This is a genomic window from Serratia sp. TSA_7, from assembly GCF_052692135.1.
In genome coordinates, this window is the sequence record NZ_JBQZFU010000001.1 from 226833 (window position 1) to 282010 (window position 55178).

Here is a 55178-nt window from a genome sequence, read left to right on the forward strand (position 1 = left end):
CTTCATCCCCGATGCTCAAGCCGCTCGTAATTTGTACGTCAATATTATTACGCAGACCTATGGTTACCTCGCGTTTCTCTTCCTTGCCCTGTTTCAATACCGCGACGTGGTAACGGTTATCGGCGATTTGGTCGCCCAGCGCCGCCAGAGGAATGACCTGCGCCTGGCTGACGCCCGCCAGTTGAATATGCACCTGCGCCGTCATCTGCAGACGCAGCAGGCCTTCGGGGTTCGGCACTTCGAAACGCGCATAGTAAAAGATGGCGTTGTTAACCTTTTCCGGCGTCGGCTGAATGTCTTTCAGCACGCCGTCAAAACGCCGGTTAGGATCGCCCAACACGGTAAACCAGGCCTTCTGACCCGGTTTGAGGCTGATAACGTCCGCTTCCGAGACCTGCGCTTTCACCAGCATGGTGCTGAGATCCGCCAACGTCAGAATGTTCGGTGCCTGCTGCGCGGCGATTACCGTCTGGCCTTGCAGCGTGGTGATCTGCACCACATCGCCGTCCATCGGCGCTTCAATACGGGTAAATGCCAGATTGATTTTAGCGGTGTCCAGGCTGGCCTGATTGCGGGCAATCTGCGCATTGATAGTGCCGACCTGCGCCTTCTTCACCGCCAGTTGCGTCGCCGCCTGATCCAGATCCTGGCGCGATACCGCTTGTAACTTCGCCAGTGCCTGATTGCGCTGCAGCGTCACCGCCGCCAGTTGTTGTTCGGCCTGGGCCTGTTGCAGTTGAGCGTGCAGTTCACGCAGCGTCGCCTCACCCTCGCGGATACTGTTTTGTGCCTGCTGCGGATCGATCACGCCAAGCAACTGGCCTTTTTTCACCTTATCGCCGATCTCAACATACAGACTTTCCAACTGCCCGCTGACCTGCGCACCAACGTCAACCTTGCGCACCGCGTCAAGCTGGCCGGTCGCCAGCACATTTTGCTGCAGGTCGCGCTTGGCCACCTTCACCGTTTTAAACTGGGTTGGCGCCGGGCGGCTGAAATGCCAGATCGCCAGCGCGGCGATCGCCGCCACGACGATCAGTGCGATGCCCCAGCGTCGCTTATGTCCTTTAAACATCATTGATGCCATCTTCCTTTTGTTTTTTATCACTTACTTCAAATAACCCAGACGGTTTACCCGGCATCTCATCCGGTGTAAATCCGTTATTCATCATGCCCATAGTAAGTTGAACGGGATTATAACCTTCACGGACTATGTGCGCATTAAGTCAGAATTAAGAGCAAACCATGAGGGAAACTGGCAGCAATAGATGAAATTATCCTCGGCATCTCCCGCTACTTAACGTCCGATAAACGTTGCAGCAGAGAATGGTTTGGGAAAAGCAATCTGGCCGCTCGTTTTGGCGCGAGGCTGCTTTTCGCAAGAAGGTAATTTCAGGCGGAAACGGAGCAAAAGTGCCCTGTACAGCAATAGGGTGTAACTAAACCTTAGCTCAACACAATGTGGAGACATCCTTGGTTACAGTTAAGCATTGAACTCCCGTTTAGCGAAAGCTTGCTGAAATAGCGCTATTCGACACTGCCAAGGATTTCATCATGTCTCAGCTCAGCTATCCACTCGTATCTGCACGCCCGCTTAACGGTTGGCAACTGATGACGGCACTGATTAATGGCGATATGGCGCCGAGTAATGCCTGGAAAAAAACCTCATTCCGCCTGAAGTTTATCGGCCGATCGCTGTTTTGCTGGCGCACTACCAGCGCCCTGCTGAACACGCTGGCGTCCAATCCTCTGCGGGATGAGATTCTGAGCGCGCAGCCCAATCTGCCCTGCAAGCTGCATCGCCCCTACCTGGCGGCGAACATGAACAAGATCGAGTGCCTGTTCGCCCTGCGCGATCATTACGCTCTCAGCGCGCAGCGCATGCCGCTGAAAATGCGTATCGGTCATCTGAAGAAACCCTTTGTGCTGGCCACCGCCAGCGGCAAAAGCGGCGAATCGGTTTCGCTGGAACTGTCGGCCATCGATAATTTGAACAAAGAAGGGGAAGCCACCCTGCTGCTGCGTAACGCCAACGGCATTATGCTGGCGGAAATCACCTTTGCGCTGATGCACTATCAGCAACAGCCGACGCTGTTCATCGGCGGCTTGCAGGGGGCCAACAACCAGGTGCCGCACGCGGAAATTCAGCACGCCACCAAGGAATGCCACGGGTTATTTCCGAAACGGCTGGTGCTGGAAGGCATCTGCACGCTGGCTCATCATCTGGGCATCCGGCAAATAGTGGCGGTTGGCAATACCACCCATATTTATCAGAATTGGCGTTATCACAGTAAAAAGAAAGCCCAACTGCACGCCGATTACGATCAGTTCTGGAGCTCAATGGGCGGCAAGATGCTCGACAGCGGCTACTTCCTGCTGCCGGAGCGCATCACGCGTAAACCGATCGATGAGGTGGTCAGCAAGAAACGGGCAGAATACCGCCGTCGTTATCAATTGCTAGATGAACTGGAACAGGGAATGGCCGAACATTTCAGTACCCGATAAGACTGCCGGGCGCCTAATCCGCCCGGCCGCGCGCCAGCCAGATCACACGCGAGAACATTTTCTTCAGCAATGGCGGCACGGAATCGGTGCCCCACTCGCCGGCCTGCATCGCCACTTCGATAGCCAAATCGGGTTTCGAAGAGTGATGCACCGCCTTCAGGATCACCTTGCGTATCGGCATCTGAGCATTGATCGGCACAGAAGCTACGCGGTGATAAACCGGGCTGAAGCCCTCGCGGAACATAAAGTGTTCCATATCCGGCGCCGGCAGCGCGGTCAGGCGATCACGTTCGCTGTCGCCGTGGTTATCCAGCAAACTGCGCACGGTGTTGGCGTATTTCTTCCCGGCCTCGTCGCCGTCCACCAGCGCATGCCATTCAATGCCCATGCGGCGAGCAAACCTCAGCAACGGCTTCAGGCCGCACTGGGCGAATTCAATCACCCGTACCCCTTCCGCTTCAAAGTGATAGCCGCACTGGCGCGCCAGTTCACTCAGCAGCCAAACCTCCGTCTCGCCTTCCACTAGCAGCCAACAGCGGGCAAACAACGATGACGGTCGGTTAAAGCGAATATGAAAAGCAATCCGCCGCCCATCCTCCGGCCCCAGCCCGCGTGGCCCAAGCCGATAAGTGGCAACCCGCCCCGACTCGCGCACCAGCCGGCAAACGTGTTCCACCGGAACCAGCGACACCAGTTCGCTGGAATTGGTGGTGGTGATGCGCTGCAGCGGCAACTGGTTGAGCAACCCCCAGGCCACCGACAGCATGATCGGGTGCAACCGGGTTTCCGGGTCCTCCACCAACAGCAACGGACGGGCGTGCGGATCCAACTTGACGTTGCCCTTGGCCTGCAACAGCGTAGAAAACATGCCCAGCAAAATCAGCCGCATGCTGCGGCTGTTCGGTTCAGCGACCATCCGGTTGATGCTGTCCAGCGAGCGCCACGCCTGCTGGTCCTGATCTTGATCCAACCGGTGGCTGCGCGGGCGCGCCACCTGCGATCCCTGCTCAGCGAAGTAGTGTTCCAGCAGTTGCTGCATCGCCGCCAGTCCCTGACGCAGTTCGCCATTAGTCAGCTTTTGCGGATTGCGCACCAGTTCGCGCGTCAATTGATCCAACTGCTGAGCCAGCGCCTGATTATCCGCAGGGTGCTCGTCATTGAGCGTGCTGGGCCGCAAGCGGCGAATAAAACGCGCATCGCGCAAACGCAATACCGGGTGAATACGGATAATGGCGTGCGCCAGCTGTTCGATATGATGCAGTTGCATCGCATTGCCCTCGGCGTCCAAAAAACTGCGCCAGGTGCACACCGTATCGTCATCGGCCAGTTCGCCTTCGCAACGGTAATAAATGCGGTTCAGATTATCATCGCCCTTGACCCACAGCGGCGACAGGTGGCGATAACGGGGGAGATGAGCGTGCCCGAGGTCTTTCTCGCAAAAGGTAAACACCACCTGCAAGTGCCGGTCTTTGGCCGCCTCTTCGCCGGGAGGAAAATGGAAGTCGTGCACTTCAAAACGGTATAGCTGTTGCTCCGGCGCCAGCAGCAGGGTCAGCGCGTCGAGCAGGCTGGATTTACCCCAGGCGTTTTCGCCGAGCAGCAGCGTGTTGTCGTCCAGCATCAGGGACAGCCGATTAATGCCGCGGAAACCTACAATCTCGATACGCTCTAAGAACATCTGCCGCCTCCCGTGCGTGCCGTCACCGTCCTCAATGAAGGTGACCTTTCCAGAGCATGGTCAAAAAACCCCTTGCAGGTCAAGCAGACTGCATCAAATCTGCCGCTTTACTCCGGTCACCGTTTTGGTTAGCGTGTGGGCCTCGCCGGTCATCCGCGCACCGCCCCCAGAACAAAGGACGCAAGCTTCACCATGTATTCAGGACTGTTGATTATTCTGTTACCGCTGATTGCCGGTTATCTCATCCCCTTACGCAGCCGGACGTTACTCCAGGCCATCAACCGCCTGCTGAGCGGGATGGTTTACGTGATCCTGTTTTTTATGGGCATCAGCCTGGCATTCCTGGAAGATTTGAGCAGCAACCTGTTGCTGATATTCCAGTACGCCGCGGTGTTTTTCCTGTGTATCTTGGCTGCCAGCTTGCTGATGCTGACGCTGCTGGAACGCAAAATGCCCTGGCGCAACAGCCATAAACAAGAACGGCTGCCTTCGCGCCTGCACATGGCGCTGGAATCGCTCAAACTGTGCGGCGTGGTGCTCGGCGGTTTCCTGCTCGGTCTGACGCAGTGGCAGTGGCTGCAGTTTGCCGGAAAGGGCAGTGAATACGCGTTGATTTTCCTGTTGCTGCTGGTGGGTATCCAACTGCGCAACAGCGGCATGACGCTGCGTCAAATCGTGATTAACCGGCGCGGCATGATAGTGGCGGTGGTGGTGACGATCAGCGCACTGGCCGGCGGCGCGCTGGCGGCACAACTGCTGGGGCTGCCGATCAAAGCCGGGCTGGCGATGGCTTCCGGTTTCGGCTGGTATTCGCTTTCCGGTATTCTGATCACCGACGCTTATGGCCCGGTACTGGGCAGCGCGGCCTTCTTTAACGATCTGGCGCGCGAGTTGGTGGCAATTATGCTGATCCCGACCCTGGTACGCCGCAGCCGTTCCTCGGCGCTGGGCCTGTGCGGGGCCACCTCGATGGACTTTACCCTGCCGGTGTTACAGCGCAGCGGCGGGTTGGAAATGGTACCGCCCGCAATCGTGCACGGTTTCCTGCTGAGCCTGCTGGCGCCGGTACTGATCGCCCTGTTCTCGTGATTTCTTCCGGGGGCTATGCCCCCGTAAAGCGTAATAATTCCCATCCGCAGGGTAAAATTGCGCTAAATCAAACTTGCCCACAGTAGTACCACAAAAGCCTTTTTAAGCCCCGGTTGCCGATCTATGCTCATAAACAAGCATTATAAATGCAACTTTAAAAAAGGAAGCGATTATGTTCTGTGTGCAATGTGAACAAACCATCCGTACCCCGGCAGGCAACGGCTGCTCTTATGCTCAGGGCATGTGCGGCAAAACGGCGGAAACCTCCGATCTGCAAGATCTGCTGGTAGCGGCGTTGCAAGGGTTGTCCGCCTGGGCTCTGCTGGCCCGCTCGCTCGGGATTATCGATCACGAGATCGACAGCTTTGCCCCGCGCGCCTTCTTCTCCACTCTGACCAACGTTAACTTCGACTCTGATCGCATTGTCGGCTACGCGCGGGAAACCCTCCTCCTGCGCGACGCGCTGGCCACACGCTGCCGGCTGCTGGACGCCGGCGCACACGTCGATCATCCACTGGCGAGTCTGCAACTCGACGGCGACGACATGCCGACGCTGTTGCAGCAGGCGGCGCAATTCGCCCTCAACACCGACAAGGCCGAGGTGGGCGATGACATTCACGGCCTGCGCATGCTGTGCCTGTACGGCCTCAAAGGGGCGGCGGCCTATATGGAACACGCCCACGTACTGGGCCAGTTCGACGACCAAATCTATGCCGATTACCATGCCTTTATGGCCTGGCTCGGCACCCAGCCGCGCGACGTGGATACCCTGCTGAACAACGCCATGGGTATCGGCAAAATGAACTTCAACGTGATGGCGATCCTCGATCACGGTGAAACCCAGGCCTATGGCGATCCGATCCCCAGCGGCGTGAATGTGCGCCCGGTAGCGGGCAAGGCGATTCTGATCTCCGGTCACGATCTGAAAGATCTGCGCATGCTGCTGGAGCAAACCGAGGGCCAGGGCGTTAACGTCTATACCCACGGTGAAATGCTGCCGGCGCACGGCTATCCCGAGCTGAAAAAATTCAAACATCTGGTCGGCAATTACGGCAGCGGCTGGCAGAACCAGCAAATCGAGTTCGCCAAATTCCCCGGCCCCATCCTGATGACCTCCAACTGCATTATCGATCCTGACGTCGGCAACTACGGCGATCGCATCTGGACACGCAGCATCGTCGGCTGGCCGGGCGTTAACCACCTGGAAGGGGATGACTTCACCCGCGTGATCGCCCAGGCGCAAGGCATGAGCGGTTTCCCTTATACCGAGATCGAACATATGATCACCGTCGGCTTTGGCCGCCAGACGCTGCTCAACGCCGCCGATACGGTGATCGATCTGGTGGCTCAGAAGAAACTGCGCCACGTGTTCCTGGTCGGCGGTTGTGACGGCAGCCGCGATGAGCGCAGTTATTTCACCGACTTCGCCCGCAGCGTGCCGCAAGATTGCCTGATCATGACGCTGGCCTGCGGCAAATACCGCTTCAACAAGCTGGACTTCGGCACGCTGGAAGGCCTGCCACGCCTGCTGGATGTCGGCCAGTGCAACGACGCCTATTCCGCCATCATGCTGGCGGTCAAACTTTCCGAAACGCTTGGCTGCACGGTCAACGAACTGCCTCTCAGCCTGGTGCTGTCGTGGTTTGAGCAAAAGGCGATCGTCATCTTGCTGACGCTGTTGTCGCTGGGGGTAAAAAACATCGTCACCGGCCCGACCGCACCGGGCTTCCTGACCGACAACCTGATGGCGATCCTCTACGACAAGTTCGGCATGCGCCCGATCACCACCGTTGAGCAGGACCTGCAAGCCTTGCTCGGTTGATGCCGTTGTTTTTCGGGGCCGCGCCTATGCCGGCCCCTTTGCCTTTGAGGTGCTCTATGACCCAACCCACCCCACTTTGCCCCAATCGCATGCAGGTACACTCGATCCGGCAAGAAACTGCCGACGTTTGGACGCTGAACCTGATCTGCGACGTTTTTTACCCTTATCAGGCCGGCCAGTTTGCGCTGGTCAGCATCCGCAATACCGAAGAAACGCTGCGCGCCTATACGCTGTCTTCCTCACCCGGGCAAAGCCGTTTTCTCAGCATCAGCGTGCGCTGCCTGCCGGACGGCGCGGGCTCGCGCTGGCTGACGCAGGAGGTCAAACCCGGCAATACCTTGTGGCTGTCCGATGCGCAGGGAGAGTTCAGTTGCGAACGGCACCCGGCCGATCGTTACCTGATGCTGGCGGCCGGCTGTGGCGTTACGCCGATTATCTCAATGTGCCGCTGGTTGGTAGCCAATCGTCCGGCCTGCGATATTGCCGTGATCTTTAACGTACGCACCCCTGCCGATACGATTTTTGCCGAACAATGGCGCGAGTTGTGCGCCGCGCATCCTCAACTGCAACTGACGCTGATGGCCGAACAGGATGCTCAGCCGGGCTACCTCAACGGGCGGATAACGTTAGAAGCCTTGCGACAGGCCGCGCCGGATATTGTCGAACGTACGGTGATGACCTGCGGTCCCGCGCCTTACATGACGCAGGCGGAGCAGCTTTGCCGCCAGCTTGGCGTGCCGGCAGCCCACTTCCACAAAGAACAGTTCCATACGCCGGCGGAAACGGACTCCGGGCAAGGCGAAGGGCTAACGCTGCGCGCCGCCCGGCCGCTGCGCGAGTTCCGCGTACCGGTCGGCAGCACGCTGCTGGCAGCGATGGAAGCCCATGCGCTGCCGGTTAACGCCGCCTGTCGCGCCGGGGTCTGCGGTTCGTGCAAAACCCGCATCCTCGACGGTGACTACACCACCACCAGCAGCATGACGCTCACCCCGGCCGAGATCGCCCAAGGGTATGTGCTGGCGTGCAGTTGCCAATTGCAGGGTGACGTTACCCTCGCCTGACGGCCATAGCCCCATCTCGCCGATGGGGCATTTATCGGCAAGCAGGCTTTGAAGCCCCCTTCTACACTTTCCCCTGTTCCGTGCGTTTTATTACATTCATCTGACGCTAAAAAAGCCTTAATGATTCATGCCCACTGGATTTCAAGTTGCAGCCCATAACGCTGTGGCGTGAAAGATAAAGGGTCCTTTACAACGCTTGGGGGAATTATGAAGCAAACCGTAGCCACGCTGGTCGCCAAAACGCTTGAGCAGGCCGGCGTGAAACGCATTTGGGGCGTCACCGGCGATTCGCTCAATGGCCTTAGCGACAGCCTGCACCGCATGGGCACCATCGAATGGCTGGGCACGCGCCACGAAGAGGTGGCCGCGTTTGCCGCCGGCGCAGAAGCCCAGCTCACCGGCCAGTTGGCGGTTTGCGCCGGCTCCTGCGGCCCGGGCAACCTGCACCTGATCAACGGCCTGTTCGACTGCCACCGCAACCACGTGCCGGTATTGGCGATTGCCGCCCATATTCCTTCCAGCGAAATCGGCAGCGGTTATTTCCAGGAAACCCACCCGCAAGAACTGTTTCGTGAATGCAGCCACTACTGTGAACTGGTCTCCAATCCGGAACAGCTGCCCCGGGTGCTGGAAATCGCCATGCGTAAGGCGATCCTCAATCGTGGCGTGTCGGTGATCGTGCTGCCGGGCGACGTGGCGCTGCGCATGGCGCCGGAAGACGCCAGCATGGTATGGCATACCCCGGCGCTGCCGCTGGTTCAACCGCCGATGAGCGAGCTGAACAAGCTGGCGGCCATACTGAATCAGGCGAAGAACATCACGCTGATGTGCGGCAGCGGCTGCGCCGGTTCGCATGACGAAGTGGTCAAGCTGGCCGAACTGCTGCAAGCGCCGGTGGTCCACGCACTGCGCGGCAAAGAGCATATCGAATGGGACAACCCGTACAGCGTCGGCATGACCGGGTTGATCGGCTTTTCGTCCGGCTACCACGCGATGATGAACGCCGATACCCTGGTGCTGCTCGGCACCCAGTTCCCGTACCGCGCGTTCTACCCGACCAACGCCAACATCATTCAGATCGACATCAACCCCGGCAGCATCGGCGCACATTGCCCGGTCAACATGGCGCTGGTGGGCGATATCCACACCACCCTCACCGCCCTGCTGCCGCAACTGGAACCGAAGAGCGACCGCACGTTTCTTGACAAGGCGCTGGAGCACTACCGCACTGCGCGCAAAGATCTCGATGGGCTGGCGAGCGCCAATGACGATCAGCCTATCCACCCGCAGTATCTGGCGCAGCAGATCAGCCAATACGCCAACGACGACGCCATCTTCACTTGCGACGTCGGCACACCGACAGTGTGGGCGGCACGCTACCTGAAAATGAACGGCAAACGCCGCCTGCTGGGTTCGTTCAACCACGGTTCGATGGCCAACGCCATGCCGCAGGCCATCGGCGCACAAGCCACCGAGCCGGGCAAGCAGGTGATCGCCCTGTGCGGCGACGGCGGTTTTACCATGCTGATGGGGGATTTCCTGTCGCTGACCCAGTTGAAATTGCCGGTCAAGATTGTGATCTTCAACAACAGCGTGCTGGGTTTTGTGGCCATGGAAATGAAGGCCGGCGGCTACCTGACCGACGGTACCGATCTGCACAACCCGGATTTTGCGGCGATTGCCAACGCCGCCGGCATCAAGGGCATTCGCGTCGAGAAGGCTTCGGATCTGGACGCTGCGCTGCAAGAAATGCTGGCGCACCCCGGCCCGGCCCTGTTGGATGTGGTGACCGCCAAACAGGAACTGGCGATGCCGCCGCAGATCAAATTCGAACAGGCCAAAGGCTTCAGCCTGTATATGCTGCGCGCCATTATCAACGGCCGTGGCGACGAAGTGGTCGAACTGGCGAAAACCAACTGGCTGCGCTGATCCTCTGCGGGCGCGGCAACCGCTGCGCCTGCCATTTTCCGCTTTTGCCACGCGATAATCCGGCTATGATGGAAGCCATTTTCCGGATTGATGCTGAGGAGTTGTATGCTTATCGATTTACGCAGTGACACCGTGACCCGCCCCTGCGCCGCCATGCGCCAAGCCATGGCGCAGGCCGAAGTGGGCGATGACGTTTATGGCGATGATCCCACGGTAAACGCGCTGGAGGCGGAAGCGGTTCGTCTGTCCGGCAAGGAAGCGGCGCTGTTTCTGCCGAGCGGCACCCAGGCCAACCTGGTGGCGCTGTTGAGCCATTGTCAGCGCGGCGATGAGTATATTGTCGGCCAGCAGGCGCATAACTATAAATACGAGGCCGGCGGCGCGGCGGTGCTCGGCAGCATCCAGCCGCAGCCGATTGAGGCGAACCCGGACGGCACCCTACCGCTGGACAAGGTCGCGGCGGCCATCAAACCCGATGACATTCACTTCGCCAGAACCCGTTTGCTGAGCCTGGAAAACACCATCAGCGGCCGCGTGCTGCCGCAGGAGTACCTGCAACAGGCCTGGCGATTCACCCGTGAGCATCAGTTGGCGCTGCACATCGACGGCGCGCGCATCTTCAATGCCGCCGTCGCGCTGAACCTGCCGCTGAAAGAGATTGTGCAATACTGCGACACCTTCACCATCTGCCTGTCGAAAGGGCTGGGTGCGCCGGTAGGTTCGCTGCTGTGCGGCAGTGAAGCCTTTATTCAGCGCGCCGTGCGCTGGCGCAAAATGACCGGCGGCGGCCTGCGCCAGGCCGGTATTCTGGCGGCGGCGGGTTTGTATGCGCTGGAGCATAACGTCGAACGGCTGCGCGATGACCACGACAACGCCAAATGGCTGGAACAGCAATTGCAGGGGATGGGCGTGGAAATTGCTGAACCGGGCGCCCAAACCAACGTGCTGTACCTGCGCCAATCGCCAGATCTGGCCGCAAAGCTGGGGCCGTGGATGCGAGAGCGTGGCGTGCTGATCAGCAGCGGGCCGCTGACGCGCATTCTGACCCATCTCGACGTCAGCCGTCAGGATCTGCAGCAAGTCGTCGATTTATGGCGGGAGTTCCTTCGCCAGCATGCCTGAATCCTGACCCGAACGGGGCGCCACTGCGCCCCGCCTTCAGAGGATCCAGCGGCCGTAAACCCAGTACCAGATCCCCAGCGTCGCCACCAGGTTCAGCACCACGCTGAGGATAAACCAGGTTTTGAACGGCTGTTTCTGGGTTTTATGGCGAAACAGCTGCTGTGCGACTATCGCGCCAATCCATCCCCCCACCAGCCCAAACACCAACAAGGTGCTTTCCGGCACCCGTTGCCAACCCTTGCGCGCAGCAAACTTATCCGCGCCGTACACCAGCAACGTCAGCAGGTTGGCCAACAGCCACCACATCCCAATCGGATGCAGGAAAAACAGGCTGGCGACTAAAGCCAGGCCCAACAGGGCATAACAAACAGCATTCAGTTTCATATCATCCGGCTTATCACAGGCAAACGGCCCGTAGTGTGACCCCGCCTCATGGCAGATGCAACTCCCTCATAACCACACAAAAAGTGCATTTAAACGCCAGGTTTGGCATTCTGTCACCGACTTTCACTGCATAAGGCAGCGCTGATGACACCCCAACGCGTATTGGTTCTCGGAGCCAGCGGCTACATTGGCCAGAACCTGATCCCTCACCTGATCGAGCAGGGACATACCATTACCGCCGCCGCGCGCCGTCTGGAATGGTTGCAGGACCAGAACTGGCCGCAGGTTAATTGCCACTATGTCGACGTTTATCGCCCGGAAACCCTGGGCGCCGCGCTATGGGATATAGATACTCTTTATTATCTGATCCACGGTATGGGCGACGGTGATGACTTTATTGAAAAGGAACGCCAGGCTGCGGAAAACCTGCGCGATGCGCTGCGCAGCTCCGGCGTCAAACAGGTCATTTTTCTCGGCGCCCTGCAGCCGACCGGCGACAGTTCGCCGCACCTGGTGGCACGCAAGCTAACCGGTGAGATACTGCGCCAAAGCGGCATCCCGATCACCGAATTGCGCGCCAGTATTATCGTCGGCCCAGGTTCGGCGGCGTTCGAAGTGATGCGCGACATGGTCTACAACCTGCCGGTGCTGACGCCGCCGCGCTGGGTGCGCTCTAAATCTTCGCCGGTGGCGCTGGAAAACCTGCTGGTGTATCTGGCCGACCTGCTGGCGCATCCGGCGGAAGAAAATCGCATTTTTGACGTCGCCGGACCGGAATATATCAGCTACCAGACGATGTTTGAGCGTTTCATCAGGATCAGCGGCAAGAAGCGCTGGCTGATCCCCATTCCCCTGCCCACGCGCTTTATTTCAGTCTGGTTTATCAGCCTGATCACCTCCGTGCCCACGTCCATCGCCAGCGCGCTGATTCAAGGCCTGAACCACGATCTGCCCGCCGACGGCAAACCGTTGCAAGCACTGATCCCGCAAACGCTGCAAACCTTCGATGAGGCGGTACGCGAAACCCTGCGTCGCGAGAAGGAGGTGGTCGACTCCGCCGACTGGGGCTACGATCCGGAGGCGCGGGCGCGCTGGCGTCCGGGTTACGGTTTCTATCCCAAACAGGCAGGTTGCACGCTGGAAACCCACGCGTCCAACCAGGCTTTGTGGCACCTGGTGCAGCAATTGGGCGGCAAAGAGGGGTATTTCTATGCCAACCTCCTGTGGCAGATCCGCGCCCGCATGGACGATATGATCGGCAATCGGGTGGTGTATGGCCGCCCGCCGCGCGATACGCTGGCTGTGGGCGATCTGGTCGACGGCTGGAAAGTGATCACCCTCAAGCCGCTACGTCAGCTGGCGCTCTTGTTCGGCATGAAAGCACCCGGCCTGGGGCGTTTAACCTTCACTATCAAAGATCACGGCGATCGCCGCAGTCTTGATGTCCGCGCCTGGTGGCATCCCGCCGGTTTCAGCGGGTTGCTCTACTGGTTCGCCATGATGCCCGCCCACCTGTTCATTTTTCGCGGCATGGCACGGCGTATTGCGAAGCTGGCCGAAGAGCACGAAGACAATCTGCCGTGACCCGCGGCACGGCCTGATGTTCATTTGTCGATCAACCGCACAGTTTGCTGCTGCGGTTAGGTCCTTTCCGATTGCATAGCGCACGAAATCACGGAAGAATGGCATCTTATTTGCTGGGGTGCCGCTGACGGCCTTCAGCATTCTGATTTTTGGCGAGAATAGAGTTCGTTATGAAGGTATTGGTCACCGGTGCAACCAGTGGGTTAGGCCGTAACGCCGTTGAATATCTCCGCCGCCAGGGCATAAAAGTACGCGCCACCGGCCGTAACCAGGCCATGGGCAGTTTGCTGGAAAAAATGGGCGCGGAATTCATTCATGCCGATCTCACCAACCTGATCTCGTCGCAGGCCAAAGCGATGCTGGCCGAGGTGGACGTGCTGTGGCATTGCTCCAGTTTTACCTCCCCCTGGGGCACCGAAGAGGCGTTTGAGCTGGCCAACGTGCGCGCCACCCGTCGCCTGGGCGAATGGGCGGCGGCCTACGGCGTTTCGCAGTTTATCCATATCTCTTCGCCGGCGATTTATTTCGATTATCATCACCATCGCAACATTACCGAAGACTTCCGGCCGGCGCGCTACGCCAACGAGTTTGCACGCAGCAAGGCCGCCGGCGAACAGGTGATCCAGCAACTGGCGCTGTCCAACCCGCAGACCCACTTCACCATCCTGCGCCCTCAGGGGCTGTTTGGCCCTCACGACAAAGTGATGTTGCCGCGCCTGCTGCAGATGATTAAGCATTACGGCAACCTGCTGCTGCCGCGCGGCGGTGAAGCGCTGGTGGACATGACCTATCTGGAGAACGCGGTACACGCCATGTGGCTGGCGACCCAAAAAGAGGATACGCCGTCCGGGCGCGCCTACAACATCACCAACCAGCAGGCACGCCCGCTGCGCAGCGTGGTACAGCAGTTGATCGACGAACTGGGCATGAAATGCCGGATCCGCTCGGTGCCCTACCCGATGCTGGATATGATGGCGCGCGGCATGGAGAAGCTCGGCAGTAAAAGCGAGAAAGAACCGGTGCTCACCCATTATGGCGTCGCCAAGCTCAATTTTGATCTGACGCTGGATACCACCCGCGCGCAACAGGAACTGAGTTATCAGCCGATTGTTTCGCTGGATGAAGGCATTACCCGCACCGCCCGCTGGCTGAAAGAACACGGCAAGCTGTACGGCCTGTAATCAACGCGCCGCACCGTACTTTTGCAGTAACGCATCGACAATCGCCTCGCTTTCAGCATCCGGCTCACCGCGAAAATCGCTGGGCCGGAAATGCATCTGGAACGCCGCCAACACGTTTCTCTGTTGCCGCGCATCCCACTGCGCATCGACGCCATACCCGTAGCGCGCCAGCTTTTCCAGCAGCGGCGCCAACGGCACCGCCGCATGGCGGTCGCGCCCTGCCAATCGCCTTTGCACCTCTGCCGCGTCCGGCCAGGCGCCGATCCCCGCCTCTGCCAGTTGCTGCCAGGGAAAGAGCGGCCCGGGATCCTGCTTACGTTGCGGCGCAATATCGCTGTGCCCCACCACGTCGGTCGGCTGAATGCCATAGCGCTGAATGATATCCCGGCTTAGCGGGATCAACAGCGCGATTTGCTCCGGCGTATACGGCTGCCAGTGGGTAAACAGCATGCGGCGGCTGAACCCGCGATTGACGATTTCAATGCCTATAGAGGTGTCATTCAGGCTGGTACGACCGCGCCAATAGCTGGCTCCGGCATGCCATGCGCGCAACGCTTCCGGCACCAGTTGAAAGGCAACCGGTTTGCCCTGTTCGCGCAGCGGATGCGCCGGCAGCAGGTAATGTGCGCTGACGTGTTCATCCGTCAGGGTTTTCAACGAAGAATGAAAATCTTCCGCTGTGTAGTGCATCACCAGAAAACGGATGCGCTGGTCGGCGCCTTGCGCCTGATGCAGAGTTTCAAGCTGGTAGCCGCCGCGATCGACGGTGGTACCCTGCGGTGCAGTTTGGCAGCCGGCAAGCAGCGTGGCGGCAATAATCCCTGGCCAAATTTTCACGTCGCCCTCCCCTGGTTCAGGTTCCCAAATTTGTAACTCAGGTTGATTAACTTGTATCCAATAATCAAGTTAATCAATAAATGATGACAGACCCGCCAGATGTGCAAGCGAGTATTGCTCGGCACTGGCTACTCGCCTGACAGGTGATAGCCTCATCATATTACCTGTGCTGAAATAAGCGAATAAACCATGCGCAAATCGAAGTGTTTAACCGGGTTGATCTGTCTCGCTCTGCTGCCACTCAGCGGTTGCGATCAGAAAAGTGTCGCCGGCGTAATGGGTGTAACTCAGCCCGCCGCTGCACCTGCCTATACGCCGCTAAGCGCCGATCAACTCTATCAGTTGGTGAGCCCGGTAGCGCTGTTCCCTGACAAGCTACTGGCCCAGGTGTTGGCCGGTGCGGGTTATCCCGATCAAATCAGCGCCGCAGATAATTGGCTGGCGCAGAACCGCAGCCTGCAACCGGCGGCGCTCGCCACGGCCGCAGACGCCCAACCCTGGGATCCCAGCGTTCGCAGTCTGGTGCAATTCCCTGACGTGCTGGACCAGATGGCGAAAAACCTTCCCTGGACCCGTGCGCTGGGCAATGCTTATGCCAACGATCCCACCGACGTAATGAACGCAATCCAGGTGATGCGCCAACGTGCGGCGAACAAAGGCACGCTGAAAAACTCCCCTCAACAACGGGTGGTGCTTGCGCCGGCTACCCACGCTCTCCAGCAGCAACCCTATCAACAAACCGTGGTCGCCGCGCCCGATCGGGTGATTGTGATTGAACCCAGCCAGCCGGATGTGGTTTATGTGCCGCGTTACGATCCCTGGGTGGCCTACGGAGAAACGGTGCCGAGCTACCCCGGCTATCGCTATCAACCGGCCTCTGGCTACAGCGGTGGGGATATGCTGGCGGCCGGCGTTATCAGCTTTGGCGTCGGCATCGCGGTCGGCGCCTTGATCAATCAGCACGACAACAGTTGGCATAACTGGGATGTGCACTGGGGCGATCGGCGTCAACCGGTGATTTACAACAATGCGCCTTATATATCGCACTCCACCACTGTGATTAATCGCGTTACCAATATCAATCAATACAATAATGTGAACCGCACCAATACAGTGAATAACTACAATACGCAGGTGAATCAGGCGCCGCATTTCGCTCCGACCATGCCAACGGCAGAGCACCCGGCACCGAATGTTGCCACCATGGCAAAACCGCACTTTGCCCCCCTGCAGGCAGGCAACGCTCATCCAACGGTAGGCATACCGGCCTTCACCCATTCTGCGCCTCCGGCACCCCGCCCGGTAACGCAGCCCTCCGTCGTCCATCAGCCGATGAGCATGCCAAACTTTAACCATTCCGCCCCTGCGGCAATGCCACAACATCCGCGGACGGAAACGCCACCACCGCGTCAGGCGGATAACCGGGCAACGCATCAGCCTGCGTCATTGGCAGCGGCTCCTCATCCGGTCTACGCGCCGTCACCGGCACTCAGGCCGGTGAGTCATGCTATTGCGCCGCCGGTGATGAATCGTCCGACACCGATGCAACAGCATCAACCCCCGTTGCGTCAACCGCAGGAGCAACACCCAATAGCCACGGCAAAACCACAGGAACAGCATTTGATACCCGCGGCAAAACCACAGGAACAGCATTTGATACCTGCGGCAAAACCGCAGGAACATCATTTGATACCTGCGGCAAAACCGCAGGAACATCGCCCGCTGAAGCCTGAAGAACACAAGGTGGGATAAATAAACTGCGCCCCGACGGTTGCCGGGGCGTTTCATAAAATGGGGGTTAGCGGCTGACTTTCACTGCGGTGCCGCTGACGGTCACCATCAGCATGCTGCTGTCTTTGCCCACGGTTTCATAGTCGATATCAATGCCGACCACCGCGTTGGCGCCCAGCTCTTTCGCCTGCTCTTCCAGTTCCTGGAAAGCGATCAAGCGGGCTTTACGCAGTTCTTTCTCGTAAGCACCGGAACGGCCGCCGACGATATCGCGCACGCCGGCGAAGAAGTCACGAAAAATATTGGCGCCGAGGATCGCCTCGCCGGTGACGACACCGCAGTATTCGGTAATGGTAAACCCTTCCAGGGTCGGGGTGGTTGAAAGCTGCATCAGAACTCCTTGTTTGATTCGCTGATTACGCTTCTAAGACCACAAGTTTACTCATATGTTCTTAATATAATATGCAATAAAAACATTAATCATGCGCATACCCAAGCGCCTCTATTTAAACAAGGGCAAATTGCCGGTCAGCCTGGTGATTTTTTTCTTCGGCCCGACCAGCCCAATCGCAACCAGCTCAATATGTTCGCTGTTAACGGCTGAGATCCGCTCGCCATATTCGTCATAGGTCCGGCACGATTGAGCCAAGGCGCTGAATGGCATGCTGTAAATGTCTTCATCGTCGCCCGCGCTGTTCAACAATGCCTGAATCGTAGCATTGGACGCACGCAAGACCGGCAGCGGCGCATAAATGACACCGGGATAGCGCACGCCATCGCCGCTGGATAAATCCGGTCCGACCAAGTTCTCGAACGTCTTGCCAAAACTGATGCCAATCACACTGGCGGCGTTCATCGCCAATCCTACCGCCAACGCTTCATCGATCACGATGGTGCATTTATGTCTGGACACGTCAAACTGCATACTCTCCCCCATAAAATCAACTCGCCTGAATGGCCGCCCTGCCTGAAATAGCTCACTTCTCGGCAAATATTATGCCACTTCAGGGGAGGAAATAATGACCTGCTTGCGTTGAAGAAAGGCACGATTACGGTAAAATTTACCTATTTAGCATCGTTTAAAGAAATAAAATGAACAAAAATCCGCTATCTCAGACAGACATTAAAATTCTCGCGGCCCTGCAACAGGACGCACGCATCACTAACCAAACCCTGGCCGATGAGCTGGGTATGTCCGCGTCGCCCTGCTGGCGAAAAGTACGGAAACTGGAAGACGACGACGTTATCCAGGGGTATCGGGCCGTGCTGGACCGACGCAAAATCGGGCTGGGGGTGATGGTGTTTATCCGCGTAAGCATCGACAGCCACAGCGAGGCAGAGGCGAGAAAATTTGAACGAGAAGTCATCGAATTAGAAGACGTGGTGGCCTGCTACAGTATTGGGGGAGATGCCGACTTTCTCCTGCAGGTCGTCGCCGCCGATTTGGATACCTATGCCGATTTTTCCATGTCGGTGATCCGCCGTCTTCCTGGCATCAAAGAGATGCAGAGCATGTTTGTGCTCAAGGAAATCAAACCCTTTGTGGCGTTCCCGATCAAGAAATAAAGCGGCGCGACGGCAGGAAAGTGCAGCATCTGATAAACCGCCAACCTATTTTGGTGATAAAGTTTTCTGCGTATAAACTGTAAGTTATCGTTCTTCATGGTAGAGACTTTCACATAAGGTAATGAGATGAAAACAAAAACGATTGCGGCTGTTTTTCCCTTAGCGCTGTTATTGAGTGCCTGTACCACCGTCGATCCGGCATTCAAGGATATCGGCACCCGTACCGGCGGTTGTGTGGAAGGCGGCCCGGATACGGTCGCACAGAAATTTTACGATCTGCGCCTGCAACAAGGCCCTGCGGCTTCCCTGCCGGACAGCAACCGTCTGGCACAGTTGCAGCCCTACCTGAGTAAGGTGCTGTACCAGGATCTGGTCGCCGCCAACCAAAACCCGGGCAAGCATCGGGTAACCGGCGATCTGTTCTCCGGCAATGCCCAGGGGGCGACCAGCGCCACCGTCGCCAGCGCGTCTAGCATTCCTAATACCGATGCGAAAAATATCCCGCTGCGCGTTCAATTGAGCCACCAGAAGGACGGCGGCAGTGCGATCAACTGGCAAGATGAGGTGCTGATGGTGCGTGAAGGCACCTGTTGGGTCGTGGATGATATCCGCTACCTGAACGTACCGCCGCACGCCGCCAGCGGCACATTGCGCCAGGTGCTGGAAAACCAGTAAGCCCCCCTGCCACCGGCGCTCTTCGGCGTCGGTGGCCAAATGCCTTGATTGCGCTCAAAGTTCGCTCAACTTAAGAAATTTCGCTACATACCTCACAGCATGCACGACAAATCCCCCCTTCGAACCTGAGTCGCGGTATCTTGTGCTATTCTTTTACTATTCTGCCGCGCAGTAATAAATTTTAACGCACAAAGATTGCATAAGTATTCTGTGGAAGTTAACATTCGCGGCATCAATATCTATTCAATTCTGGCGCATGAGCATTCAACTTAACGGTATCAACTGCTATTACGGCGCACATCAGGCGCTGTTTGACATCACGCTGGATTGCCCAGCAGGGGAAACTTTGGTGCTGCTTGGTCCAAGCGGCGCCGGGAAAAGCTCATTGCTGCGGGTGTTGAACCTGCTGGAAATGCCGCGTTCGGGCCAATTGCAGATCGCCGGCAACCAATTCGATTTCAAACAGGCTCCGGGCGAAAAAGCCATTCGCGAGCTGCGTCAGAACGTTGGCATGGTGTTCCAGCAATACAACCTCTGGCCACACCTCACCGTGGTGCAGAACCTGATCGAGGCTCCATGTCGCGTGTTGTGCCTGTCCAAGGCGCAGGCGATGGAGCGCGCGGACAAACTGCTGAAGCGTTTGCGCCTGACCGACTTTGCCGATCGTTTCCCGTTGCACCTTTCCGGCGGCCAGCAACAGCGCGTGGCGATTGCCCGAGCGTTGATGATGGAGCCACAGGTACTACTGTTCGATGAACCGACCGCCGCGCTGGATCCTGAAATTACCGCCCAGATCGTCAGCATCATTCGCGAATTGGCCGGCACCGGGATCACTCAGGTGATTGTGACCCACGAAGTGGAAGTGGCGCGCAAGACCGCCAGCCGCGTGGTGTACATGGAAAACGGTCGCGTGGTGGAACAGGGCGACGCCAGTCATTTTGCACAGCCGCAGACCACCGAGTTTGCTAATTACTTATCACACTAATAATTTTACTTGCTGTAATTTGGGGAGTTTGCGATGAAAAAACTAATAATCGCCGCCGTTCTGGCCGGCATCAGCGTTTCCGCCTCTGCAGCCGAAACGATCCGTTTCGCTACCGAAGCCTCATATCCTCCATTTGAATTTATTGACGCCGGCAACAAGATCCAGGGTTTTGACGTCGATCTGGCCAATGCGCTGTGTAAAGAGATCCAGGCCGACTGCACCTTCACCAATCAGGCCTTCGACAGCCTGATCCCAAGCCTGAAGTTCAAGCGCTTCGACGCGGTCATGGCCGGTATGGACATCACGCCTGAGCGTGAAAAACAGGTGCTGTTCACCAAGCCGTATTACGACAACTCCGCCCTGTTTGTCGCGCAGAAAGGCAAAGTGGCCGACGTTGCTGCGCTGAAAGGCAAAAAAGTGGGCGTGCAAAATGGCACCACCCATCAAAAATACCTGACCGACAAACACCCGGAAATCACGACCGTACCTTATGACAGCTATCAGAATGCCATTCTGGACCTGAAAAATGGCCGCGTTGACGCGGTATTCGGTGACACAGCGGTGGTCAACGAATGGCTGAAACAAAACGCTGCACTGGCGGCGGTAGGCAATAAAGTGACGGACAAAGATTACTTCGGCACCGGTCTGGGCATTGCCGTGCGTCAGAAAAATACCGAGTTGCAGGGCAAGTTCAATGCGGCTCTGGACAAAATCAAACAGGATGGGACTTACGAAACCATCTACAAAAAATGGTTCCAGCAGTAATCAACCCCGATGAATGAAATTCAACCTCTAGCAAGCGCCGCCGGGATGACCGTCGGCCTTGCCGTTTGCGCCCTTATCCTCGGGCTGATCCTGGCGATGCTGTTTGCCGTCTGGGAATCGTCACGCTGGAAAGTGGTCAGCTGGCTCGGCACTGCCTGGGTCACGCTGCTGCGCGGCCTGCCGGAAATTCTGGTGGTGCTGTTTATCTATTTCGGTTCGTCGCAGCTGCTGTTGATGCTGTCCGACGGCTTCACCCTGAATTTCGGCCTGTTCCAACTGCCCATTCAACTGGCGATCGATAACTTCGAAGTCAGCCCGTTCCTGTGCGGCGTGATCGCGCTCGCCCTGCTCTATTCGGCTTATGCATCGCAGACGCTGCGCGGGGCATTGAAGGCCGTACCGCAGGGCCAATGGGAATCCGGACAGGCGCTCGGGATGAGTACGGCAGCCATTTTCTTTCGCCTGATCATGCCGCAGATGTGGCGCCATGCGTTGCCCGGCCTCGGCAACCAGTGGCTGGTATTGCTGAAAGATACCGCGCTGGTGTCATTGATCAGCGTTAACGATCTGATGTTGCAAACCAAGAGCATCGCCACCCGCACCCAGGAGCCTTTTACCTGGTACGTCATTGCGGCGGCTATCTATCTGGTCGTCACCCTGTTCAGCCAGTACGCTATCAAACGCATCGAACTGCGTACCACGCGTTTTGAGCGGGGGCCTGTCTGATGCTTGAGTTCTTGCCGGAAATTATCAAAGGGCTGCACACCAGCCTGACGCTGACCATCACCGCGTTGATTGTGGCGCTGGTGTTGTCGCTGCTGCTGACGGTGATCCTGACGCTGAAAACGCCGATCCTGACGCCGCTCGTGAAGATCTATATCACGCTGTTCACCGGCACCCCGCTGCTGGTGCAGATATTCCTGATCTACTATGGCCCCGGCCAGTTCCCGGCGATCCGTGAGTATCCGTGGTTATGGAACCTGCTGTCGCAGCCGTGGCTGTGCGCGATGATCGCGCTGGCGCTGAACAGCGCGGCCTACACCACCCAGCTGTTTTACGGTGCGGTGCGGGCGATCCCGGCCGGCCAATGGCAATCCTGCGAAGCGCTGGGCATGTCACGCTCACAGTCGCTGCGCATTCTGCTGCCTTTCGCCTTCAAGCGCGCGCTGTCGTCCTACTCCAACGAAGTGGTTCTGGTGTTCAAAAGCACCTCGCTGGCTTATACCATTACCTTGATGGAAGTGATGGGCTACAGCCAACTGATGTATGGCCGCACCTATGACGTGATGGTATTTGGCGCCGCCGGTCTGGTGTATCTGTGCGTCAACGGCCTGCTGACGTTGCTGATGCGCATCGTCGAGCGGCGTGCGCTGGCGTTCGAACGCCGCAACTGAGTGATCGGCCAGTCAGTCTAAAAGCCCTGCCTTCGCGCAGGGCTTTTTATTTCCGCTGTACTTTTTTAATCATTTATATTGCATATCAATTCATTAAATGGCAGGGTAAACGCCAGCGACCACCGCGAGAACCTTTGGGTTATTGTCAGTAAAATCAAGCGGTGGCGAGATAAAAACACGCAGACTTGCAGACAGGAGCTTTACGCATGAAAAAACTATTACTTGCCGCGACGGTACTGGCCGGGATCGCCTTCAACGCCGGCGCTGCCGACACCATTCGCTTCGCCGCTTCCGCCACCTATCCACCGTTCGAATCACTGGATGCCAGCAATAAAATCGTTGGTTTTGATATCGATCTGGCTAATGCGCTCTGCAAACAAATGAAAACGGAATGCACCTTCACCAACCAGGCGTTCGACAGCCTGATCGCCGCGCTGAAATTCAAAAAATACGATGCGGTGATCTCAGGTATGGATATCACGCCGGAGCGCAGCAAGCAGGTCGCCTTCACCCAGCCGTACTACGCCAACTCGGCGATTGTGATCGCCGAGAAAGGGAAATTCAGCTCGCTGGCCGATCTGAAAGGCAAAAAGGTGGGTATGGAGAACGGCACCACTCACCAGAAATACATGCAAGACAAGCACCCGGAGATTAACACCGTCTCTTACGACAGCTACCAAAATGCCATTCTCGAGCTGAAAAATGGCCGTATCGACGGCGTATTCGGCGATACCGCCGTGGTGAACGAATGGCTGAAAAACAACCCTCAACTGGCGCCGGTAGGCGAGCACGTCACCGACGCGCAGTACTTCGGCACCGGTCTGGGCATTGCGGTGCGTCCAGACAACAAGGCGCTGCTGGCCAAGCTGAACGCCGCGCTGGACGCCATCAAAGCCGACGGGACTTACAAGGCCATCAACGACAAGTGGTTCCCGCAGTAAGACCTAAAACGACATTAATCTGTAAACAAGACCCGGCTATCCGGGTCTTTGCAGTTACGCACCAGCAACGTCAGCACTTCGTAATGGGCGGTATGCGGGAACATATCGAACAGCTGCACACGCTCGATGCGATAATCCGGCAGCCCTTCAATGTCTTTCGCCATGCTCTCGGCATTACAGCTTGAATACAGAATGTAGCCTGGCGCCATCTGGTTCAGGTAGTCGCACAGCGCCTGGCCGATACCGCGCCGTGGCGGATTGACCAGCACCAGCTGCGGCACGCTGCCTTCAGCGGTGGCAAAACGCGTGGAGTCCAGCGCCTGGAAACTGACGTGCTGCAACCCCAACGTTTCCGCCGACTGGCGTGCGCAAGCGATGGCTTCGGCGCTGATTTCAATGCCGGTGAGCCGGGTTTCCGGCTGCGCGCAGTGCAGGCCAAACCCACCCACGCCGCAGAACAGATCCCACATGCTGTCGATACCCAGCGCCCTAACCCAGTCGCGCGCGGTAGCGTACAATTTGGCCGCCACCTGAGGATTGGTCTGGAAGAAGCTTTGCGGGCGGATATACAGCGGCACCTGATTAAACTGCTCCTCCAGCGCCTGCTGCTCGGTCAGCGGGATCTCGCGCTCCCCTTCCATAATCGCCATATGTACCGGCTGAATATTGGCAGAAATCACCCTGAGCTGCGGTAATTGTTGCTGCAGCCACGGCAACGCGGCGCGAAGTTGCGCCAGTTTGCTATCCGAACGCAGTACAAAGCGCAACATTACGCCGCCGCTGTGGGTGCTTTCGGTCAACAACAGGTACTTCAATTCGCCACGTTTGCGCGCCACGTTATACGGCGTCAGGCCGGCGCGGGCGATAAAGCTTTTCAACACCACGAACATGGGTTCAAAGCTGGCGGGATACAACGGGCAAGCACTCAGATCGACCGGCGTGCCGTCGCGATGCAGCATGCCGAGCAGCGGGCGCTCTACGCTGCCGCTGACCACCATTTTGGCTTTATTGCGAAAAGCGCTCTGCTCGCCGGCAAGCGGTTCCAGCCACTGGGCGACATCACGCCCGGCCAGCAGCGATTGCAGGTGATGCTGTTTGTCCGTCAGTTGCTGCGGGTAAGGTTTTTCCAGCCACTGACAGGAACGGCAGGTTCCTGCCGTATACAAAGCGCAATGCATAAAGATGACCCTGTAAGTTCGGGGTGAATAATTAAGGGCGCAGAGTTTAGCACTCTGCGCCCTTAAAGTCTTAATCGCGGGCGGCAAAATACCGGCGGCTGGTGACGGGAACAAACAGTAACGCCAGGATAACCGCGTCGGGAATTTTTTGCAGGATCAGGACATGCAGGATCTGGCTGCTGGTTTCCCCTTCAACGGTAAAAACCTCCGGCAGAAAGCTGCCGATGGTCGCCAACAGCAAATAGCCGACCACCAGACACTGGCAAATCACGTAGCCCCAGCGCCCCCAATTGCGGCCGCGCATCACCGCAAAACCGCAGCTGATTTGCAGGCACAGCAACAGCAGGCCGGCCAGAAAGATAAACGTGGAATCCCAGGCCTGGGCGCTGGTACTGACAAACTCCTGAGTGCCGTCGACACCCAGTTCCCCCAACAGCAACAGCACGCTGATGCATTTGATAGCCACCATTGCCGTCCCGGCCACCATCACCGGTACTGGCGCATCTGAAGTCGATCTCATTCCCTGCCTGCTGTTCAGCATGTCTGACATATCCGTGTATACAACCAAACGCCGCCTATTCAGGCGGCATATATAAAGTCAGGTAATCAATTGCAATACCAATAATTTCAAAAATAGCAGGTTTGAACCGAATCAGCTACGGGCGGCCTTTTGTAATTCGCGCGATCGCTGTTTTTCCGAGCGCGCCATAAACCACCAGGCAATCAAACCGATAATCCCCACCACCAGCAGAATCAAACTCGCCAGGGCATTGATTTCCGGATTTACCCCCATGCGCACGCTGGAGAACACCAGCATCGGCAAGGTAGTCGCGCCCGGCCCGGCAACGAAGCTGGCGATAACCAAATCATCCAACGACAGAGTGAACGCCAGCATCCAGCCGGCAACCAGCGCCGGAGCAATCATCGGCAGCGTGATCACGAAGAACACTTTTAGCGGCGTCGCGCCCAGATCCATCGCCGCCTCTTCGATTGAGCGGTCCAGCTCACGCAGGCGCGAACTGATCACCACCGAAACATAGGCGGTACAGAAGGTGACGTGCGCCAACCAGATGGTGAACATCCCGCGCTCCGACGGCCAGCCAAACGCGTGCCCCATCGCCACAAACAGCAGCAGCAGCGACAGGCCGGTGATCACGTCCGGCATGACCAGCGGCGCGGTCAGCATAAAGGCAAACCCCGTTGACCCGCGGAAACGGCCGAAACGCACCATCACCACGGCGGCAATCGCCCCCAGCACCACTGCGGCGGTCGCCGCAGCGGCCGCTATCGTCAGGCTCAGCCCAACGGCGCTGATCATCGCCGAATCATGGAACAGCTCTGAATACCAGCGCGTCGACCAACCGGCCCATACCGTCACCAGCTTGGAGCTGTTGAACGAGTAAATGACCAGCATCAGCATCGGCGCATACAGGAAGGTGAAACCTATCACCAGAATGGCGATACGCCACGGTGAACGCACTACCGGCAAGTTGTTCATCCCTGCCCCCCCATTTCCTTGTTCTGGTGCTTGTGGAACCAGAGAATCGGTACGATCAACAACAGCAGCATGACGGTGGCAACCGCCGAGGCCACCGGCCAGTCGCGGTTATTGAAGAACTCCTGCCACAGCACGCGGCCGATCATGATACTGTCCGGCCCGCCCAGCAGTTCCGGGATCACAAACTCGCCCACCGCCGGGATAAACACCAGCATCGAACCGGCGATGATACCGCCGCGCGTCAGCGGCACTATCACGCTAAAGAAGGTTTTCAACGGTTTGGCGCCCAGATCCAGCGAAGCCTCAACCAGCGAGTAATCCAGCCGGGTCAGTGCGGTATAAATGGGCAATACCATAAACGGCAGGTAGGAATACACCACGCCGATATACACCGCCAGATTGGTGTGCAGGATCACCAACGGATGATCGATAACCCCCAACCACAGCAGAAAGTTGTTGAGGATACCGTTGTTTTTCAGGATCCCCATCCAGGCGTAAACGCGGATCAGGAACGAGGTCCACGACGGCAGGATCACCAGCAGCAGCAAAATGTTGCGGGTTGAAGATTTGCTGTGCGCCACCGCCCAGGCCAACGGGTAACCGATGATCAGGCAGCAAATCGTCGATACCGCCGCCACCTGCAACGATTGCAGATAGGCATCCAGATACAGCGGATCGTCGGTCAATTGCAGGTAGTTGGCAAAGTTGAGCGCGATATCCAGCTTGCCTTCCGCCCAGCTCATCAGATCGGTGTATGGCGGAACGGCCAACGCCAGCTCCGACAGGCTGATCTTGAACACAATCAAGAACGGCAGCAGGAACAGCAGCATCAGCCACAGCAGCGGCACCGCAATCACCAGCTTGCGGCCATGGGCCATTTGCAGGCGCTGGAAAAACGCTTTGAGCGGGCCGGGGCCGCTAGCCGGCGGTTCCGACGGCGTGCGTTCAGAAAGCATTGTCATAACAATTACTCCTCACCTTCTCAACTACACCGTCAACACTACGCAGCTGTCGGCTTCCCAACACAGGCGCACTTCATCGCCCCAGGTCGGCATCCCTTTGCGGAAACGGTGGCCGTTCTGCAACTGGGCGCTGAGCATCTGGCCGCTGAGCAGCTTCACGTGGTAGATCGACAAATCGCCGAGGTAAGCGATATGCACCACTTCCCCCACCGCAAAGTTGCAGCCGTCTTGCGGCACCTCTTCGCACAGCATGATTTTTTCCGGCCGTAGCGCAACCTGGATCGGCACGCCGTCCACCACCGACGAATCCGGATCCACTTTTATCGCATGACGCAAGCCGGGGCTTTGCAGGATCAGCGCATCCTCATGACGTTCCTGCAGCACGCAGTCAAAGACGTTGACCGAGCCGATAAATTCGGCGCTGAAGCGGCTGTTCGGATGCTCGTAGATCTCTTCCGGCTCACCGATTTGCACAAACTTGCCGCGGTTCATGATGGCGATGCGCCCCGCCATGGTCATCGCTTCTTCCTGATCGTGGGTGACCATTACGCAGGTCACGCCTACGCGCTCAAGAATATCCGTCACTTCAAGCTGCATGCGGTCACGCAGTTTTTTATCCAGCGCGCCCATAGGTTCATCCAGCAGCAACAGCTTCGGCCGCTTGGCCAGGCTACGCGCCAGCGCCACACGCTGACGCTGGCCACCGGACAACTGATGCGGCTTGCGTTTGGCGAACTCTTGCATGTGCACCAGCGACAGCATTTCCGCCACCCGTTCGGCGATTTCCGCACGCGGCATCTTGTCCTGCTTCAGGCCGAAAGCGATATTCTGCTCAACCGTCATGTGCGGGAACAACGCATAAGACTGGAACATCATATTGATTGGCCGTTGGTAAGGCGGCACATGCGACATGTCCTGCCCGTCGAGCACAATCTGCCCTTCCGTTGGCTGTTCAAAGCCAGCCAGCATGCGCAACAACGTAGACTTGCCGCAGCCGGACGGCCCCAGCAGCGCAAAGATTTCGCCCTTGTAGATGGTCAGACTGACGTCTTCGACCGCGTTTTGGCCGTCAAAGGTTTTAGTGAGGTTACGGATTTCCAGCAGAGGGGTGAAAACCTTCTGCGACTTGGCTTGAGGACGAGGAATGACGTCGTTCAATCGGGGTGCTCTCCGGTGTAAAGCAGTGCAAAAAACCACGGCGATTGCCATGGCCCAAAATGGCAACGCAGGCGGGGAGCCCCCGCCTGCTGGTCAGAACACGACTGAAAACCGGGCTCAGGAAACTGAGCCCTTCCGTATTACTTCCCGCTTTTAACTTTAGTCCAGGCACGGGTAATGACACGGTCCAGCTTCGGCGATTGCACGTTCAGCGTGAACAGCTTGGCGCTCAGATCGGCCGGTGGATACACGTTCGGGTTGTTGCGAATGTCAGCGTTCACCAGCGGCGTGGAATCCTTCACCGCGTTGGCGTAATACACGAAGTTGCTGATGCCCGCCATCACGTCCGGCTTGAGCAGGAAGTTCAGGAACTGGTAGGCAGCATCCTTGTTTTTGGCGTCCGCCGGCATGGCGAACATGTCAAAATAGGTCAGCGCCCCTTCTTTCGGAATGGTGTAAGCCACGTTCACGCCATTCTTCGCTTCTTTGGCGCGGTTAGCCGCCTGCATCACGTCGCCGGACCAGCCGATCGCCACGCAGATATCGCCGTTCGCCAGATCGTTGATGTACTGGGAAGAGTGGAAGTAACGGATGTTCGGCCGCAGTTTGAGCAGCAGATCGTTCGCAGCGCCGGTGTAATCCGCCGCGTTGGTGCTGTTGGGATCTTTGCCCAGGTAATGCAACACGGTCGCATAGACTTCGCTAGGCGCATCCAGGAAGGAAACGCCACAGCTCTTCAGCTTTTCAAGGTTTTCCGGTTTGAGGATCAGATCCCAACTGTCGACCGGCGCGTCTTTGCCCAGAACCGCTTTCACCTTGTCGACGTTGTAGCCGATGCCGGTGGTCACCATCAGGTAAGGAATGCCGTACTTGTTGTCCTTGTCGTTATGCGCCACCAGTTTCAGCATATCGGGATCAAGGTTTTTGTAATTCGGCATTTTGCTCTTGTCGAGCGGCTCAAAGATACCGGCCTTCGACTGGCGCTCAAGGAAGTTGGACGAAGGCACCACCAGGTCATAACCGGTGCTGCCCGCCATCAATTTGCCTTCCAGCACTTCGTTGGAGTCAAAGACGTCGTACACCACTTTGATGCCGGTTTCTTTCTGGAATTTAGCTAAGGTGTCCGGCGCAATATAGTCGGACCAGTTATAGACGTGCAGCGTTTTTTCATCGGCTGACGCGGTGACGGACGCGGCCATCAGCAAGCCGGCAACAACACCCGATAACCACTTTTTACGTTGGGTGACCATCCGTAACTTCCTCCAAAACAGGGGTGAATCATAGAATTGAACTTGTATCCCGAAATGATACAAAACCTTTCCTGATCGAGCGCAATCGTTGCAACCGCGAATTGAATGGCTATGCATTTGATTGCATACGCCTTTTTCAGCTGTCCAGCTCGCGTGGTTACAAGGGGAATCGCAAGCCCTTAGCAGAATCAGCAGCATAACCGGTGTTGCCGGAACGCACCAGCCTTCAGGGCCAAAAACGCCTTTTATCGATTTTTTATGCAGTTTCTCTCTATGTGATACGCCATTAATGGCATAAACGACGAGAAATATCTGGCAACAGAGGGTAAAACGCAGAATATATTATTGCGGAAGGAAATAAGGGCAGCATGCCGCCGGAGGTGCGGCATGCATCATCTACAGCGGCGATCAATGCAGCATTGGCTGGCGGTCAGCGGCAGCCGGGTTCTCTTCTTCGTCACCCATAAACAGCAGATCGTTCGCCCGCGCCTCGAGGATCACCATCGAGATCTGTTCTTCGCCCTGCTGCATAAAGTGGGTGAACTGCTCCAGCGTCACGCCCACGGCGATACTCAGCGACTGACAGACGATCAGTTTCGGCAGATTATCGTCTTGGATATCGACAAACGCCTTGATGGTCAGCGAACTGGCGTTGATCTGGCTGAGATCGGCCACCAGCGGGATCAGCGCGGTCGGCTTCACCTCGGCCAACGCGGAGAACAAGATCACGTTGTCTACCAGATCGATCTTGGCGTCGAACACGCCGTCGAAGTTTTGCATGTGCGGCAGGTGCAGCGCCTGGCAGGAATCGCACTCAAAGAATGAAATGCCCGATTGATCCAGCCAACGTCGCAACAACGCCAAATCAGGGACTATGAGTGAATCCATATTACCAGCCTCACAATATTCAAAACGCGAAAAAGGCGCATAGCTTACGGAATATTGCCCCAATACGCCACGATCAAAGCCGCTTAATTCGCTGATAGGATAAATATGGGCGAGAAAAGGCCGCAGTACCAGCCGCAAAGCCGCGAATCTTTACCGCCGGGCATTCAGCCGCCCGATTTCAGGCGAAACCCCGGCCGGGCGCGCTGTTCAATGTATTCGATCATCATGCCGGCGATATCCAGCCCGGTGGTTTTCTCCACCCCTTCCAGCCCCGGAGAGGCGTTGACTTCCATCACCAGCGGGCCACGGGCCGCACGCAGGATATCCACCCCGGCGACGTCCAACCCCAGCGTAGTCGCGGCCTTCACCGCAATCGCCCGCTCTTTGGCGGTAATGCTCACTTTGCGGGCGGTACCGCCGCGGTGCAGATTGGAACGGAACTCCCCGGCCTTGGCCTGCCGCTCGATAGCGGCCACGACCTTGCCACCCACCACCAGACAGCGCACGTCCCTGCCCTGCGCCTCGCGAATGAACTCCTGCACCAGAATATGGGCATTGAGACCGCGGAAGGCGTCAATCACGCTCTCCGCCGCCTGGCGCGTTTCCGCCAATACCACGCCGATGCCCTGAGTGCCTTCGACCAGTTTGACCACCAGCGGCGCACCGCCGACCAGTTCGATCAGATCGCCGGTATCGTCAGGAGAATGGGCGAAACCGGTGATCGGCAGGTCTATTCCCTGCCTCGCCAGCAATTGCAGCGAACGCAGCTTGTCGCGCGCCCGGGTGATCGCCACCGACTCATTCAGGGGATAGCTGCCCAGCAGCTCAAACTGCCGCAGCACTGCAGTGCCGTAAAAAGTGATGGCGGAGCCGATACGCGGGATCACCGCATCATAACGGTCCAACTGACGGCCGCGATAATGGATAGTCGGCGCGGCGGGGTTGATGTTCATATAACAGGAGAGCGGATCGATAATATCAATACTGTGCCCGCGCTGCTCTGCCGCTCCCAACAGACGTTTGCACGAATACAGCGTTCCATCGCGCGAAAGAATGGCAATTTTCACTCGTCACCCCAAAAAGCAATTACCTGCCAGGCAGGCGTCTTATCGGCGGCCGGCGCTCAGGCGCGCGGCTCACGGTCATTTTTATCGTCCGACGCATTTTTCGGAGCGGGCTTATGCCGATCGTTTTCCGGTGGCAGACCGCCACGCATCAATGGGCCAAAACCCTGTGCCACACGCCAGACCAAAAACGCCGCCGCCGGCACCATCAACGCCACACCGAGAAAGATCATCGCCACCGCCGCCTGCTGTGAAGCCAGCCAACCCGGCAGGTGGACATGATCGTGAATACTCAGATAGGCCAGCACCAACAGCACCATACCCAAGCCTTCCAATACCAGCACCGGGCGCGGTAAGTCACCGAACGAACGCATATTTTTTTCTCCAGAGGCACTGCCCCCAGTGTAGTGAATTCCCCACGACGGCGACAGCCCCGGCGGCTTAATCGGTTACATGAATCAGATTAACAGGTAATTCCTGCTTTTTTTTCACCGGGCCAACGGGCATAGTAACCGACATTAACGCAGGTAATGCGCAGACCAAGGCTTTTTCGGCTGACAGAATGTCGTTGCAGTAGCGATTAACTAATTGAATATCAACTAAGGAGTGATGCATGTTTGCAGTAATCTTCGGGCGCCCAGGCTGTCCTTATTGTGTCCGTGCGAAAGAGTTGGCGGAAAAACTGACTGAAGACCGTGACGATTTCAACTTCCGTTACATTGATATTCACGCTGAAGGCATCACCAAGGCCGATCTGGAAAAAACCGTCGGCAAACCGGTAGAAACCGTACCGCAGATCTTCCTTGATGAAAAACACATTGGCGGCTTCACCGATTTCGAAGCCTACGCCAAAGAAAACCTGAATCTGTTCCAGTAATCCTCAGGTTATTCAGCAAAAAGGCGCTTAGAGCGCCTTTTTTATTGCCGTTCGCGACGGTGACCTGGCTGAAACGCCTGCAACAGGCTGCGCACAAACAGCGCCAGCAGGGCGCCGAATACGCACCAAAACACCGCGCTGGTGGCATAGGCCAGTTCCTGCCAGAACGAATAAAACGGCGTCAGCCAAAAATGGCGGATCGTCAGGCACAGCGGCAGCGCATACAGCGCGCCCAACAACGGGCAGAGGATCCGCTTTTTGCTCGACAAATAGCTGGCGATCATGCCGGGTATCACAAACAGCAGCAGGCCGGTTTCACCGTGATGCTCGTGATCCGTGCTGCCGAACGCCCCGCTCTGCTGGCCGAGAAACACCAGGCTGAACAGCAGAGAACAGCTTAAAATGCCCACCCAATACCGATAATTCGCCATGCGGAGACTCCCCTTTAGCGTCGTCACTACCCCGTAGAAATCAGCCGTGTCACGAAACAGGTGACGCCTTGCCATACACGGCAACGCTGAGCTGAACTTTTTCCTTGGTCTAAAGAGAGTTAAATGCGTTCGGCAGCGCAGGAACTCAGCTTAATGCTGGCTGTCGCGCGCCATAGCGACTAGAATATACGCCGCCGATCGATGGTTCGGATCGCCTTCCGCTGGTTAGTTATTTATGACGTCATTTTCCGACTGAATTTATATCTTATAGTCATCTACATCAAGCACTTACTGGTAAACAATAAGTTATCCTCCGTGAACATAAACGTCGCTAGTTTGTTAAACGGTAACTACATCCTGTTACTGTTTGTGGTACTCGCACTGGGGCTGTGCCTCGGTAAAGTTCGTCTGGGCTCCGTTCAACTCGGTAATTCCATTGGCGTTTTGGTGGTTTCGCTGCTGCTGGGCCAACAACATTTCGCCATTAACACCGAAGCGCTGAATCTCGGCTTTATGCTGTTTATTTTCTGCGTCGGCGTGGAAGCCGGGCCAAACTTTTTCTCAATTTTTTTCCGCGACGGCAAAAATTACCTGATGCTGGCGTTGGTGATGGTCGGCTCCGCGATGGTGATCGCTATCGGTCTTGGCAAGTTGTTCCATTGGGACATCGGGCTAACCGCCGGCATGCTGGCCGGATCGATGACCTCGACCCCGGTGCTGGTGGGTGCTGGCGATACGCTGCGCAACACCATCGTCAACGGCCCAGCGCTGCTGGCGGCGCAGGACCATCTGAGCCTCGGCTATGCCCTGACCTACCTGATTGGCCTGGTGAGCCTGATCTTCGGCGCGCGCTACCTGCCCAAGCTGCAACATCAGGATCTCTCCACCTCTGCCCAGCAGATCGCCCGCGAGCGCGGTCTGGATACCGACAGCCAGCGCAAGGTTTACCTGCCGGTCATTCGCGCCTACCGCGTTGGCCAGGAGCTGGTGGCCTGGGCCGATGGCAAAAACCTGCGTGAGCTGGGCATCTATCGCCAGACTGGTTGCTATATAGAACGCATCCGCCGCAACGGCATTCTGGCGAACCCGGACGGCGATGCGGTGCTGCAGGTGGGCGACGAGATTTCCCTGGTCGGTTACCCGGACGCCCATGCGCGGCTGGACCCCAGCTTCCGCAACGGTAAAGAAGTGTTCGACCGGGATCTGCTGGACATGCGCATCGTCACCGAAGAGATCGTGGTCAAGAACAGCAATGCGGTAAACAAGCGCCTGAGCCAGTTAAAGCTGACCGATCACGGCTGCTTCCTCAACCGGGTGATCCGCAGCCAGATTGAAATGCCCATTGACGACAGCATAGTGCTCAACAAAGGCGACGTGCTGCAGGTCAGCGGCGACGCGCGCCGGGTGAAAAGCGTGGCGGAGAAGATCGGCTTTATCTCTATCCACAGCCAGGTGACCGATCTGTTGGCCTTCTGCTCCTTCTTCATCATCGGGTTGATGATTGGCCAGATCACCATCCAGTTCAGCAATTTCTCGTTCGGCATCGGCAACGCCGCCGGTCTGTTGATGTCCGGCATCATGCTGGGCTTCCTGCGCGCCAACCACCCGACCTTCGGCTACATTCCGCAGGGCGCGTTGAACATGGTGAAAGAATTTGGCCTGATGGTGTTTATGGCCGGCGTGGGCCTGAGCGCCGGTGCGGGCATCGGCCACAGCCTCGGCGCCGTCGGTGGCCAGATGCTGATCGCCGGGTTGATCGTCAGCCTGGTGCCGGTGGTGATCTGCTTCCTGTTTGGCGCCTATGTGCTGCGCATGAACCGCGCCCTGCTGTTCGGCGCGATTATGGGGGCACGAACCTGTGCGCCAGCAATGGAAATCATCAGCGATACTGCACGCAGTAACATCCCTGCACTGGGCTACGCCGGAACCTACGCCATAGCTAACGTGTTGTTAACCCTGGCAGGTTCGTTGATTGTGGTGTTGTGGCCGGGGATACTCGGCTAACCGATAAGCAACAAAGATGTATCAGTGGCAAATATATTTTGAAATTTTTATCGCCGGCGAGAACTTTCCTTTCCGGGGGTAGTCTGAATTAGTGCCACTGCTTTTCTTTGATGTCCCCATTTTGTGGAGCCCGTTAGTCCCGCCTTTTTAGGTTCAAGACTATCGGGTTTTTTGTTGCCTGTAGAAAATATCGTTATAAAACAATACATTGAGAGAGGGAAATTCGTCCAGTGGCGACAAAATGGCGACAGCCATTTTGCGGGGCACAAAAAAACCTGCTTTCGCAGGCTTCTTGTTAAATCCAAAGTGATCCCTGATTGCTCCTTGTTGGATGCGGTGGAGCAATATCAATTTTACCCGGTGATACAATCTGCCGTTGGATAGATTCCAGCGTCACGAAAGTACAGCTGCAATTGATATTTTGGCACTGGTGATAGCGTTCCTTGGTGTTCTCACTCAAGTAGCGGCTTGTGCGGGCATGGGCGGCAGTTCGGCAAAGCGGGCAATGCATCATATTGATATCCCCTTCTTAATCTCTCAATTGCCGCGATAATACCCTCCCCGATCGAGAACAAAACAACCTTTAAGTGAATTTACAAAAAATAATTCACATTACGAGACTTCATAAGTCACATCAGAAAGCAAAACCTCGAACTCCAGCACCGTGGTAAAACCGCTGTTGCTGAGGCTGTGCGTGGCTTTGCTTACTATCCAGTGCTGCGCGTCGATCACCTCTTTAAAACCGCTTACGCGTACCGGCGTTTCCGGCGTGATGTTAGCCCGGCCCATCGCCAGCGACAGTGAGAACTCAGCCGCTCCGCGCTGAAGCTTTTCCCATTTAGCCTGCGCGGCCCGCATAGCAGCGGCCTTGGTGGCGTAAATCTTGGTGATAGCAAACACGTTATCTTCAGCCCCCGCCAGATAGTCGCCGCTTTTCTCCTCCGCCGGTTTCCCCGTTTTTTTGGTGGCAGCCGGCTTGGCTTTGGGATGCTGCAATGCCCGTAAATACTGCTCTTTCGGCTTACGCTGCAGCTTCACTTTCTTTGGCTTCGGCTGCTTAGTGTTAAGCCAACTCGCCATCACGCCGGTGTAGGCGTCCCTGTCGGCAATACTGAAGCTGTGCTGATCGCCATCCTGTCGCGTGATGGTGAACACCGGTAACGGTTTACCGCTCACGCTGGTGCCGTTACCCGGCCGCATAAATAACAGAACACCATTTTTCACTGCCGCCACCGCGCCGTTAAGCGTCGCAAGCCGGGTTAGAAATGCCGCGTCCGTCTCCTGCGTCTGGTCGATATGGCTGATTTTGATGGTTCCCAGACCGGCGGCCAGCGTGGCTTTTAACTTATTACGCGCCGCCACCTTCTGCACGATATCGCTCAGGCAGGTATCATGATAAGACTCGTCCCGGCGGGTATTCAACGAGCCGCGAAAATCGGCACTCCGGGCGCGGATGGTCAGCGTATCCGGCGCGCCTCTGTGCTCCACCTCATCCACAGTAAACAACCCCTTCGGCGTCAGTGGCGCACCTTTCCAGCCGAGTGACAACGCCAGCACCGCATTGCGTTGGGGCATCACCATCCGCCCGTCGCTGTCGTCCAGCTCGATGTCGAGCTGGTCAGCCTCAAAGCCCCGGCTATCGGTCAGCGACAGGGAAATAAGGCGCTTGCGGATGTTTTGCGTGATGTCTTTTTCCTGCAATGACAATGAGAAGTCCGGGGCAATCAATGCCCCGGCAGGCATGGCAACGCCAGTGATCATGATAAAAACCCTCCCATTGCCCCGGCGGCCTGTCCGGCCATCGCGCCCGCTTTATCGTATAGCTCTCCAGCTTGCTGCCGCAGATCGCCAAACATAGCAGACAAGGACTCATCCACCCGCTTTAAATTGAGTGTGAACTCGGTACGGCGCGGGCTGCCGTCGGCGAAAAAGTCCGAATGGCTTTCCGATATCGACTCAATCACAAACATGCCGTAAATCGTACCGCTGCCCTCAATCAGCGGCCACGCCCGCCCCTGCTCCGCCATCAGTTGCAACGTTAACAGCGAAAAGCGGCCGCCGGTGATCTCCGGCAGTAATACGCCGGACAGGGTAATGGTTTCATCATCCAGCCCCAAAAACTGCGCCGCCGGGCGCTGGCCCACACGCGCATTGCTCGGCCAGCGGTAATCGGCCGTGCGGTTCAGGGACTGATACGGCAGGGTTTGCAGCATAAAAACAAACAGCCCCAGCGTTAACATCATGTCGTTACCCTCCGTAATTCATGCGGCTACGTGCAGCAGCCGCTTGTTTGCGCTGCTCGGCAGCAAGCTGGCGAGACACTTCGCGGGCAATGGCCTGCGCGTCCTGTCCCGGCACTGCATGCACCTCAATGGTGATCGGCGCCGGGGTTATCTGCACGGGCGCCGCAGGGGGCGTCGCCGCCATCACCGGGGTAGACAGTGACAGCATGGCCGCTGACAATGCCGCTGTTTTACGCCGCCCGGTGATATTGGCCGGGCCGTTGACGATCTCCGGGCCACGCTCGCCCACAATGCCAAACTGCCCGGACGGGATATCACCGCCTTTGTCGAATGCCCCCGCATAACCCGGCCCCGGCGTCAGCTCAGGCGCGGGACGGCTGTAGGAAATCGCCGGGTTCACTTCGGTTTTACCACCAAATTTCATCCAGTCCGGCAGCATGTCGGTTAAGCCGCTAATCTTGTCTTTCAGGGCCTGCCAACGCTCGCTAATGCCATCCATGATGCCGTTGATCATGTTCATCCCGGCTTCTTTAAACTTGCTGGGTAAGGCTTTAGCCGACCCTACAAGGTCATCCCACTGCCCGCCGAGCCACGTTTTCAGGTTTTGCCATGCCGCTTGTGTCGATTTCTTGACGTTTTCCCATGCCTCCGACGTCGCGGTGGAAATGCTGTTCCATGCGCTCAAAGTGGCGTTTTTGATCGTTTCCCATGCGGCCTGAAATTTAGGCCCTAACGTCTCCCAGTTCTGCCAGATGTACACAGCCGCCATGGCAATCAGGCTGATCACGGCCAAAATCGGGTTAGCCATCATGACGCGGCCCAACCACATCACCGCCGTACCGACAAAACGCAGCCCTTTAACCAGCCCGGCAAACGACACACGCCCGACGATTGACATCAATTTCAGCATGCCACCGCCCATCCTCAGCAGGGAGCGCCCCACCGCACCACCGGTAAACTTCATCACGCTGCCAAGCCCGCGTGCAGCGGTGGTTATGCCCTTAAACGAAAACGTGGCGGCAACCCGGCTCAGCTTAAACAGCCCTTTGGTCAGCCCCTGCGTCGGCCCCATCAACAGGCTAAACCCGGTGATCACCGGCCCGGCCAGAAAGCCCAAAATAGCCATGCCGCCGATCACTGCTGTCAGACCCAGTGCCAGCTTAAACAGCGTGCCGGACAGCTCCGGGTTTTCCTTCGCCCATTGCCCGGCCACGCCGAGCCATTTGGTGGCGCTTTGCGTGAGCTTACGCAACCCGGAATCCTGTTTATCAAAGACCTCAATTTGAATATCTTCAAAGGCCGAGGAGAGGTTTTTTAAATCACCGTCGAGGTTATCCGTTTTCGTCTTGGCAATGTGTTCTGTCGCCCCCTTGGAATCTGTCACCGTCTGCTTTTTCGCGGCCAGCTTGCCGTTGCCTGCCGCAGCAATCAGCTTGATAGCGCCTTTCATCGCCTCTTCGCCGAAAATCACCTTCAGGTATTCCGCCTGCTGCGCGGTGCCGAGCTTGTTCTTTTTAAACGAGCTGTCGATTTTCTTCAGGATGCCTTCAATCGGCAGCATGTTGCCTTTGCTGTCTTTGGTTTTCACCCCCAGCTCTGACAACGCATCCTGCGCCTGCCCGACCGGCGCTTGCAGCCGGGTAAACATGGCGCTCGTCGCCGTCCCGGCCATACTGCCTTTGATGCCGTTATCGGCCAGCACGCCCAGTAACGCGGTGGTGTCTTCGATACTGGCCCCGGCCGCCTCGGCAATCGGAGCGACGTACTTCATCGCCTCGCCAAAATCCATCAGGTTGCTGTTTGAGCTGGTGAATCCCTTGGTCATCACATCCGCAACACGCTGGATCTCGTCTATCGGCATGTTAAACGCCGATTGCATGTTGGTAATGATGTCCGCCGCGTCGGCAATGTCCAAATCAGAAGCCAGCGCCAGATTAACGGTGGATTCCGTCGACTTCAGGATGGCATCACTGTTAAAGCCGGATTTCGCCAACACGGACTGCGTGCGGGCGACGTCCGTCGGAGAAAAGGCGGTGGTAGCCCCGATGTCCCGCGCCTGCTGACGGATAGCCGCCAGTTGCTTGTCGTTTTTCGCCAGCCCTAATGTGGCCTGTGTGTCTGACATCTGCTTATCGAACTGCACACCCGGAGCCATAAACCGGCTTTCGGCATACAGTCCGGCGGTGGCGACCCCCAGCCCGACGGCGCTTTGGTTGCGGACGGTTGCGCCCAGCGCTTTACCGGCCTGCGCCCGCTGCTGAATACGGCTCAGTGATTCCTGCTTTTTACTCAGTCGTTCCAGCTCTACACGCTGGCGGTTTAGTGCTGCGGTTGCCTCACCGGCGCTGGATTTTAACCGGCGTTGCTCGGCGCTCAGGTTCTTGGTGGCGATACCGTCAGCGTTGAGCGCATTACGCTGGCGTTGCACGGACTGGCGCAAGCCATTGTATTTCGTCTGCAACTCAGCAGCGGCACGCTTTGACGCTGCCAGCAGCCGCGCCTGCTGCGCCGTGGGTTTTTCCGTCGCCTTAAACTGAACGGCCAGCGCGGCCGCTTCTTCTTTGGCTTTTTTCAGCGCCTGCCCGGTGACGGCAAGCTGGCCCTGAGCCTTGCGAAACCCCTCAATCCGGGCGGCCTGTGCGCCCAGCGTTTTGAGGGTGTGTTGGGTAGTCTTGATGTCACCGGCCAGCCGTTGACTGGCCTGTTGGATACTTTTAAGCGGGCGTGTGGCTTGGTCTACGGCCTTCAGCAAGACCTGAAGCTGCAGGCTTTTACTCATCGTGATTCACTCCGCTGCGTTGCAGGGCTTTATGACGCCAGTTCAACAGCTCGGTGAGCGTCATTCCGGCCATTTCCGACGGCGGCCAGTGGAATATCACTGCGATATCCGCCATCAGGTCATCAACGCCCAGCCGGGCGTCAATCGCTACTCCGCCAACTTCGGCGACAAAAAACCGACAACCTGCCCGGCCAGCGCCACCAAGTCCGGCAGCTCTAAACGGGCGCATTCTTCTTTGGTCAGGTTCGGTACGGTCACGCGCGGCAGGATCACCAGCAGCGCGTCAACATCGGCATTGGCGACCGCAGCAAGACCGACGCCGCGCAGTGCGCCTGCATTCGGTTTAATCACCTGCACGTCGGTGATAGTGGTTTCACCACGCTTAATCGGGGTGTCGAGGGTAACGGTGTTTTCTTTGGCTTCGTTCATGGTGGTTTTCTCTCTCAGTCAGGGAAACGGCCAGCCCGACGGGCTGGCACGCAATTACAGGCCGATGGCCTTACGGTGCTCGGCCAGCCGGTCAACGCCGTCGACCTTTTCGACCATGTTCACGGTATCGACCTCGAGCAGCTCTTTGCCGTCAACGGTCAGCTTGAAATAAGTGCAGTCGGTGGATACCTTGGTTTCGGTGTCCTCGCCTTGTTTGTACTCGCCGAAGTCGATTTCTTTGTGGCGGCCACGCATCACCACCTCCACGGCGGACACCTCCCCGGTGTCGTCACGTTGGAAAGAACCGGCAAAGCGCAGCGGCACAGCATCGACTGCGCCCCATTGCTTAAGCACCAGCTCATCAATGCCGCCCATGCTCCATTCCAGCGCCAGCGCGTCATCGTCCAGCCCCATATCAATGGAGGCTGCACCGTTCATGCCGCCACCCCGGTATTTCTCCAGCTTGCGGGTGAGTTTTGGCAGCGTCAGCGAGGACACCACGCCCATATAATTGAAACCGTCGTTGAACAGGTTCAGGTATTTCAGTTTCTTAGGCAGAGCCATAAATCATCGTCTCCTTTAGCGATTCACGGATGCGGCGAACGTCGCCAGATAGCGGTCAGTGATGCGCTGGCGCAGGGTTAAATCTTCCAGCGGCGGCACCGGCGTGTAGTCGTAATCAATAAACAGCTTGCCTGCCTTCAGGGTGTCCTTGTCGTTGGCGGTTTCGTCATACCAGCAATCACCGTCGATAATCAGCCCGGCGGATTTCAGCTCGCGGAACTTGGCTTTGATGCCGTCGATCATGTCGCGGACAAGTGTCGGGGTGACCGGCCGGTCAATCGCCCACATGTGCGCCTCGGCCATGGTGTCGGCCAGCACCTGCGCGGTGCGGGTGTAGTTTTCGAACAGGAACAGCGGATCGTCTGAACAGGTACGCGAACCCCAGAATTTAAAGCCGTCCTTGCGGATAAGCGTCGTGACACACGCTTGGTTCAACAGATCGGCATCGGTGCCGGGAGCCTGTAGGTCCCAGAACACGCTCGCGCTGATGCCGGTCACGCCATTGACGCCGACGTTAGAAAGGGTTTTGTGCCAGCCGGTTTCCGTGTCGATTTTGGCGCGCAGGCCCAGCGCCCGTGCAGTGGCATAGGCAATGTCGCTCTTGTTGGTGGCGGTGTTCCAGCTGACAAAATCCGGCCAAATCAGCATCAGCTCACGCTGGCTGAAATTGGCGCGGTACTTGATTGCCTCCGCCATCGTTTTGCAGCCGTAAGCGCTGATATAGCCGAATGCGCGCAGCTTTTGGCAGATTCCGGCCAATGCGGTAGCCACTTCCAGATTGTCATAGCCCGGTACGCCAAGAATACGCGGCTTAACGCCTAACTCGGCCTGCGCTGAGAGCAGCGCTTTCATGCCGGTATAGCGACCTTCTGCGTTAGCGCCGCCGATAATATTTGAAGTGGTTTCTTTGGCGTCTTTGCCTTCGGCAACACGCACAACCACCGTGACCGGTTTTGACTGGTCAGCGATAGCCAGCAGTGCCGCTGCCAGCGTGCCTTTTTTACCGGCCTTGCCGGAGGCAGCCAGCACGTCGGTGATCAACACTGGGGTGTTCAGCGGGAAGGTGGCCGCGTCGGCGTCCTCCGCCGTGCAGACCATGCCGACGATAGCCGTCGAGACAGTGGAAATAACGCGGGTGCCGTCGTTGATTTCGACAACACGCACGCCGTGATGATAGTCAGCCATGTATAGCTTGCTCCGTTATTGGTTGATGTAGACAGGATGCAACCAAATAACAGAGCTTTCATCTTAATGAGGATTGTTGTTCAGCCAAACAACTCATTTATATTAAATCAGCATTTATAAAACATCCCCTGAAATTTCACGTTCTGAGGTGTGCATTTTGCATGGCGATTTCTTATGAGTTTTAATTATTTCTTTCACATTGCTTAACGAAAAAAGCGTACTCATAGACACCATAATAGAAACCCCAGAGAAGATACCTGCCAAAACTGTCAAAAAAAACGAAGCCGCCACGGAAAACAACCTGTCAAAACCATCAGAAAAATTAACACCCCCCTTGTAAAAGTCATTAATCACTTGAGCCAAAATACTAAACAGTTCACTCCCAAAATATATTACAAGTGAATACATTAGAATAAACACCACTAAAGCAAGGGCACACTTCCAACCCCTTTTAAATCTTGTATCAAATCCCGAGCACAGCTCGTACCCTATATTTCCATTTACATATACCAATCTAAAAACACGAGACCATCGACGCGATACAGCAAATCTCCGGATTGCCTCCCTAGGTTCGGTGTGATTGATAAGGATAATTATCTCATCGTAACTAACATTGGAGCATCGATATAAATAAAAAAACAGTCGTTCAACAAGATACCTACTTGGCTCTTTTTTCCTAAGTTCTTCAAGTAAAGCTATATCAATTTGATGTTTATCCTTTCGTGCCCCATGAAGATAGACCAAAATAGAAATAATTATTGTAGCAGCGGCCCCCAAAAAACTTCCGAATCCTGACACCCAAGACATAAAAACTCCGTTCATATAAGGTCTGATTTAGAAAAATAGCACATATTATGAAACTAGCTAAATCATACGATCGTTTTCGCCGATCAATAGCAGCGTATTGATCTACACAATCAATTGGACGGTATTTGAGCTGACGGGTTAAGGTCAACAGACAAGACGCGGCAACATCAGGGAAAGCCGCAAACACAAAGCCCGCATCGTTGAGTTGCGGGCTTTTTTCTTATGCGTCGGGGGCTGACGGCCAGTTAATCGCCGGGGCGGCTGAAACATCCAGACGGTTAAGCATAACCCGATACCTTTTCCAGCCTTCCAGCCGGGCTTTTTCGGCATCACTCACCATATCCAAATCAACCGCATCCTGCAGCGGCGCGATCATCTTGGCGGCTGCAGCAATACGGGCGCGCTGCTCTACCCGGGCTTGTTCTTGATGTTCTTCCGGTGTGTAAATCCGCTTGTCGATTTTCTTCCCATCAAACACCCAATCACCCGAAATATTCACCCGGCGATTTGCGGTAGTGTCTGCCACTTCGGCAACATTCAACCCTGCAGGCCACAACGTAGAAACATCCTTATTGGCCGCGATACTGCGAATAATGCCTTTTTCGTCATAAGCGATCTTTATTGTGTCAGCCGAAAAACTCTGCTGACTGCTATACCATTCCACGCCATCTTCGGAAAAAAGAAATAACGCATTATGCTGATTACTTAATTTAAGTTGTTCCGGTGTTTTTGGTGAGCCGATTTTAAAGCCTTTAATATTCATCATGATTTATCGACCTATAGTGACCCATTGTCCATTTTTATAAATCTGGATGTAACTCCAGAACAATTCTTCGGGAGAGTAGTCGCCATCCCAGTTATTGAATCCCGTCAATACGGTATTTTCGTGATAGGTATAGATGCCTGTAGCACCGTGCTGTGTTTCTGCGCTGTACCTGACGTTTTGAATAAAGTTTTGGTTAACCCAATCGACAGTTGCACGCGCCCCAACCTCACGGTTAAAGGTTCCCCAATCAACGCGGCTATTAACCTGTTCAATAACCGCATCCCATAACCATTTGTTACCCCAACGGCTGCCCAGAATATTGCCATCGCCGGCATGAGTTGCCGCACCTACATTGAAGGTACCTTGAATCGTTACGTCATGGCCCAACGTCATTGCGCCCGTTTTCACATTGACGGCCATCGGGCGTAGGTTGTTAAACGTACCGTACTGGTTTTTTGCATTGGTCAACATTAAATACAGGCTGCTGCCGTCGTTACGCCAGAACGTCCCGTGATCGCCGCCGACAATGCGATAGTTATCAATGGATGTTGATTGAATTTCCGCGCTGGTTTTGACTATGCCAGTCAATTGCCCGCCAGCTTTTGCCAAGTAGCGCCCGTCAGCCTCGGTTTTATTCCATGCGTTGACATCACCGGCCAACAAATTAATATCACCACTCAGTGGCTTGCCGTTGATTTTGAGCGAACGTACCGCGTATTTTTTCATTGCTTCAGCGTCAGTCAGCGCACCGGTTTCTTGCGCCGTGGGTGGCTTCGCCGTCGTATAAATACGGGGGTTTGCAGCCTGATTGGCCTCGGTTCCCCAATGCAACTCATTATCCAGAGCAACACCAAGACGCATTAATGGCATAGCGCCAATCTGAAAACCTAACGATAAATTACTCTGTGCAGTAGGTCTGCTCATCACAAATGGGGTATGCGCACCGCTCTCTATCCGCAGGAGTTCTCCCTCAGTGGAAGCACTATCGGATTTTATCGCCAACTTCTTCACCGTGCCGCCTGTCAGCATCAGATAACGCCCGTCGGCCTCCGTTTTATTCCACGCATTTACATCACTTGCCAACAGGTTAACGTCACCGCTTAACGGCTTGCCGTTAATCTTGAGGGCGCGTAAAGCATACTTTGCATCAGCCTCTTTTGCGGTGTAGCTGTTGCCGGAGTGCAAGAATTCAAACCAGCCGTCGATCCCTTTCCCAGCCTCTTTGGTGCGGAATGACATCCGCCCCTGACGCCAGCCAATCTGCAACCCGAAATACTCGCCCCCGGCGCTGGCCTGCCACGTCTGATTGATAATCCCGACGGAACTCCCCGCCTGAGCAAACGGCGGTTTATCCGGGTCGTTGACTTCTGCCCATGTAAATCCGGTAAACGCCCCTTGCCCCCAGATATCCGCCAGCGCGTGACGCCGTGCGGGCGGCGTCAGCCCCAGCCCGAAAGCCTGATCGGCCGTCAACACTTGCCCTGCGGCTTCACCGATATCACGTTGGGCGGCAGATTTTAACGCCAGCGCTTGGCGCGCCTTGGCTTTGTCCGGCAGATCTGAAAGGTTGTTAACGCGTTGAGCATAGCGGCCGTCAGCTTCTGCTTTACTCCATGCACCAACATCGGCCGCCGTGGGCTTGTAATCCGTGGTGTAAATCCGCGACCACTTCACCCCGTTTTCAGGTCGGTTAGACGCACCAATAAAGGCTGCGCCTAAGCCCGATACACTGACATATCCCGTTGACGGCGCGGCATCGCACGGCAGGCTAAGCACCCCGGCGGCGATATTGCCACTGATCGGCGGTTTGTTTTCGGAAGCCATATTCACGCGGTAAATTTGCGCAGTGTTGCAATAGGCGTTATCAAACGCTCGCGCACCGCCACCCAGCCCAAACGCACCGACGGCCATCAATTGCCCACCTTCAACACCGACGTTTTTTGTCGCGGCGCTGCCCAGTGCGAGATTGCCGCGTGCAGCGGCCTTATCGGTCAAATCGGAAAGATTAGCGCCCTTTTTGGCGCTGGCATCACTGACCGCTTTCAGCGCCTTTGGCGTGGCGGCCTTGGTTTCGTCGGTGCTGGTTGTGGCGCTGCTCAGTTGTACCAAGCCTTTCGCCGTGGTGCTGGCGTCCGGGTGATTGCGCGTTTTCTCATGGGCGCTAATAGCATCGGCAACAAAATCTTTGGTGGCCAATACCGTATCGCCCCCGGCGATCACCTGAATCGCCTCAGTGCTGCTGACAATCAGGATCATGCGCAGCGTCTGCGTACGCCCACTGCCTTCCGCCAGTTTTGGCTTGTAGCTCTCCGCCATATTGGCGACGGCGATCAGCGTTCCGGCTTCGTCATACAGGCCCATTTCCCGCAGCCAGAACCCGCCGACGTCGGCCGGGATAATCAGCTCCGCCACAATGTTGTTCTTCACAGCGCCGATTGTCAGCCCATTGAGCGCGGCACGGTATTTCTCATTGACCAGCTTGATCTGTGCAGGATTCGGTGTCGGCAATGTACCGTTACCGTCACCGACAGCCATACGGGTGATTTTCAACTGGGTACCGCCAGCGGTGGCGGCGGCAATTTTAGCCGCCCCGGCGGTGGTAATAATCGCTTTGTATTTGCTCATGCTTTTCTCTTTATCCGGGGTAAACGGTAATGACATCGCCATCCACGACGGCCGCGCCGGTGTAAATCCGACCGGGGATGTCCTGCAAGATGTTGAGGCCGATCAGGTGGCGGCTCAGCGGCTTGGCATCGGCGATCAGGCGTTCCATTTCCCGATACATCTCCTCGGTGATACCGGTTTCCAGCACGCCAATATCAAGCCTGAAGGTGCCGGGCGGATCGTCACCGTGGAACCATTCGATAACGTTAATCAGGTAGCCGAGCGGCTCCACCACGCGGCGCACGGCCCCAATGGTGCCTTTATGCCGGTGAATGTAGAACGCGGCGGACACCACGCCCCGCTTGATATCCTCGGGCCAAGCCTCATCCCACCTGTCGACGGAAAACGCCCACGCCAGATAGGGCAGCAGCGCTAAAGGGCAGGTTTTTGGGTTCCACAGGTCACGCAGTGCAACTGGCACGCGCTCCAGCTCCGCGCACGCAGCGGCGGCGGCCACTTCCAGCGGCGAGGAGCCAACGGGTAACAAGCGGTTATTCATCGTCATCGGCGCGCCCTGGGGTAATGGTGTAACCGGTGCAATAACCGGCCTGCGTCTTATCAAGCACAATGTCAGCGGGCGGCTTGATGATTTGCACGTCTTCCACGCCTTCGACTTTCAGCGCGGCATTGATGCCGGAGCGGCGGATATTTCGGCCAAGTCGTCGCATGTTTTGCACATAAGCGCGCAGCCGTTTATCCGCCGTGTCGAGGATAGGCGCGACCTCCGGGCCGGGGTACAGAGACAAAACGGCCTCGATGGCGTAACGGGTAATTCTTGCAGACTGCACGGTAAGCCGATCGCCGACCGGGCGCACATCTTCATCATTCAGCGCTACGCTGACGGCCTGCAACAGATCGGGGCTGGCAGTGCCGTCGCCGTCACGCGATAACACCGTGACGGTCACGCTGGCCGGGGTTGGGCTGATCGCCGTCACATCGGCCACACGGCCATCCGCCGAGCGGGCGTGAAAACGGTATGAACCGGCCGATCCCGCCGTGCTCATCCCTTCAAAGGCGTCTTGCAGACGCAGGCGATAATCCTCGTCTGACTCCATGACCGCCGGTGTCGGCGGGATAGTGGTTTCATCTGCCGGGGTGATCACCAGTCGCGGGGTACTGAAATTCGCGCCGACATGGTCAAGATCGCTACCGGTGGCATAAGCCAGCATCAGCGCTTTAGCGGCATCGTTGACGCGCTGGCGCAAAATCACCTCACGGTAGGCGTTTTCCTGCAGCAGCTTCACGATCGGCTCAGACTCCAGCGCCAGTGTGCGACTGAGGGCTTCCCGCTGTTCCTCCGGGTAGAGCGAAATCAACGTGGCCTTACGCTCAGCCAAAATGTCTTCATAATCCACTGTCTCCACGATGAGCGGTGCGGGCAGTTGGGACAGGTCAATGGTTGCCATGGTTTCAGCTCACAGGAACAGACAGCGACAGCGCGCCGGGGGCATCGGTGCGGGTGCCGGTGATGTCGATCACCATCTTGCCGTCGTAGGTGGTGTTAAAGGTGATGCCGGTCAGTTTTACGCGTGGCTCCCATGCCAGAATCGCGCTGTAACAGGCGGCCATGATCTGCAGGCGCAGCGTGTCATTCTGCGGCTGGTCGAGCAGTGCCGACAGCAGCGAACCATAGGCCCGGCGCATAGGGCGTGAACCCTGCGGCGTGATCAGGATGTCTGCCACGGACTGGCGAATATGCTCGATGTCCGTCAGTGCGCGGCCGGTGTCGCGGTTCATGCCAAGGTATTTCGCGTTGTTCATGCCGGTTTATCCGTGTTACCGCCGCCGTTCTGGACGCCGCCGTGCGTGTGTTTATCAACAACAATGCCGTTGGATGTGAACGATCCACCGCTGTGCTCAATGCTGCCGGTCATCTTCCCGCCCTTCAGCACTTCCAGCGTGCCGGTAATAAGTTTGTTCGTGCAAACCACCTCCGGCGCATCAAGGGTAATTTTGTCAGCCTTGACCATCACCACTTTGGTACTGGCGGTGATCGACTCGGACGCCTGTACGTTGGCAGTTTTAATGCCGGTCACACTCAGCGCGCCGGTTGCCGGTTCGTACTCAATCACGGCATCGTCCGGGAAGGTGATATGTATCGCATCCGCCGAGGCCGATGGGGCCGGGAAGTCATCGGAAAAAACACCCGGCAGCACAAAGGCGGTATCCAGCTCGCCGCCCAGCGCCAGCACTAACACTTGCTCACCTTCAGACGGTGCCCACCACACGCGGGTACGCCCGGCACGGCAGGTTAGCCAATTCAGCCAGTCGGTAAGGTTACCGCCGGTATCGACACGGCAAATACCACGTTCGAGGTCGACGGCGTTCACGGTGCCAATGCGGATCAGGTTGCGCAGCAGACGCAGAATGTCGTGTTGATTGTTCATGCGGATAGAATGCCGATCACTGTGGGCGACGGCAACGCGAGGCAGTTGGACGAACGATGATACAACTAAGGAGTGAATTGCATATTTCATTATTGGACTGGAATTATTTGAAATTTTATGGCACAAATGAACGATACAAAGCTGACTAAATACCTTTTCAAAAAACAGGCGGTAATAGAGTGATAATTGAATTTTTCCAGTTCGAAAAAAACAAAAGAACCCTAAACTACTTAAAAAAATCAATCGACAACCTAGAAATAAATGACTCATTTAGCAAAGAAAGAAATGAATACATATCTCTATTGCTACAGTCTTTTACTGAAGAGTCTGAATCATGGGACGAAAGCACTCAATTCAATATTGAAAATATAAGTGAAAGTTTTATCGGGACAGATATAAAAGTAAATTCATTAAAAGAAGAAATTGATGATCTCTTCTCTGATTGTTTCAGATTTTTCCTTGAAAGATACCTTTCCCAAGGGGAAAAACCCAATAAAGGATATTTAAAAATAAAAGATTTTGCCATAAAAAACATAGAGGCATTTTCATCCACCGCTTCAATGCAAATATCTTACGCCTTGCAATCAATGCCTTTGGAGGTATTTAGGAAAAACCTAAAAGGTACAAATATAGATCTAATTAAGGACTTCATAAAAACACATGAAGACTGCAAGATATTGAAAAGCGGATGGGATAGCGATTACGCACAAAGAATTAATGAGATAAGGCAATTAAAAGATGCTTTGGACGAGCAAAAGAATGCATATAATTTCGTAGGTTTATACAAAGGATTTGATGATTTAAGTATAGAAAAGAAAAAAGAAGAAAAAAGCGCATCAAATATATTACTAATTTTAGGGGGGATAATATTCGTCCCAATAATATTAGAAATACTTTTCATTATGTACAAGGGTGACTCTCTAACTTTATCACATGCGTTAATAACACTTATCCCATCAACCTCCCTGCTTTTAGTTTTAGTTTATTATTTCAGAGTTGCTTTGCATGATTATAAATCCATAAAAAGTCAATCCAATCAAATAGAATTAAGAAAAAGTTTATGTCAGTTCATTCAAAACTACGCACAATACTCATCTAAAATTAAAAAAGACGATGCTTCGGCTCTTGAAAAATTTGAGGCCATAATATTTTCAAACATTGTCATGACGGATGATAAAATCCCATCAACCTTTGATGGGATAGAATCCGTCGCAAACTTAATCAAATCAGTAAAAGGATAATAACAGCCTCCAATTAGGAGGCCATGTGCTCAATAATCGCACTTTCAATCATTTTGACGTCTGCCGGGCTGAATCCCAGTAACGGACGTTCCTCATATTTCACAGGATCACTGTGCGGCGATGGCCGGTCACGCAAGCCATAATGGTGCACGTTAGCCATTCGCCGCACACGTCCAACAAACTCCACCACGGCTTCATCGCAACTGCCCTTGGCTTTCATGTAACGCGCAGTGCGCAGCTTGGAGAACATCGCCCGATCGCGCAGGCGCTTTTTGCTGCGCAGCGATGTTTTGCGCGGCGCATAGGGTGTGCCATCCGGTGCCTGCTGGCGCTTGATGTTCTGTTGCTGGCTGGCGCGCAGACGCTTGGACACGGCGACAGCCAGCGACTTGCGCGATTGCGGCGACAGCTTGGCAATCAACCCGGCCAGCCGGGCGTCAAAGGGGCTAAGCTCGTTCATGCCATTCACTCGCTAACTCACCGTGGACATAGAGCTGCATCGGCCACGTGACGTTTTCCGGCAATGGCGGTTCAGGCAGGTGTTTAACGTGCAGTGCGCCGCCGTCTTGCTCGTTGACTACCACTCGCTCAGTTAACTGCAGCGACACGCTGAAATCATAAGAGCCGTCGTTATTAAAATCCGTCTCGAAAGTGCAGCCGGTGCGGCGTTTTTCCTCGGTCGCCATGATGTCCGGCTGGTTCTCCCGCAGCCATGCCTGAATCGGCACCATGATTAAATCCAGATCGCCGGTGTAGTCCAAGAACAGCAGATTCAGCGTATAGCGGTATTCATGCGACAGCGAGGTGGCAAGCGTGGCGGCCACGCTGCCCCGCTCTACCCGCACCTGTAAATTTCCGGGGTTACGCTGTAGCCATTGCAGGCAGTTTGTCAGCTCAGCGCGGAGCTGTTGCGGCTTTAACATTGTGTTGCTCCTGACAGGTTTTAATGGCGTCGACCTGCACAGCGCAGGTCGCTAACGCATCTTCAAGCTGACGAATGTCGGCGCTCAGGTCGCCGTTAGTCGCCGGACGGCTGGACGGTATCCGGCATGGGTTCACCGTCGGACAACCAACGTAGATAATCTGCGGCGCCGATGAAGCCGGGACGCTGGTGCAGCCTTGCAACATCAGCAGGCAAAGCAGTGTTGAACCAATCGCGTAATGTTTGGTTTTCATTGAGTAATCTCTGTATTTTTTGCTCGCGATTCAGCGCCAGCCGGTGTGCGTTGTCGAGGTCAGCTCTCAGGTTTTTCTCTTCCTGCGCCAGTTGGCCGGCCGCTGTTTGCAACCTGCTGATCGCCGTGCGGGTGTCGGTCAGCGCCGCCGTTATCTTGCCGTTTTCCCGCTGCGCTTCGCCCAACCGATCACCCAGAACGATAACCTGCCATTTAAGCCAACCGGCGACAGCCAGCGCCAACAGCAGAAACAGCGCGCCGGTACGGTTCATAACGTGGTTCCTGTCAGACAGCGGGCCATCTCCACCGCCCGTCGGCGCTCCAGCCCCTTGGATTTAACCCCGTTGACATACACCCAACGCGGCAACTGCTGGCAGGCGCTGCGCCAGTCCTGCCGCTGGATGAAACCGGCCAATGTGGAGTCACACGCGGCTATCACACCGACGTTGAAGGCAAAGGAAACCACCGCGTCATACACCGGCTGCGGCATCGTGACGAGCATACAGCGGCCGATGGCACGTTCCACACGATACACGTCGGCCACCAGATTGACGGCGGCTTGGCGCTCGCTGATCACCACGCCCGGCGATACATCAGCAGTGTGCCCGATGCCGCTGGTCCAGACGCCCGCTTGGCACTGGTAGGGCGACAACTGGCAGCCCTCAAAATCAGCCAGCAGTCGCAATCCGCCCTCAGAGGTATGCAGCGCGCTGTATTGCGGCAGCAGCGCGGCCAATGCCAGCACGGCAGCCACCGTGCAACGTTTAGCGATTGAGTTCATCGAATGCCCTCCGGCTGACGCCGAGCTTGTTCAGCAACTGGTAGCTTTTGCGGCGGTAGTACCAGTTAACGAGAAAGGTGCCGACGCCGACGGCGGCCCCGACCATAAAAGCGATGTCCTGCGGTGAATACTTGCCGATCCACGCAAGGAACACCGCCACCGCGTAGGCTAAAAATGAGGTGATGCGCTCCATTGTTAATCCCATAAATTGACGGTTTCACGCTGCGGCGCGGCGGTCACGTCCGGCAGCTCGATCGGCTGGCCGTGGGGCAAAATTACCCCGGCATCGGCCAGCCCTGCATTGAGTGAATAAACCTGCTCAACCACACCCTGCGTGCGCCCGTAGTAGCGCCAGCAAATCGCGTCAACTGTGTCGCCCTGTAGGGCGTAGACTTTCATCAGAGCAGCCCGATGATGCAGTGAGAACGCTCGGCCACATTGCTGATCGCATTACGGGCGTTGCGCCACAGCTCGCCGATTGAGGCTTCAATCACATCGGCCTTGCGGCTGCCGGTGGCGGTGGTGTCTACACTTCGGTATTGCTCCGAGAGCGTCGCCATGGTCATGGCGCTAACGGCGTTGCGGTACTCGCTCACCCGCACGCTTTCGCCGTCAATCTGGTCGCCCGGCACATCCTCCAGTCGCTGGTAGCCTTCGGCCATCTGGTCGCGGCGGAAGATGAACAGCTCGGCGTTGACCTCCGCCATCGCGCTTTTAATCGCCAGCCGCAACCGCGGGGCGGTGATCGTACCTTCAATGCGCATCACGTCGCGCACCTCTGCCGGGCGGATATCCGGGAAGAAAAAGACGTTTTTAACGATCGGCTCATCCTCCGGGCGCGGTGCAGGCGCGTCCGGGCGTGGCGTATGAATTACGATGCTCATGTGACCTCAAAAAATAGGGGGCGGTGGACGACGGCGTTGACGAGGTGAAACCTGTCGCGGCCGTCGTGCCGCCCGGCGCGGGGCGCGTTCTGTCAGCGGCTGGCGGCGGTGCGTATCGCCCGCTCCAGCCGTTCAATGTCCTTTTTCACGCCGCAGCCGTTATGCAACTGCAACGCACGCTTCAGGTGGTTTAATGCCAGTTCAGCCCTGCCCGTTTCGCGTAGGACGTACCCGGTGATCTTGTGCAGCTTGGCGCGCACTTGGTCGGGCATGTCTTCTGCGTCGGTGAGTTCCATGGTCTGCATGAGGTGGTCAATATTGACCGGCTCCCCGGACTCATGGGCGCGGGTGGCAGACTCGGCGACGTCTTCTGCGATGAGGTACGGCGTGGAGCGGGCGAAGTTGCCCGGCGGAGCCAGCTTGTGGCGCAACGCATAGCGGGCAATATCCAGCGCGCCGGGGATGTCCCCAGCATCCAGTCGCCAGATCATGACCGTCATCAGAATGGCATCCTGCGCGCCGTTACCTTCGGCCAGCACTCCGGCAACCCATGGGGCATAGTCCGGCAGCAGTTGGCGCTTGAGTTCGGCCTTGCGCTCTTGTGAGCGTATCTGCTTGAGCTTTCGCTTATCTTCATAGAGTTTAAGCATCATCAGTTCGTAGCCGTTGGCATGGCGCAGCGGGTCATTTTTCCGCTGCGCAGCCTCGACCGCTGACTGGCGCAAAAGGTGACGGCGGGCAGGGCTGGTCATGGTTATTTACCGCCTTTCGTTTTGTCGTCTACCGGAGCTTCCTCAGGGCCTTTCACCTCAACATCAGCGACAGGCTCCGCCGGGGCTGCAGCAGCTTTCACCGCTTCAACGATGGCACCGGCCAGCGTCTTGATGTCCTCACCGGAAGATGTCAGCGCCGCCTTGTTTTGTGGATCGGTTGGCTTAGCAGGCAACAGCTCGATGTTTTCCACCAATGCGCCGCAGGCGTAATCCTCCACCACGTAATCCTCGTTGATGGATTCGTAGTTTTCGATACGGTCACGCTTAGAGTTTTCCACCATATGACGACGGTGCGTGTCTTCCTGCCAATAAATCGACAGGTTATCCATGCGGGTGATCAGCAGCGCATCCGCCGGGAAGTAAGGCACGCGCACTGCGGGCAGATTGCCGATGCGCTTCTGGCTGATAATCAGATCGGCGGCCATCGCCTCAGTGTTCGGCTGTTCCTGATTGACCAGCGGGAAGTATTTATCCGCCAGCAACTGACGACCGCAGATCACCACCAATTCCGGGTCTTCCTGATACCACGGCGCGATCAGGTTGTTGGTGGCATCCATCACCAGCGCATCGAGATTAGCGTAATCGCCACCGGCACCCACGCGGAGCTTTTCAGACACCACGCTGCCATCTTCGGCAACCACTTTATTCATCACTCGGCTCGGCGCATTCTCGCGGTATTTCTGCAGCCAGCCCGGCGCAATGTCCTGCAACAGCGGGAACTTGATGCGGTTGGAGGTTTTCGCACGGTGCGTGCCGTTAAAGCCGATCATGATGCGGTCTAACGCCTGGCGTTTCACAATCGCATCGCGTAAGCGGGTCTGGAAATCCTGATAACGTGCCCACAGGTCAAGGGTGTTATAGCGAATGTGGAAATCGTAGTTCACCTGCTGGCAGAAATAGCCCTCGGCATCCAGCGTGGCAAAGTCAGCAGTTTCGCGCTCATCGCCGCCTGCGGTGTCGGTGTTGCTGGCAATCGTGCCGCTGACATTCAGCCCAATTTTTTCCGCTTTCATCTCCGGCACCGGCACAATGTTGATGCGGGTCAGAAATGAGGAGGAATCCTGTACACGGGTCATGATGGTCTGCGTGACAGACGGCTCTACGCTGAATTTCTTATCCAGATCACCGGTGTCGACGCCGTTCAGCTCGGCCAAGCGAGACATAAAAGCATTAAATTTAAAGCGAGTTTGCTTGCGCATTTTTATTCCTGTTTTTATTCGGTTTTATCGGGTGTGGCTGCCTTAGCAGTCGGTCAGCACGTCCTGCGCACCGTTGCCGCCGGTGGCTTCCGGGCGCGTCGGCTGGCTAAAGTCTTCGGTGGTCGACAACTGCGTTTTCAGCGCAGTGAAAGCAGCGCGGCTGGTGTCTACCTGTTGCTTGAGGTTGGTGACTTCCTCATTAAGCTCGGCCGTGGTCTGGGTAAAACGCGCCTCCGCTTCCTGCAGTTGTTCGGCCACGGTCAACACCGCGCTTTCCATCTCACCAAAGCGCACATCGTCGGTAGCTTGCTTGCGGGTAAACATCGCCTTAACGCGGGCAGAGAATGAGGGTTCAGATTCAGCGGCAGGCTCAAAATCAAATTGGACTTCCAGCGGCGCGGAGAACTCAACGGCTTCATGGCGGCGGCTGAACTCCAGCATGTCAGTGCCGAGGCTGGCCGGATCATCGGTCACGGCCAGCCCGACCAGATAGGCTTTGCCGGTCTTGGCGAAATCGCGGCGGATCTCCATCGAGGTGAAAACCTTTTGGCCTGCGCCGACCATCGACACCAGATCGGCGGTCGGGGCCAGACTGGCATACAGCGCCCACTTGCCATGCAACAGCGGTTCGCCCGGCTCGTCGATTTTCTCGGCCTTCAGCTCAACCACACCGCCGTAACGGCGGAAATAGCCATCCGGCAAAATACCCTTGATGTGTTCCATGTTGATACGTGCGCCATAC

The 55178-nt window shown here is 56.5% G+C and carries 61 protein-coding genes (2 of these 61 cut by a window edge); 19 read left to right on the forward strand and 42 right to left on the reverse strand.

The features are described 5' to 3' along the window. Positions 1–1078, reverse strand: the 5' portion of a protein-coding gene (gene macA / locus ACUTQW_RS01120; RefSeq protein ID WP_004942579.1) for a macrolide transporter subunit MacA. Its footprint begins 35 nt before the window's first position; 1078 of the gene's 1113 nt are visible here — the first part of the coding sequence; it begins with the start codon at positions 1076–1078; its stop codon lies off the left edge, out of view. 476 nt (positions 1079–1554) lie between these two features. On the opposite strand from macA, the gene ACUTQW_RS01125 reads away from it, so the two are divergent. Then, positions 1555–2505: a VirK/YbjX family protein gene (locus tag ACUTQW_RS01125; protein ID WP_004942576.1), complete on the forward strand. Its 951-nt coding sequence runs from the start codon at positions 1555–1557 to the stop codon at positions 2503–2505. Between the two features lie 13 nt (positions 2506–2518). Here ACUTQW_RS01125 and ACUTQW_RS01130 read toward each other — a convergent pair whose 3' ends face one another. Continuing rightward, complete coding sequence (locus ACUTQW_RS01130; RefSeq protein WP_004942574.1) at positions 2519–4183, reverse strand: ATP-dependent endonuclease; 1665 nt, start codon at positions 4181–4183, stop codon at positions 2519–2521. Positions 4184–4375: 192 nt separating this feature from the next. Between ACUTQW_RS01130 and ACUTQW_RS01135 the strand changes: the two genes are divergently transcribed. From ACUTQW_RS01135 to ltaE, 5 genes are all read left to right on the forward strand, one after another. After that, the gene (locus tag ACUTQW_RS01135; RefSeq protein WP_004942566.1) at positions 4376–5272 is read left to right on the forward strand and encodes a lysine exporter LysO family protein; all 897 of its coding nucleotides are present in this window, start codon (positions 4376–4378) and stop codon (positions 5270–5272) included. Positions 5273–5444: 172 nt separating this feature from the next. Next, positions 5445–7094 carry a hydroxylamine reductase gene (gene hcp, locus ACUTQW_RS01140; protein ID WP_020438788.1) on the forward strand — a complete coding sequence of 550 codons (1650 nt, stop codon included), beginning with the start codon at positions 5445–5447 and terminating at the stop codon, positions 7092–7094. Positions 7095–7150: 56 nt separating this feature from the next. After that, a complete protein-coding gene (gene hcr, locus ACUTQW_RS01145; RefSeq protein WP_006324532.1) occupies positions 7151–8155 on the forward strand; it encodes an NADH oxidoreductase in 1005 nt (334 codons plus the stop codon). A gap of 207 nt (positions 8156–8362) precedes the next feature. After that, positions 8363–10084 carry a ubiquinone-dependent pyruvate dehydrogenase gene (gene poxB / locus ACUTQW_RS01150; RefSeq protein WP_006324531.1) on the forward strand — a complete coding sequence of 574 codons (1722 nt, stop codon included), beginning with the start codon at positions 8363–8365 and terminating at the stop codon, positions 10082–10084. 105 nt (positions 10085–10189) lie between these two features. Further along, positions 10190–11206: a low-specificity L-threonine aldolase gene (gene ltaE / locus ACUTQW_RS01155; protein ID WP_006324530.1), complete on the forward strand. Its 1017-nt coding sequence runs from the start codon at positions 10190–10192 to the stop codon at positions 11204–11206. Between the two features lie 36 nt (positions 11207–11242). On the opposite strand, the gene ACUTQW_RS01160 is transcribed toward ltaE, so the two are convergent. Continuing rightward, a complete protein-coding gene (locus ACUTQW_RS01160; protein WP_004942554.1) occupies positions 11243–11590 on the reverse strand; it encodes a DUF1294 domain-containing protein in 348 nt (115 codons plus the stop codon). A gap of 144 nt (positions 11591–11734) precedes the next feature. Between ACUTQW_RS01160 and ACUTQW_RS01165 the strand changes: the two genes are divergently transcribed. Then, the gene (locus ACUTQW_RS01165; protein ID WP_006324529.1) at positions 11735–13174 is read left to right on the forward strand and encodes a DUF2867 domain-containing protein; all 1440 of its coding nucleotides are present in this window, start codon (positions 11735–11737) and stop codon (positions 13172–13174) included. A 170-nt stretch (positions 13175–13344) separates the two neighbouring features. Then, complete coding sequence (locus tag ACUTQW_RS01170) at positions 13345–14355, forward strand: NAD-dependent epimerase/dehydratase family protein (RefSeq protein WP_004942550.1); 1011 nt, start codon at positions 13345–13347, stop codon at positions 14353–14355. Here the strand turns inward: ACUTQW_RS01170 and ACUTQW_RS01175 are convergent, their stop codons facing one another. Beyond that, positions 14356–15192, reverse strand: coding sequence for an N-acetylmuramoyl-L-alanine amidase (locus tag ACUTQW_RS01175; protein WP_006324528.1), 837 nt, complete (start codon positions 15190–15192; stop codon positions 14356–14358). 189 nt (positions 15193–15381) lie between these two features. Here ACUTQW_RS01175 and ACUTQW_RS01180 point away from each other — a divergent pair, with 189 nt between their 5' ends. Then, positions 15382–16944: a DUF3300 domain-containing protein gene (locus tag ACUTQW_RS01180; protein WP_064798767.1), complete on the forward strand. Its 1563-nt coding sequence runs from the start codon at positions 15382–15384 to the stop codon at positions 16942–16944. Positions 16945–16990: 46 nt separating this feature from the next. Here the strand turns inward: ACUTQW_RS01180 and ACUTQW_RS01185 are convergent, their stop codons facing one another. Next, complete coding sequence (locus ACUTQW_RS01185; RefSeq protein ID WP_004942542.1) at positions 16991–17314, reverse strand: heavy metal-binding domain-containing protein; 324 nt, start codon at positions 17312–17314, stop codon at positions 16991–16993. Between the two features lie 111 nt (positions 17315–17425). Further along, complete coding sequence (locus ACUTQW_RS01190; RefSeq protein ID WP_006324526.1) at positions 17426–17848, reverse strand: DUF2000 domain-containing protein; 423 nt, start codon at positions 17846–17848, stop codon at positions 17426–17428. Positions 17849–18015: 167 nt separating this feature from the next. Here ACUTQW_RS01190 and ACUTQW_RS01195 point away from each other — a divergent pair, with 167 nt between their 5' ends. The 7 genes from ACUTQW_RS01195 (at position 18016) to artJ (ACUTQW_RS01225) (ending at position 23249) form a co-directional block, all read left to right on the forward strand. After that, positions 18016–18489 (forward strand): Lrp/AsnC family transcriptional regulator, encoded by a 474-nt coding sequence (locus tag ACUTQW_RS01195; protein WP_006324525.1) that lies wholly within the window; start codon positions 18016–18018, stop codon positions 18487–18489. A gap of 126 nt (positions 18490–18615) precedes the next feature. Then, entirely contained in the window at positions 18616–19164 is a 549-nt protein-coding gene (locus tag ACUTQW_RS01200; protein WP_006324524.1) for a lipoprotein, read from the forward strand. A 256-nt stretch (positions 19165–19420) separates the two neighbouring features. Next, complete coding sequence (gene artP, locus ACUTQW_RS01205) at positions 19421–20149, forward strand: arginine ABC transporter ATP-binding protein ArtP (RefSeq protein WP_004942535.1); 729 nt, start codon at positions 19421–19423, stop codon at positions 20147–20149. A gap of 33 nt (positions 20150–20182) precedes the next feature. Then, positions 20183–20914, forward strand: a complete 732-nt coding sequence (gene artJ, locus ACUTQW_RS01210; protein ID WP_006324523.1) for an arginine ABC transporter substrate-binding protein — start codon at positions 20183–20185, stop codon at positions 20912–20914. Between the two features lie 9 nt (positions 20915–20923). Further along, a complete protein-coding gene (gene artQ / locus ACUTQW_RS01215) occupies positions 20924–21640 on the forward strand; it encodes an arginine ABC transporter permease ArtQ (RefSeq protein WP_004942529.1) in 717 nt (238 codons plus the stop codon). Then, complete coding sequence (gene artM / locus ACUTQW_RS01220) at positions 21640–22308, forward strand: arginine ABC transporter permease ArtM (protein WP_004942528.1); 669 nt, start codon at positions 21640–21642, stop codon at positions 22306–22308. The genes artQ and artM overlap by 1 nt, the downstream gene beginning before the upstream one ends. A gap of 206 nt (positions 22309–22514) precedes the next feature. Then, a complete protein-coding gene (artJ, locus tag ACUTQW_RS01225) occupies positions 22515–23249 on the forward strand; it encodes an arginine ABC transporter substrate-binding protein (protein WP_006324520.1) in 735 nt (244 codons plus the stop codon). A 14-nt stretch (positions 23250–23263) separates the two neighbouring features. Here artJ (ACUTQW_RS01225) and rlmC read toward each other — a convergent pair whose 3' ends face one another. The 9 genes from rlmC to ACUTQW_RS01270 form a co-directional block, all read right to left on the reverse strand. Continuing rightward, complete coding sequence (gene rlmC / locus ACUTQW_RS01230; RefSeq protein WP_006324519.1) at positions 23264–24427, reverse strand: 23S rRNA (uracil(747)-C(5))-methyltransferase RlmC; 1164 nt, start codon at positions 24425–24427, stop codon at positions 23264–23266. Positions 24428–24497: 70 nt separating this feature from the next. Beyond that, complete coding sequence (locus ACUTQW_RS01235; RefSeq protein WP_004942523.1) at positions 24498–24977, reverse strand: YbjO family protein; 480 nt, start codon at positions 24975–24977, stop codon at positions 24498–24500. A 102-nt stretch (positions 24978–25079) separates the two neighbouring features. Continuing rightward, the gene (potI, locus tag ACUTQW_RS01240; protein WP_004942522.1) at positions 25080–25925 is read right to left on the reverse strand and encodes a putrescine ABC transporter permease PotI; all 846 of its coding nucleotides are present in this window, start codon (positions 25923–25925) and stop codon (positions 25080–25082) included. Beyond that, positions 25922–26887, reverse strand: coding sequence for a putrescine ABC transporter permease PotH (gene potH / locus ACUTQW_RS01245; RefSeq protein ID WP_006324517.1), 966 nt, complete (start codon positions 26885–26887; stop codon positions 25922–25924). Before potH ends, potI begins: the two co-directional genes overlap by 4 nt. 24 nt (positions 26888–26911) lie before the next feature. Beyond that, on the reverse strand, positions 26912–28045 hold the full coding sequence (gene potG / locus ACUTQW_RS01250; RefSeq protein ID WP_006324516.1) for a putrescine ABC transporter ATP-binding subunit PotG: 1134 nt from the start codon (positions 28043–28045) through the stop codon (positions 26912–26914). A gap of 140 nt (positions 28046–28185) precedes the next feature. Beyond that, positions 28186–29295: a spermidine/putrescine ABC transporter substrate-binding protein PotF gene (gene potF, locus ACUTQW_RS01255; protein ID WP_004942519.1), complete on the reverse strand. Its 1110-nt coding sequence runs from the start codon at positions 29293–29295 to the stop codon at positions 28186–28188. 408 nt (positions 29296–29703) lie between these two features. Then, entirely contained in the window at positions 29704–30183 is a 480-nt protein-coding gene (locus ACUTQW_RS01260) for a type III secretion system chaperone family protein (protein WP_004942518.1), read from the reverse strand. Positions 30184–30347: 164 nt separating this feature from the next. Next, positions 30348–31250: a 30S ribosomal protein S6--L-glutamate ligase gene (gene rimK, locus ACUTQW_RS01265; RefSeq protein WP_020438781.1), complete on the reverse strand. Its 903-nt coding sequence runs from the start codon at positions 31248–31250 to the stop codon at positions 30348–30350. Between the two features lie 56 nt (positions 31251–31306). Further along, positions 31307–31621: a YbjC family protein gene (locus ACUTQW_RS01270; RefSeq protein WP_004942516.1), complete on the reverse strand. Its 315-nt coding sequence runs from the start codon at positions 31619–31621 to the stop codon at positions 31307–31309. Between the two features lie 239 nt (positions 31622–31860). On the opposite strand from ACUTQW_RS01270, the gene ACUTQW_RS01275 reads away from it, so the two are divergent. Next, complete coding sequence (locus ACUTQW_RS01275; protein WP_006324513.1) at positions 31861–32124, forward strand: GrxA family glutaredoxin; 264 nt, start codon at positions 31861–31863, stop codon at positions 32122–32124. Between the two features lie 41 nt (positions 32125–32165). Here ACUTQW_RS01275 and ACUTQW_RS01280 read toward each other — a convergent pair whose 3' ends face one another. Beyond that, positions 32166–32555: an inner membrane protein YbjM gene (locus tag ACUTQW_RS01280; RefSeq protein WP_006324512.1), complete on the reverse strand. Its 390-nt coding sequence runs from the start codon at positions 32553–32555 to the stop codon at positions 32166–32168. A 315-nt stretch (positions 32556–32870) separates the two neighbouring features. Between ACUTQW_RS01280 and ACUTQW_RS01285 the strand changes: the two genes are divergently transcribed. Next, positions 32871–34559 (forward strand): aspartate:alanine antiporter, encoded by a 1689-nt coding sequence (locus tag ACUTQW_RS01285; RefSeq protein ID WP_006320902.1) that lies wholly within the window; start codon positions 32871–32873, stop codon positions 34557–34559. 295 nt (positions 34560–34854) lie between these two features. Here the strand turns inward: ACUTQW_RS01285 and ACUTQW_RS01290 are convergent, their stop codons facing one another. The 15 genes from ACUTQW_RS01290 to ACUTQW_RS01360 all read right to left on the reverse strand — a co-directional run bounded on the left by ACUTQW_RS01290 (position 34855) and on the right by ACUTQW_RS01360 (position 48383). Then, positions 34855–35073, reverse strand: coding sequence for a DNA-binding transcriptional regulator (locus ACUTQW_RS01290; protein ID WP_071531438.1), 219 nt, complete (start codon positions 35071–35073; stop codon positions 34855–34857). A 98-nt stretch (positions 35074–35171) separates the two neighbouring features. After that, positions 35172–36320 (reverse strand): phage late control D family protein, encoded by a 1149-nt coding sequence (locus ACUTQW_RS01295; RefSeq protein ID WP_064799383.1) that lies wholly within the window; start codon positions 36318–36320, stop codon positions 35172–35174. Continuing rightward, on the reverse strand, positions 36317–36802 hold the full coding sequence (locus ACUTQW_RS01300) for a phage tail protein (RefSeq protein WP_064799384.1): 486 nt from the start codon (positions 36800–36802) through the stop codon (positions 36317–36319). Before ACUTQW_RS01300 ends, ACUTQW_RS01295 begins: the two co-directional genes overlap by 4 nt. A gap of 4 nt (positions 36803–36806) precedes the next feature. Then, complete coding sequence (locus tag ACUTQW_RS01305) at positions 36807–39581, reverse strand: phage tail tape measure protein (RefSeq protein WP_445654751.1); 2775 nt, start codon at positions 39579–39581, stop codon at positions 36807–36809. Further along, the gene (locus tag ACUTQW_RS01310; RefSeq protein ID WP_026142543.1) at positions 39574–39696 is read right to left on the reverse strand and encodes a GpE family phage tail protein; all 123 of its coding nucleotides are present in this window, start codon (positions 39694–39696) and stop codon (positions 39574–39576) included. Before ACUTQW_RS01310 ends, ACUTQW_RS01305 begins: the two co-directional genes overlap by 8 nt. A gap of 32 nt (positions 39697–39728) precedes the next feature. Beyond that, positions 39729–40010: a phage tail assembly protein gene (locus ACUTQW_RS01315; RefSeq protein WP_064799386.1), complete on the reverse strand. Its 282-nt coding sequence runs from the start codon at positions 40008–40010 to the stop codon at positions 39729–39731. Positions 40011–40064: 54 nt separating this feature from the next. Then, positions 40065–40574, reverse strand: a complete 510-nt coding sequence (locus tag ACUTQW_RS01320) for a phage major tail tube protein (RefSeq protein WP_037432592.1) — start codon at positions 40572–40574, stop codon at positions 40065–40067. A gap of 15 nt (positions 40575–40589) precedes the next feature. After that, complete coding sequence (locus tag ACUTQW_RS01325; RefSeq protein WP_261149890.1) at positions 40590–41759, reverse strand: phage tail sheath protein; 1170 nt, start codon at positions 41757–41759, stop codon at positions 40590–40592. Between the two features lie 114 nt (positions 41760–41873). Then, the gene (locus ACUTQW_RS01330; RefSeq protein ID WP_037430550.1) at positions 41874–42566 is read right to left on the reverse strand and encodes a hypothetical protein; all 693 of its coding nucleotides are present in this window, start codon (positions 42564–42566) and stop codon (positions 41874–41876) included. A 220-nt stretch (positions 42567–42786) separates the two neighbouring features. Further along, positions 42787–43332 carry a tail fiber assembly protein gene (locus tag ACUTQW_RS01335; RefSeq protein ID WP_064799388.1) on the reverse strand — a complete coding sequence of 182 codons (546 nt, stop codon included), beginning with the start codon at positions 43330–43332 and terminating at the stop codon, positions 42787–42789. 3 nt (positions 43333–43335) lie between these two features. Beyond that, positions 43336–45993 carry a phage tail protein gene (locus ACUTQW_RS01340; RefSeq protein ID WP_445654752.1) on the reverse strand — a complete coding sequence of 886 codons (2658 nt, stop codon included), beginning with the start codon at positions 45991–45993 and terminating at the stop codon, positions 43336–43338. Continuing rightward, a complete protein-coding gene (locus ACUTQW_RS01345; protein WP_445654841.1) occupies positions 45968–46495 on the reverse strand; it encodes a phage tail protein I in 528 nt (175 codons plus the stop codon). The genes ACUTQW_RS01340 and ACUTQW_RS01345 overlap by 26 nt, the downstream gene beginning before the upstream one ends. Then, the gene (locus ACUTQW_RS01350) at positions 46488–47402 is read right to left on the reverse strand and encodes a baseplate assembly protein (protein ID WP_445654753.1); all 915 of its coding nucleotides are present in this window, start codon (positions 47400–47402) and stop codon (positions 46488–46490) included. Before ACUTQW_RS01350 ends, ACUTQW_RS01345 begins: the two co-directional genes overlap by 8 nt. Positions 47403–47406: 4 nt before the next feature. Further along, positions 47407–47757, reverse strand: coding sequence for a GPW/gp25 family protein (locus ACUTQW_RS01355; RefSeq protein WP_006324497.1), 351 nt, complete (start codon positions 47755–47757; stop codon positions 47407–47409). Then, the gene (locus ACUTQW_RS01360) at positions 47754–48383 is read right to left on the reverse strand and encodes a phage baseplate assembly protein V (protein ID WP_445654754.1); all 630 of its coding nucleotides are present in this window, start codon (positions 48381–48383) and stop codon (positions 47754–47756) included. Before ACUTQW_RS01360 ends, ACUTQW_RS01355 begins: the two co-directional genes overlap by 4 nt. Before the next feature lie 179 nt (positions 48384–48562). On the opposite strand from ACUTQW_RS01360, the gene ACUTQW_RS01365 reads away from it, so the two are divergent. Further along, the gene (locus ACUTQW_RS01365; protein ID WP_445654755.1) at positions 48563–49624 is read left to right on the forward strand and encodes a hypothetical protein; all 1062 of its coding nucleotides are present in this window, start codon (positions 48563–48565) and stop codon (positions 49622–49624) included. Positions 49625–49637: 13 nt separating this feature from the next. On the opposite strand, the gene ACUTQW_RS01370 is transcribed toward ACUTQW_RS01365, so the two are convergent. The 11 genes from ACUTQW_RS01370 to ACUTQW_RS01420 all read right to left on the reverse strand — a co-directional run. After that, complete coding sequence (locus ACUTQW_RS01370; RefSeq protein ID WP_445654756.1) at positions 49638–50084, reverse strand: phage virion morphogenesis protein; 447 nt, start codon at positions 50082–50084, stop codon at positions 49638–49640. Continuing rightward, complete coding sequence (locus ACUTQW_RS01375) at positions 50071–50547, reverse strand: phage tail protein (protein ID WP_445654757.1); 477 nt, start codon at positions 50545–50547, stop codon at positions 50071–50073. Before ACUTQW_RS01375 ends, ACUTQW_RS01370 begins: the two co-directional genes overlap by 14 nt. After that, positions 50519–50752 (reverse strand): Rz1-like lysis system protein LysC, encoded by a 234-nt coding sequence (gene lysC, locus ACUTQW_RS01380; protein ID WP_445654758.1) that lies wholly within the window; start codon positions 50750–50752, stop codon positions 50519–50521. Before lysC ends, ACUTQW_RS01375 begins: the two co-directional genes overlap by 29 nt. Then, positions 50643–51071, reverse strand: a complete 429-nt coding sequence (lysB, locus tag ACUTQW_RS01385; protein ID WP_445654759.1) for an Rz-like lysis system protein LysB — start codon at positions 51069–51071, stop codon at positions 50643–50645. The genes lysC and lysB overlap by 110 nt, the downstream gene beginning before the upstream one ends. Then, positions 51068–51580: a lysozyme gene (locus ACUTQW_RS01390; RefSeq protein ID WP_445654760.1), complete on the reverse strand. Its 513-nt coding sequence runs from the start codon at positions 51578–51580 to the stop codon at positions 51068–51070. Before ACUTQW_RS01390 ends, lysB begins: the two co-directional genes overlap by 4 nt. Further along, complete coding sequence (locus ACUTQW_RS01395) at positions 51564–51773, reverse strand: HP1 family phage holin (protein WP_037432566.1); 210 nt, start codon at positions 51771–51773, stop codon at positions 51564–51566. The genes ACUTQW_RS01390 and ACUTQW_RS01395 overlap by 17 nt, the downstream gene beginning before the upstream one ends. A gap of 2 nt (positions 51774–51775) precedes the next feature. Further along, positions 51776–51979 carry a tail protein X gene (locus tag ACUTQW_RS01400; protein ID WP_439461851.1) on the reverse strand — a complete coding sequence of 68 codons (204 nt, stop codon included), beginning with the start codon at positions 51977–51979 and terminating at the stop codon, positions 51776–51778. Beyond that, on the reverse strand, positions 51979–52464 hold the full coding sequence (locus ACUTQW_RS01405) for a head completion/stabilization protein (protein WP_445654761.1): 486 nt from the start codon (positions 52462–52464) through the stop codon (positions 51979–51981). Before ACUTQW_RS01405 ends, ACUTQW_RS01400 begins: the two co-directional genes overlap by 1 nt. Before the next feature lie 92 nt (positions 52465–52556). After that, entirely contained in the window at positions 52557–53216 is a 660-nt protein-coding gene (locus ACUTQW_RS01410; RefSeq protein ID WP_445654762.1) for a phage terminase small subunit, read from the reverse strand. Positions 53217–53218: 2 nt separating this feature from the next. Next, entirely contained in the window at positions 53219–54436 is a 1218-nt protein-coding gene (locus ACUTQW_RS01415) for a phage major capsid protein, P2 family (protein WP_445654763.1), read from the reverse strand. Between the two features lie 42 nt (positions 54437–54478). Beyond that, positions 54479–55178 carry the 3' portion of a GPO family capsid scaffolding protein gene (locus tag ACUTQW_RS01420; RefSeq protein WP_445654764.1) on the reverse strand. It continues 116 nt past the right edge of the window, so only the last 700 of its 816 coding nucleotides appear in the window; its start codon lies off the right edge, out of view; the stop codon is at positions 54479–54481.

Excerpts from the sequence above, each read along its gene's own strand:
- ACUTQW_RS01125 (WP_004942576.1), top strand. The coding sequence starts at position 1,555 with ATGTCTCAGCTCAGCTATCCACTCGTATCTGCACGCCCGCTTAACGGT.
- ACUTQW_RS01130 (WP_004942574.1), bottom strand. The coding sequence starts at position 4,183 with ATGTTCTTAGAGCGTATCGAGATTGTAGGTTTCCGCGGCATTAATCGG.
- ACUTQW_RS01135 (WP_004942566.1), top strand. The coding sequence starts at position 4,376 with ATGTATTCAGGACTGTTGATTATTCTGTTACCGCTGATTGCCGGTTAT.
- hcp (WP_020438788.1), top strand. The coding sequence starts at position 5,445 with ATGTTCTGTGTGCAATGTGAACAAACCATCCGTACCCCGGCAGGCAAC.
- hcr (WP_006324532.1), top strand. The coding sequence starts at position 7,151 with ATGACCCAACCCACCCCACTTTGCCCCAATCGCATGCAGGTACACTCG.
- poxB (WP_006324531.1), top strand. The coding sequence starts at position 8,363 with ATGAAGCAAACCGTAGCCACGCTGGTCGCCAAAACGCTTGAGCAGGCC.
- ltaE (WP_006324530.1), top strand. The coding sequence starts at position 10,190 with ATGCTTATCGATTTACGCAGTGACACCGTGACCCGCCCCTGCGCCGCC.
- ACUTQW_RS01160 (WP_004942554.1), bottom strand. The coding sequence starts at position 11,590 with ATGAAACTGAATGCTGTTTGTTATGCCCTGTTGGGCCTGGCTTTAGTC.
- ACUTQW_RS01165 (WP_006324529.1), top strand. The coding sequence starts at position 11,735 with ATGACACCCCAACGCGTATTGGTTCTCGGAGCCAGCGGCTACATTGGC.
- ACUTQW_RS01170 (WP_004942550.1), top strand. The coding sequence starts at position 13,345 with ATGAAGGTATTGGTCACCGGTGCAACCAGTGGGTTAGGCCGTAACGCC.
- ACUTQW_RS01180 (WP_064798767.1), top strand. The coding sequence starts at position 15,382 with ATGCGCAAATCGAAGTGTTTAACCGGGTTGATCTGTCTCGCTCTGCTG.
- ACUTQW_RS01185 (WP_004942542.1), bottom strand. The coding sequence starts at position 17,314 with ATGCAGCTTTCAACCACCCCGACCCTGGAAGGGTTTACCATTACCGAA.
- ACUTQW_RS01190 (WP_006324526.1), bottom strand. The coding sequence starts at position 17,848 with ATGCAGTTTGACGTGTCCAGACATAAATGCACCATCGTGATCGATGAA.
- ACUTQW_RS01195 (WP_006324525.1), top strand. The coding sequence starts at position 18,016 with ATGAACAAAAATCCGCTATCTCAGACAGACATTAAAATTCTCGCGGCC.
- ACUTQW_RS01200 (WP_006324524.1), top strand. The coding sequence starts at position 18,616 with ATGAAAACAAAAACGATTGCGGCTGTTTTTCCCTTAGCGCTGTTATTG.
- artP (WP_004942535.1), top strand. The coding sequence starts at position 19,421 with ATGAGCATTCAACTTAACGGTATCAACTGCTATTACGGCGCACATCAG.
- artJ (WP_006324523.1), top strand. The coding sequence starts at position 20,183 with ATGAAAAAACTAATAATCGCCGCCGTTCTGGCCGGCATCAGCGTTTCC.
- artQ (WP_004942529.1), top strand. The coding sequence starts at position 20,924 with ATGAATGAAATTCAACCTCTAGCAAGCGCCGCCGGGATGACCGTCGGC.
- artM (WP_004942528.1), top strand. The coding sequence starts at position 21,640 with ATGCTTGAGTTCTTGCCGGAAATTATCAAAGGGCTGCACACCAGCCTG.
- artJ (WP_006324520.1), top strand. The coding sequence starts at position 22,515 with ATGAAAAAACTATTACTTGCCGCGACGGTACTGGCCGGGATCGCCTTC.
- rlmC (WP_006324519.1), bottom strand. The coding sequence starts at position 24,427 with ATGCATTGCGCTTTGTATACGGCAGGAACCTGCCGTTCCTGTCAGTGG.
- ACUTQW_RS01235 (WP_004942523.1), bottom strand. The coding sequence starts at position 24,977 with ATGTCAGACATGCTGAACAGCAGGCAGGGAATGAGATCGACTTCAGAT.
- potI (WP_004942522.1), bottom strand. The coding sequence starts at position 25,925 with ATGAACAACTTGCCGGTAGTGCGTTCACCGTGGCGTATCGCCATTCTG.
- potH (WP_006324517.1), bottom strand. The coding sequence starts at position 26,887 with ATGACAATGCTTTCTGAACGCACGCCGTCGGAACCGCCGGCTAGCGGC.
- potF (WP_004942519.1), bottom strand. The coding sequence starts at position 29,295 with ATGGTCACCCAACGTAAAAAGTGGTTATCGGGTGTTGTTGCCGGCTTG.
- ACUTQW_RS01260 (WP_004942518.1), bottom strand. The coding sequence starts at position 30,183 with ATGGATTCACTCATAGTCCCTGATTTGGCGTTGTTGCGACGTTGGCTG.
- ACUTQW_RS01270 (WP_004942516.1), bottom strand. The coding sequence starts at position 31,621 with ATGCGTTCGTTCGGTGACTTACCGCGCCCGGTGCTGGTATTGGAAGGC.
- ACUTQW_RS01275 (WP_006324513.1), top strand. The coding sequence starts at position 31,861 with ATGTTTGCAGTAATCTTCGGGCGCCCAGGCTGTCCTTATTGTGTCCGT.
- ACUTQW_RS01280 (WP_006324512.1), bottom strand. The coding sequence starts at position 32,555 with ATGGCGAATTATCGGTATTGGGTGGGCATTTTAAGCTGTTCTCTGCTG.
- ACUTQW_RS01290 (WP_071531438.1), bottom strand. The coding sequence starts at position 35,073 with ATGATGCATTGCCCGCTTTGCCGAACTGCCGCCCATGCCCGCACAAGC.
- ACUTQW_RS01295 (WP_064799383.1), bottom strand. The coding sequence starts at position 36,320 with ATGATCACTGGCGTTGCCATGCCTGCCGGGGCATTGATTGCCCCGGAC.
- ACUTQW_RS01300 (WP_064799384.1), bottom strand. The coding sequence starts at position 36,802 with ATGATGTTAACGCTGGGGCTGTTTGTTTTTATGCTGCAAACCCTGCCG.
- ACUTQW_RS01305 (WP_445654751.1), bottom strand. The coding sequence starts at position 39,581 with ATGAGTAAAAGCCTGCAGCTTCAGGTCTTGCTGAAGGCCGTAGACCAA.
- ACUTQW_RS01310 (WP_026142543.1), bottom strand. The coding sequence starts at position 39,696 with ATGGCGGATATCGCAGTGATATTCCACTGGCCGCCGTCGGAAATGGCC.
- ACUTQW_RS01315 (WP_064799386.1), bottom strand. The coding sequence starts at position 40,010 with ATGAACGAAGCCAAAGAAAACACCGTTACCCTCGACACCCCGATTAAG.
- ACUTQW_RS01320 (WP_037432592.1), bottom strand. The coding sequence starts at position 40,574 with ATGGCTCTGCCTAAGAAACTGAAATACCTGAACCTGTTCAACGACGGT.
- ACUTQW_RS01325 (WP_261149890.1), bottom strand. The coding sequence starts at position 41,759 with ATGGCTGACTATCATCACGGCGTGCGTGTTGTCGAAATCAACGACGGC.
- ACUTQW_RS01330 (WP_037430550.1), bottom strand. The coding sequence starts at position 42,566 with ATGTCTTGGGTGTCAGGATTCGGAAGTTTTTTGGGGGCCGCTGCTACA.
- ACUTQW_RS01335 (WP_064799388.1), bottom strand. The coding sequence starts at position 43,332 with ATGATGAATATTAAAGGCTTTAAAATCGGCTCACCAAAAACACCGGAA.
- ACUTQW_RS01340 (WP_445654752.1), bottom strand. The coding sequence starts at position 45,993 with ATGTCATTACCGTTTACCCCGGATAAAGAGAAAAGCATGAGCAAATAC.
- ACUTQW_RS01345 (WP_445654841.1), bottom strand. The coding sequence starts at position 46,495 with ATGAATAACCGCTTGTTACCCGTTGGCTCCTCGCCGCTGGAAGTGGCC.
- ACUTQW_RS01350 (WP_445654753.1), bottom strand. The coding sequence starts at position 47,402 with ATGGCAACCATTGACCTGTCCCAACTGCCCGCACCGCTCATCGTGGAG.
- ACUTQW_RS01355 (WP_006324497.1), bottom strand. The coding sequence starts at position 47,757 with ATGAACAACGCGAAATACCTTGGCATGAACCGCGACACCGGCCGCGCA.
- ACUTQW_RS01360 (WP_445654754.1), bottom strand. The coding sequence starts at position 48,383 with ATGAACAATCAACACGACATTCTGCGTCTGCTGCGCAACCTGATCCGC.
- ACUTQW_RS01370 (WP_445654756.1), bottom strand. The coding sequence starts at position 50,084 with ATGAACGAGCTTAGCCCCTTTGACGCCCGGCTGGCCGGGTTGATTGCC.
- ACUTQW_RS01375 (WP_445654757.1), bottom strand. The coding sequence starts at position 50,547 with ATGTTAAAGCCGCAACAGCTCCGCGCTGAGCTGACAAACTGCCTGCAA.
- lysC (WP_445654758.1), bottom strand. The coding sequence starts at position 50,752 with ATGTTGCAAGGCTGCACCAGCGTCCCGGCTTCATCGGCGCCGCAGATT.
- lysB (WP_445654759.1), bottom strand. The coding sequence starts at position 51,071 with ATGAACCGTACCGGCGCGCTGTTTCTGCTGTTGGCGCTGGCTGTCGCC.
- ACUTQW_RS01390 (WP_445654760.1), bottom strand. The coding sequence starts at position 51,580 with ATGAACTCAATCGCTAAACGTTGCACGGTGGCTGCCGTGCTGGCATTG.
- ACUTQW_RS01395 (WP_037432566.1), bottom strand. The coding sequence starts at position 51,773 with ATGGAGCGCATCACCTCATTTTTAGCCTACGCGGTGGCGGTGTTCCTT.
- ACUTQW_RS01400 (WP_439461851.1), bottom strand. The coding sequence starts at position 51,979 with ATGAAAGTCTACGCCCTACAGGGCGACACAGTTGACGCGATTTGCTGG.
- ACUTQW_RS01405 (WP_445654761.1), bottom strand. The coding sequence starts at position 52,464 with ATGAGCATCGTAATTCATACGCCACGCCCGGACGCGCCTGCACCGCGC.
- ACUTQW_RS01410 (WP_445654762.1), bottom strand. The coding sequence starts at position 53,216 with ATGACCAGCCCTGCCCGCCGTCACCTTTTGCGCCAGTCAGCGGTCGAG.
- ACUTQW_RS01415 (WP_445654763.1), bottom strand. The coding sequence starts at position 54,436 with ATGCGCAAGCAAACTCGCTTTAAATTTAATGCTTTTATGTCTCGCTTG.